At 72.6% G+C, this 57,671-nt stretch carries 47 protein-coding genes, 1 tRNA gene and 1 pseudogene (1 of these 49 running past the window's edge); 14 read left to right on the top strand and 35 right to left on the bottom strand.

Annotated elements, in window-relative coordinates:
* A protein-coding gene (locus HZS56_RS14710; RefSeq protein ID WP_216721170.1) for a DUF2786 domain-containing protein crosses the window boundary here: on the bottom strand, window positions 1–276 show its 5' portion. 885 nt of this gene lie to the left of the window's left edge; 276 of the gene's 1,161 nt are visible here — the first part of the coding sequence; it begins with the start codon at window positions 274–276; its stop codon lies beyond the left edge, outside the window.
* Between the two features lie 87 nt (window positions 277–363).
* Here HZS56_RS14710 and HZS56_RS14705 point away from each other — a divergent pair, with 87 nt between their 5' ends.
* Entirely contained in the window at window positions 364–1,128 is a 765-nt protein-coding gene (locus HZS56_RS14705; RefSeq protein WP_216721169.1) for a Clp protease N-terminal domain-containing protein, read from the top strand.
* A gap of 185 nt (window positions 1,129–1,313) precedes the next feature.
* Entirely contained in the window at window positions 1,314–3,089 is a 1,776-nt protein-coding gene (locus tag HZS56_RS14700) for a bifunctional 3'-5' exonuclease/DNA polymerase (protein WP_216721168.1), read from the top strand.
* A gap of 45 nt (window positions 3,090–3,134) precedes the next feature.
* On the opposite strand, the gene HZS56_RS14695 is transcribed toward HZS56_RS14700, so the two are convergent.
* The 4 genes from HZS56_RS14695 to HZS56_RS14680 form a co-directional block, all read right to left on the bottom strand.
* Window positions 3,135–3,788 carry a response regulator gene (locus HZS56_RS14695; protein ID WP_216721167.1) on the bottom strand — a complete coding sequence of 218 codons (654 nt, stop codon included), beginning with the start codon at window positions 3,786–3,788 and terminating at the stop codon, window positions 3,135–3,137.
* A 4-nt stretch (window positions 3,789–3,792) separates the two neighbouring features.
* On the bottom strand, window positions 3,793–5,421 hold the full coding sequence (locus HZS56_RS14690; RefSeq protein ID WP_216721166.1) for a sensor histidine kinase: 1,629 nt from the start codon (window positions 5,419–5,421) through the stop codon (window positions 3,793–3,795).
* 128 nt (window positions 5,422–5,549) lie between these two features.
* Window positions 5,550–5,966 (bottom strand): Dabb family protein, encoded by a 417-nt coding sequence (locus HZS56_RS14685; RefSeq protein ID WP_216721165.1) that lies wholly within the window; start codon window positions 5,964–5,966, stop codon window positions 5,550–5,552.
* An 87-nt stretch (window positions 5,967–6,053) separates the two neighbouring features.
* Window positions 6,054–6,623 (bottom strand): TetR/AcrR family transcriptional regulator, encoded by a 570-nt coding sequence (locus HZS56_RS14680; RefSeq protein ID WP_216721164.1) that lies wholly within the window; start codon window positions 6,621–6,623, stop codon window positions 6,054–6,056.
* Window positions 6,624–6,877: 254 nt separating this feature from the next.
* On the opposite strand from HZS56_RS14680, the gene HZS56_RS14675 reads away from it, so the two are divergent.
* Window positions 6,878–8,989: a serine/threonine-protein kinase gene (locus tag HZS56_RS14675; protein ID WP_216721163.1), complete on the top strand. Its 2,112-nt coding sequence runs from the start codon at window positions 6,878–6,880 to the stop codon at window positions 8,987–8,989.
* Window positions 8,990–9,078: 89 nt separating this feature from the next.
* Here the strand turns inward: HZS56_RS14675 and HZS56_RS14670 are convergent, their stop codons facing one another.
* Window positions 9,079–9,870, bottom strand: coding sequence for an FHA domain-containing protein (locus tag HZS56_RS14670; protein ID WP_216721162.1), 792 nt, complete (start codon window positions 9,868–9,870; stop codon window positions 9,079–9,081).
* A gap of 132 nt (window positions 9,871–10,002) precedes the next feature.
* On the opposite strand from HZS56_RS14670, the gene HZS56_RS14665 reads away from it, so the two are divergent.
* Window positions 10,003–10,596: a hypothetical protein gene (locus HZS56_RS14665; RefSeq protein ID WP_216721161.1), complete on the top strand. Its 594-nt coding sequence runs from the start codon at window positions 10,003–10,005 to the stop codon at window positions 10,594–10,596.
* 114 nt (window positions 10,597–10,710) lie between these two features.
* Here HZS56_RS14665 and rfbB read toward each other — a convergent pair whose 3' ends face one another.
* The 16 genes from rfbB to mpaB form a co-directional block, all read right to left on the bottom strand.
* The gene (rfbB, locus tag HZS56_RS14660) at window positions 10,711–11,670 is read right to left on the bottom strand and encodes a dTDP-glucose 4,6-dehydratase (RefSeq protein WP_216721160.1); all 960 of its coding nucleotides are present in this window, start codon (window positions 11,668–11,670) and stop codon (window positions 10,711–10,713) included.
* Window positions 11,671–11,716: 46 nt separating this feature from the next.
* Window positions 11,717–12,784 (bottom strand): glucose-1-phosphate thymidylyltransferase, encoded by a 1,068-nt coding sequence (locus tag HZS56_RS14655; protein ID WP_216721159.1) that lies wholly within the window; start codon window positions 12,782–12,784, stop codon window positions 11,717–11,719.
* A complete protein-coding gene (locus tag HZS56_RS14650; protein ID WP_216721158.1) occupies window positions 12,781–13,848 on the bottom strand; it encodes a glycosyltransferase family 2 protein in 1,068 nt (355 codons plus the stop codon). The genes HZS56_RS14655 and HZS56_RS14650 overlap by 4 nt, the downstream gene beginning before the upstream one ends.
* A gap of 336 nt (window positions 13,849–14,184) precedes the next feature.
* Window positions 14,185–14,811, bottom strand: coding sequence for a helix-turn-helix transcriptional regulator (locus HZS56_RS14645; protein ID WP_216721157.1), 627 nt, complete (start codon window positions 14,809–14,811; stop codon window positions 14,185–14,187).
* 203 nt (window positions 14,812–15,014) lie between these two features.
* Entirely contained in the window at window positions 15,015–15,677 is a 663-nt protein-coding gene (locus HZS56_RS14640) for a GOLPH3/VPS74 family protein (protein ID WP_216721156.1), read from the bottom strand.
* A 56-nt stretch (window positions 15,678–15,733) separates the two neighbouring features.
* A complete protein-coding gene (locus tag HZS56_RS14635; protein ID WP_216721155.1) occupies window positions 15,734–17,032 on the bottom strand; it encodes a YcaO-like family protein in 1,299 nt (432 codons plus the stop codon).
* 85 nt (window positions 17,033–17,117) lie between these two features.
* Window positions 17,118–19,904 carry a class III lanthionine synthetase LanKC gene (gene lanKC, locus HZS56_RS14630; RefSeq protein ID WP_216721154.1) on the bottom strand — a complete coding sequence of 929 codons (2,787 nt, stop codon included), beginning with the start codon at window positions 19,902–19,904 and terminating at the stop codon, window positions 17,118–17,120.
* A gap of 42 nt (window positions 19,905–19,946) precedes the next feature.
* Window positions 19,947–21,620, bottom strand: coding sequence for a daptide biosynthesis intramembrane metalloprotease (mpaP, locus tag HZS56_RS14625; protein WP_216721153.1), 1,674 nt, complete (start codon window positions 21,618–21,620; stop codon window positions 19,947–19,949).
* Window positions 21,617–22,363: an ABC transporter permease gene (locus HZS56_RS14620; protein WP_216721152.1), complete on the bottom strand. Its 747-nt coding sequence runs from the start codon at window positions 22,361–22,363 to the stop codon at window positions 21,617–21,619. Before HZS56_RS14620 ends, mpaP begins: the two co-directional genes overlap by 4 nt.
* On the bottom strand, window positions 22,356–23,093 hold the full coding sequence (locus tag HZS56_RS14615; protein WP_216721151.1) for an ABC transporter ATP-binding protein: 738 nt from the start codon (window positions 23,091–23,093) through the stop codon (window positions 22,356–22,358). Before HZS56_RS14615 ends, HZS56_RS14620 begins: the two co-directional genes overlap by 8 nt.
* Before the next feature lie 195 nt (window positions 23,094–23,288).
* Window positions 23,289–23,459 (bottom strand): daptide-type RiPP, encoded by a 171-nt coding sequence (locus HZS56_RS14610; protein WP_216721150.1) that lies wholly within the window; start codon window positions 23,457–23,459, stop codon window positions 23,289–23,291.
* 107 nt (window positions 23,460–23,566) lie between these two features.
* Window positions 23,567–23,737: a daptide-type RiPP gene (locus HZS56_RS14605; protein WP_179342685.1), complete on the bottom strand. Its 171-nt coding sequence runs from the start codon at window positions 23,735–23,737 to the stop codon at window positions 23,567–23,569.
* A 92-nt stretch (window positions 23,738–23,829) separates the two neighbouring features.
* Window positions 23,830–25,056 (bottom strand): daptide-type RiPP biosynthesis dehydogenase, encoded by a 1,227-nt coding sequence (gene mpaC, locus HZS56_RS14600; RefSeq protein ID WP_216721149.1) that lies wholly within the window; start codon window positions 25,054–25,056, stop codon window positions 23,830–23,832.
* Window positions 25,053–26,351 carry a daptide-type RiPP biosynthesis aminotransferase gene (gene mpaD / locus HZS56_RS14595; RefSeq protein ID WP_216721148.1) on the bottom strand — a complete coding sequence of 433 codons (1,299 nt, stop codon included), beginning with the start codon at window positions 26,349–26,351 and terminating at the stop codon, window positions 25,053–25,055. Before mpaD ends, mpaC begins: the two co-directional genes overlap by 4 nt.
* Complete coding sequence (gene mpaM / locus HZS56_RS14590; protein WP_308408078.1) at window positions 26,348–27,199, bottom strand: daptide-type RiPP biosynthesis methyltransferase; 852 nt, start codon at window positions 27,197–27,199, stop codon at window positions 26,348–26,350. Before mpaM ends, mpaD begins: the two co-directional genes overlap by 4 nt.
* A 4-nt stretch (window positions 27,200–27,203) precedes the next feature.
* Window positions 27,204–28,286, bottom strand: coding sequence for a daptide biosynthesis RiPP recognition protein (gene mpaB, locus HZS56_RS14585; RefSeq protein ID WP_216721147.1), 1,083 nt, complete (start codon window positions 28,284–28,286; stop codon window positions 27,204–27,206).
* Between the two features lie 20 nt (window positions 28,287–28,306).
* On the opposite strand from mpaB, the gene HZS56_RS14580 reads away from it, so the two are divergent.
* Window positions 28,307–28,465 carry a hypothetical protein gene (locus tag HZS56_RS14580; protein WP_216721146.1) on the top strand — a complete coding sequence of 53 codons (159 nt, stop codon included), beginning with the start codon at window positions 28,307–28,309 and terminating at the stop codon, window positions 28,463–28,465.
* Here the strand turns inward: HZS56_RS14580 and HZS56_RS14575 are convergent.
* Window positions 28,452–29,417: an LLM class flavin-dependent oxidoreductase gene (locus HZS56_RS14575; protein WP_216721145.1), complete on the bottom strand. Its 966-nt coding sequence runs from the start codon at window positions 29,415–29,417 to the stop codon at window positions 28,452–28,454. The two genes, HZS56_RS14580 and HZS56_RS14575, sit on opposite strands and share 14 nt — an antisense overlap.
* Window positions 29,418–29,473: 56 nt before the next feature.
* On the opposite strand from HZS56_RS14575, the gene HZS56_RS14570 reads away from it, so the two are divergent.
* The 8 genes from HZS56_RS14570 to HZS56_RS14535 all read left to right on the top strand — a co-directional run bounded on the left by HZS56_RS14570 (window position 29,474) and on the right by HZS56_RS14535 (window position 37,171).
* Entirely contained in the window at window positions 29,474–30,769 is a 1,296-nt protein-coding gene (locus tag HZS56_RS14570) for a glycosyltransferase (protein WP_308408077.1), read from the top strand.
* A complete protein-coding gene (locus tag HZS56_RS38895) occupies window positions 30,766–32,100 on the top strand; it encodes an NDP-hexose 2,3-dehydratase family protein (protein WP_216721143.1) in 1,335 nt (444 codons plus the stop codon). Before HZS56_RS14570 ends, HZS56_RS38895 begins: the two co-directional genes overlap by 4 nt.
* Window positions 32,097–33,257, top strand: a complete 1,161-nt coding sequence (locus HZS56_RS14560) for an NAD-dependent epimerase/dehydratase family protein (protein WP_216721142.1) — start codon at window positions 32,097–32,099, stop codon at window positions 33,255–33,257. The genes HZS56_RS38895 and HZS56_RS14560 overlap by 4 nt, the downstream gene beginning before the upstream one ends.
* Complete coding sequence (locus HZS56_RS14555) at window positions 33,254–34,366, top strand: DegT/DnrJ/EryC1/StrS family aminotransferase (protein ID WP_216721141.1); 1,113 nt, start codon at window positions 33,254–33,256, stop codon at window positions 34,364–34,366. The genes HZS56_RS14560 and HZS56_RS14555 overlap by 4 nt, the downstream gene beginning before the upstream one ends.
* Window positions 34,363–34,950, top strand: a complete 588-nt coding sequence (locus HZS56_RS14550) for a dTDP-4-dehydrorhamnose 3,5-epimerase family protein (protein ID WP_216721140.1) — start codon at window positions 34,363–34,365, stop codon at window positions 34,948–34,950. The genes HZS56_RS14555 and HZS56_RS14550 overlap by 4 nt, the downstream gene beginning before the upstream one ends.
* Window positions 34,947–36,164 carry a class I SAM-dependent methyltransferase gene (locus HZS56_RS14545; protein ID WP_216721139.1) on the top strand — a complete coding sequence of 406 codons (1,218 nt, stop codon included), beginning with the start codon at window positions 34,947–34,949 and terminating at the stop codon, window positions 36,162–36,164. Before HZS56_RS14550 ends, HZS56_RS14545 begins: the two co-directional genes overlap by 4 nt.
* A 363-nt stretch (window positions 36,165–36,527) precedes the next feature.
* Complete coding sequence (locus HZS56_RS14540; protein ID WP_216721138.1) at window positions 36,528–36,779, top strand: hypothetical protein; 252 nt, start codon at window positions 36,528–36,530, stop codon at window positions 36,777–36,779.
* Window positions 36,779–37,171, top strand: a complete 393-nt coding sequence (locus HZS56_RS14535; RefSeq protein ID WP_216721137.1) for a type II toxin-antitoxin system VapC family toxin — start codon at window positions 36,779–36,781, stop codon at window positions 37,169–37,171. Before HZS56_RS14540 ends, HZS56_RS14535 begins: the two co-directional genes overlap by 1 nt.
* A gap of 124 nt (window positions 37,172–37,295) precedes the next feature.
* On the opposite strand, the gene HZS56_RS14530 is transcribed toward HZS56_RS14535, so the two are convergent.
* The 11 genes from HZS56_RS14530 to bldG form a co-directional block, all read right to left on the bottom strand.
* Window positions 37,296–37,369 (bottom strand) — tRNA-Thr (locus HZS56_RS14530).
* 131 nt (window positions 37,370–37,500) lie between these two features.
* Window positions 37,501–39,117, bottom strand: a complete 1,617-nt coding sequence (locus HZS56_RS14525) for an alpha/beta hydrolase (protein WP_216721136.1) — start codon at window positions 39,115–39,117, stop codon at window positions 37,501–37,503.
* Between the two features lie 101 nt (window positions 39,118–39,218).
* Window positions 39,219–40,424, bottom strand: coding sequence for a DNA polymerase III subunit delta' (locus HZS56_RS14520; RefSeq protein ID WP_216721135.1), 1,206 nt, complete (start codon window positions 40,422–40,424; stop codon window positions 39,219–39,221).
* A 285-nt stretch (window positions 40,425–40,709) separates the two neighbouring features.
* Window positions 40,710–44,120, bottom strand: coding sequence for a dTMP kinase (gene tmk, locus HZS56_RS14515; protein WP_216721134.1), 3,411 nt, complete (start codon window positions 44,118–44,120; stop codon window positions 40,710–40,712).
* Between the two features lie 156 nt (window positions 44,121–44,276).
* A complete protein-coding gene (gene topA / locus HZS56_RS14510; protein WP_216721133.1) occupies window positions 44,277–47,192 on the bottom strand; it encodes a type I DNA topoisomerase in 2,916 nt (971 codons plus the stop codon).
* 268 nt (window positions 47,193–47,460) lie between these two features.
* Window positions 47,461–47,658 carry a hypothetical protein gene (locus HZS56_RS14505; RefSeq protein WP_216721132.1) on the bottom strand — a complete coding sequence of 66 codons (198 nt, stop codon included), beginning with the start codon at window positions 47,656–47,658 and terminating at the stop codon, window positions 47,461–47,463.
* 496 nt (window positions 47,659–48,154) lie between these two features.
* The gene (locus HZS56_RS14500) at window positions 48,155–49,672 is read right to left on the bottom strand and encodes a DUF7059 domain-containing protein (RefSeq protein ID WP_216721131.1); all 1,518 of its coding nucleotides are present in this window, start codon (window positions 49,670–49,672) and stop codon (window positions 48,155–48,157) included.
* A 177-nt stretch (window positions 49,673–49,849) separates the two neighbouring features.
* A complete protein-coding gene (locus HZS56_RS14495; RefSeq protein WP_308408076.1) occupies window positions 49,850–50,422 on the bottom strand; it encodes a small secreted protein in 573 nt (190 codons plus the stop codon).
* A gap of 226 nt (window positions 50,423–50,648) precedes the next feature.
* Window positions 50,649–53,069: a sodium-translocating pyrophosphatase gene (locus HZS56_RS14490; RefSeq protein ID WP_216721129.1), complete on the bottom strand. Its 2,421-nt coding sequence runs from the start codon at window positions 53,067–53,069 to the stop codon at window positions 50,649–50,651.
* A gap of 404 nt (window positions 53,070–53,473) precedes the next feature.
* Window positions 53,474–53,905, bottom strand: coding sequence for an ATP-binding protein (locus HZS56_RS14485; RefSeq protein ID WP_216721128.1), 432 nt, complete (start codon window positions 53,903–53,905; stop codon window positions 53,474–53,476).
* Between the two features lie 125 nt (window positions 53,906–54,030).
* On the bottom strand, window positions 54,031–54,372 hold the full coding sequence (bldG, locus tag HZS56_RS14480; protein WP_003975386.1) for an anti-sigma factor antagonist BldG: 342 nt from the start codon (window positions 54,370–54,372) through the stop codon (window positions 54,031–54,033).
* An 82-nt stretch (window positions 54,373–54,454) separates the two neighbouring features.
* Here bldG and sftH point away from each other — a divergent pair, with 82 nt between their 5' ends.
* Entirely contained in the window at window positions 54,455–56,968 is a 2,514-nt protein-coding gene (sftH, locus tag HZS56_RS14475) for a DEAD/DEAH box helicase (protein ID WP_216721127.1), read from the top strand.
* Window positions 56,969–57,210: 242 nt separating this feature from the next.
* On the opposite strand, the pseudogene HZS56_RS14470 reads toward sftH, so the two are convergent.
* A pseudogene (locus HZS56_RS14470) lies at window positions 57,211–57,534 on the bottom strand (Rv3654c family TadE-like protein); the annotation flags it as partial.
* Window positions 57,535–57,671 lie beyond the last annotated feature (137 nt).

Raw genomic sequence — 57,671 nt, 5'->3', positions numbered from 1 at the left:
GCCGCGCGGCCGGTCGTGCGGCGCCCGGGCGCGGATCAGCGCGGCCGCCAACCGGACGTGCACGGCGTCCAGTTCGCGGCGCACGATCCGTACGAGGTCGGCGGGCTGCCAGTCGCGCCGCCAGGCCGCGGCCACGAACTCCTCACCGCGCCGGGCCAGCTCCGCGTCGGCCGCCGGATCGGCCGCGAGCAGCGAGGCCGCGGTGTCGAGGGCGTCGTCGGCGGTGGTGTAGAGGGCGGCCTCGAAGGCGCGGTCGACGGTGCGGGACGTACTCACGCCAGCGATGGTGCCACGAACGGGAACGAGGTACGGGACTGTCAACCATCGGTTGACAGTCCGGAAGGCGCAACCTACGGTTGACACATGACGACGAACCCGAGCACCACGTCATCCGTATCCGTACGACTCGACGAACTCATCTCCGCGATCAAGAAGGCGCACGGGGAGCCGCTCGAACAGCTCCAGGACGCCGTCATCGCCGGAGAGCACCTCGGTGAGGTGGCCGACCACCTCATCGGCCACTTCGTGGACCAGGCCCGGCGTTCGGGCGCGTCCTGGACGGACATCGGCAAGAGCATGGGCGTCACCCGGCAGGCAGCGCAGAAGCGCTTCGTGCCCAAGGAGTCGGCCGACCTGGACACGAGCCAGGGCTCCAGCCGCTACACGCCCCGCGCGCGCAACGCCGTCATGGCCGCCCAGAACGCCGCCAAGACCGCGGGGAACACCGAGGGCCTGCCCGAGCACCTGGTCCTCGGCCTGATCACCGAGACGGAGAGCCTCTCCGCCAAAGCGATCGCCGCGCAGGGCGTCACCATGGACGCGATCCGCGAGGCGGCGATCGCGGCCCTTCCGCCGGCCGCCGCGGAGGTACCGGAGCCGGTGCCCTACGCGCCGGCCGCCAAGAAGGTCCTCGACCTCACCTTCCGCGAGGCCCTGCGCCTCGGCCACAACTACATCGGCACCGAGCACCTGCTGCTCGCCCTGCTGGAGCACGAGCACGGCGAGGGCGTACTGAGCGGACTCGGCCTCGGCAAGGAGGCCGCCGAGCGCTACATCACCGAGGCGCTGGCGCAGTTCGTCCAGGTCACCCGGGCGAACCAGGCCGCCCAGGAGAAGGGGAGCGACTGAAGGGGAGCGACTGAGGGAGGGGTTCTCCGGGCGGAGGGACGGCCCTGGGCCGCCCGGGGTCGGGTGGGCCGAGCCCGGAGGGCGGGGGGGGTGTTGCGTCAGTCAGCCCCCGCCCCCTCCCGAGGCACGGCCGCCGGAACCCGGGTATCAGCATCGATGTCAGACCCTGGTGCGAGACTCGCGTCATGGCCGACCGGTGGGTGCTCGCCGTGGCCGAGGACTCAGGCGTGGACGTCGCCCCCCTCGGCCCCGACGGGCTGCCCGCCGGACCCGTCCGGCGCGAGGCCGACCCTGCCGAGGCCGTGCGGAGCAGACCGGACGTCGCGCGCTGGGTCTGGCGGTCCACCGCCGAGATCGCGCCGCGCCTGCTCGCCGCGGGGGTGCGAGTGGAGCGGTGCTACGACGTGGAGACCGCCGAGACCCTCCTGCTCGGCCACGAGGGGCGGTACGGGGAGCCGCGCTCGGCCGCGGCCGCCCTGGCCCGGCTGCGCGGCGGCCCCGTGCCGCCCGACCCGCCGCAGCGCTCCGCCGAACCGGGCGCCCAGTCCTCGCTGTTCGAGCCCCGCGCCGTCCACCTCCCGCTGCCCGACCTGCTCGCCGTCTACGCCGAGCAGCAGCGCCGCCACAGCCTCTGCGCGCACCCGGACCGGATGCGGCTGCTGACGGCGGCCGAGTCGGCGGGGACGCTGGTGGCCGCGGAGATGAACCGCGCGGGGCTGCCCTGGCGGGCCGACGTGCACCGCGAGGTCCTGCACGACCTGCTCGGCGAGCGGTACGCGGGCGGGGGCGAGCCGCGCCGCCTGGCCGAGCTGGCCGACGAGGTGTCCGCCGCCTTCGGCCGCCGGGTCCGGCCCGACCTGCCCGCCGACGTGGTCAGGGCCTTCGGGCAGGCCGGGGTGAAGGTGGCCTCCACCCGGCGCTGGGAGCTGGAGTCCGTCGACCACCCGGCCGTCGAACCGCTGCTCGAGTACAAGAAGCTGTACCGGATCTGGGTCGCCCACGGCTGGTCCTGGCTCCAGGACTGGGTGCGCGACGGACGGTTCCGCCCCGAGTTCCTGGCGGGCGGCACCGTCACCGGGCGCTGGGTCACCAACGGCGGGGGCGGGCTGCAGATCCCCAAGGTGATCCGGCGGGCCGTCGTCGCCGACCCGGGCTGGCGGCTGGTCGTCGCCGACGCCGACCAGATGGAGCCGCGCGTGCTGGCCGCGATCTCCCGCGACCCGGGGCTGATGGAGGTGGCCGGCCGGGAGACCGACCTCTACCAGTCGGTGTCCGACCGGGCCTTCTCGGGGGACCGCGCCCAGGCCAAACTCGCCGTGCTCGGCGCGGTGTACGGGCAGACCTCCGGTGACGGCCTCAAGAACCTCGCCGCGCTCCGGCGCCGCTTCCCGGCGGCGGTGGCGTACGTCGACGACGCGGCCCGCGCGGGTGAGGAGGGGCGGCTCGTACGGACCTGGCTCGGGCGGACCTGCCCGCCCGCGTCCGGCGCGACCGACGACGGAGAGGAGGCCGGGCTGCCGCAGGACGGCCTCCCTTCCGGTGCGTTCGGTGCGTCCGGTACGTCCGGCGCCTCCGGTGCTTCGGGGGAGTCCGGTGCTGCGGGCTCCGCCGGCTTCGCGGGCTCTCCCGGGGAGTCCCAGGAGTGGACACCGGGGTACGCATCCACCAACTCCCGCGCGCGGGGGCGTTTCGCCCGCAACTTCGTCGTCCAGGGCAGTGCCGCCGACTGGGCGCTGCTGCTGCTCGCGGCGCTGCGGCGGAGCTGCGCGGACCTGGCGGCCGAGCTGGTCTTCTTCCAGCACGACGAGGTGATCGTGCACTGTCCCGAGGAGGAGGCGGCCACCGTCGTCACCGCGATCCGGGAGGCGGCCGAGCTGGCGGGGCGGCTGACGTTCGGCCCGACACCGGTGCGGTTCCCGTTCACCACGGCGGTGGTGGAGTGCTACGGGGACGCGAAGTGACCGGCGGGCGGCGAGTTCCGACGTTCGTCGACCGCCCCTCGCTGGTCACCGCTCGCCGAGCAGCCCTGCGTCGTGGGCGAGGACGGCGGCCTGAACCCGGTTGGCGCAGCCGGTGCGGGTGAGGATGCGGCTGATGTGCGCCTTGACCGTCCCGGCGCTCAGGTACAGCTCGTCGGCGATCTCCACGTTGGACAGACCGGTGCCGAGCAGCCGCAGGACGTCGCGTTCGGCCGGGGTCAGCTCGTCGACCCGGCGCTGGGCGGCCTCGGTCTCCCGGCCGGACCGTACGTGCTGGTCCAGCAGCTGCCGGGTGATCCGGGGGGCCAGCACCGGCTCGCCCTTCGCGGCGAGCTGGACGGCGCGGATCAGGTCGGCGGGCCCGGTGTCCTTGAGGAGGAAGCCGCTCGCCCCGGCCCGCAGGGCACGCGTCACGTGCGCGTCCTGCCCGAAGGCCGTCAGCATCACGACACAGGTGCGCGGCGAGAGCCGGGAGATGTCCTCGGCGGCGGCGATACCGTCCCTGACCGGCATCTGGACGTCGACCAGGGCGACATCGACCTCCTGCGCACGGCAGGCGGCGGCGGCCTCCCTGCCGTCACCCGCCTCGGCGACCACCTCGATGTCCTCGGCGTTCTCCAGGATGAGGCGGATCCCCGCACGCATCAGCGCCTCGTCGTCGGCGATCAGGACTCGGATCATCACCTCATCTTAGAACCGCGAATATCAGCAGTCCGACGAGGAATCCCACCGTGGGCAGCACCACGAGGACTGCCGCACAGCCCGAACCGAGGACGCGCGGCCAGGTGAGTATCTCGTCCGGCAGCGGGGCACGGGCCCCCGCTCGCCCGGCCCGGACGGACGGACTCCCGGCGGCCGGGACCGGGGAAGGCGGAACCGAAGAGGCCGGGACAGGGGCCGAGGAGGCCGGGACCGGAGAAGGAACGACCGGGGAGGCCGGCATCCGGGCGGCGGCGCCCGGCACGGTGCTCTCCTGAGGCCGGTGCCCCCGCCCCTCCTGAGGCCGGTGCCCCTGCCCCTCGTGGAGCCGGTGTACCTGCGCGGGCAGTTGGGCGGCCATCCGGAAGCCGCCGTTGACCAGGGCGCCCGCCTCGAACGTGCCGCCGAGCAGGGTGATCCGCTCCTGGCAGCCGGCCAGCCCGCTCCGGCTCCCGCCCTTCGAGGGGCCGGCCGAGGGCGGCGGAGCGTTGGTGACGGACACCTCGATCGCGCCGCCCGTGCTCCTGACCTGGACCCAGGTGGGCGCCCCGGAGGCGTGTTTGAGCACGTTGGTCAGCCCTTCGCGGACCACCCGGTGAATGGCCTGGCGGGCCCGCGGCCCGACCTCCTCCGAGTCGGGCACGGACCAGTCCAGCTCGACGGGGCTGCCCGCCCGCCGCGACTCCGTCACCAGAGCCGCGATGTCCTCCCGCGTCCCCCGCTCGTCCCCGGGCCGGTCGTCCACCGGGGCGTTCAGGTCGGAGTGGCGCAGGACGCCGAGGATCTCGCGCAGTTCCTCCATGGCCGTACCGGCGGTCGTGCGCAGCAGCTCGCTCTGCCCGGTGAGTTCGGGCGCCTTGCGCGCGGCCGCCATCTCCAGTGCCCCGGCGTGCACGGAGATCAGGCTCAGCCGGTGGCCCAACAGGTCGTGCATCTCGCCCGCGATCCGGTTCCGTTCCTCCCGCCGGGCCGCCTCCACGGTGAGCGTGCGCGCCTGTTCCAGGTAGGCGTTGCGCTCACGCAACAGGCTGACCAGCGGCCTCCGCTGCCCCAGCAGCGTGCCGGCCAGCGCGGGGAGCACCAGGAGCAGCACCAGGGTGGCCACGATGCCGGTCAGCTGGAGCGCGACGCTGTCCTCCGGGTACGGGACGACGAAAACGCCCAGCACTCCGATCACCACGCAGGCCGCACCGACGACCTGCCAGGCACGCCGCGTCGGTGCGATGCGCCGGGTCGCGGACATGATGATCAGCGGCGTCGCCGCCAGCGTCCACGCGTTGGCCCCCAGCATCAGCAGGGAGCAACCCAGCACCGCGAGGAACGGCCGGCCACGGCGGGCGGGAACGAGCAGCGCCGCACACAGCGCTTCCAGTACCGCCAGTGCCGGATGCACCGGTTCGACCACCACCAGCACCAGCGGCACCAGCCCGAAGGCGGCCGTGAGGGCCATGAGGATCGCCTCGACGACGACGGTGCGGCGGTCGGCACCGCGCGCATCGGCCCACACGGCGGCCGCCTCGCGCCGCACCCACCGCGGCGCACCGGCCAGCGCCCGCCGCACCCGCACGGACGGCCGCGGCGCGCGCGTGCCGTCGGAGACCTGACTCATACCCATCCCTGGAACGCTATCCGCCCGACCGACTCAGCTGTCACGGGACAACGCTAGGCACCGGCACCCACGGCCCGCGTCGGCCGACCGGCCACACCCCCGGTCCGATCGGCACAGCGACGCGGAACGCCGGGTCAGGCTCCGTGGGGCCCCGGTGCGGCGCTCCCCTCGTACGCGTCGAGGGCGGAGACCAGGTCGGTCAGCCCGGGGTCGGCGTCGTAGCGGCGCTGGTGCAGTTCGGCGATCCTCTCCCCCGCCCCGGGGTCGAGGTCGTCCGTGATGTCGAACGAGACGAACCTGTCGACCAGTGGCAGCCCGATCTCGTCGGTGTGCCGGTGGGCCGGGTGGACGAGGTACTCCCAGTACCCGTCGAGATCGTCGATCTGGAAGGTCGCACCCCACTCGTAGGCACCGCCGTGGTCGCGGCCGACGAGGTAGGACCGCACGGAGGGGATGACGTCGCCCTGGTTGCGCAGACTGTCGAGGGCCGCTTCGAGCTCGTGCGGCGCGGTGCCCGGCTTGAAGCTGAAGCGGATGCAGTGATGGATCATCGGAGTACTCCTACATAGGATCGTTATGAGTGGTTGACCACTCACTCTTTGGGCCGAAAAGAAGCCCCGCCGGGCGGGGCCGTCCTCTCAGTGGTGACGGATCCTGTCGGACAGCGTCCGCGCCCACGGGGCGTCGACCTCGTGCGCGCCCGTGGCGACGACGAGGTGGCAGAGCATGCCCACCGCGAAGAAGCGCTGGACGTCGGCCTCCGGCGCACCGGAGACGCCCCGCACGTACTCGACCAGGCGCGCGTAACCGGTGCGCACCGCCTCCCGGATCACCGGCTCCGCCGCGGCCGCGCACTGCGCGTGCAGCTGGAGCAGCAGCAGGTCGCGGTCGGAGATGAGCCGGGCGTAGGCATCACCCATCGCGTCCAGGACGTCCTGCGGCGAGCTCCCCGCGGCTGCGGCGACCCCGTCCCCGAGACTCTCCCGGATCCGGACGAAGCAGTGCTCCACCACTGCCACGAACAGCGCTTCCTTACCGGGGAAGAGCCGGTAGACGTACGCCTGCGAGATGCCGGCCCGGTTCGCCACGTCCGTGGTCGTGGTGCCGAAGTAGCCCCGGTCGGCGAAGGCGCCGACCGCCGTTTCGAGGACCGTCCTCCGACGTTCGTCGGCGGTCGAGAGCTGTCGTTGCGACGCGGGATTCGCCATGTGAGTAATAAACCACTCACACTCTTGGGCGTCAAGCCTGTACCGGTCGGCGAGGCGTCCCGGTCCGGGTGGCCGGTCCGGGTGGCCGGTCCGGGGAGTCGGTCCGGGGAGTCGGTCCGGGGGTGTCCGCCCATGGGTACGGCTGTTGAAGGCTCCGGGAAGGCACTGCGTACGGCCTGCCGTACGCAGTAGGTTCGATCCGTGCGTACGGCCCCGGGCCGTACGCCGTCCGGACTCGACGAGGGGGATCATCCGTGCGTTCCGGGGACGAGTTCGCCGACCGCTATGTCCTCAAGCAGGTCGTCGGCACGGGGCGCGGCGGCGACGTGTGGCTGGCCCACGACACGGTGGTGGGCCAGGACGTCGCGCTGAAACCGGAGCGTACGGACGGCACGGGCGAGACCTCCGTACGCCGGCTGCTGGGCGAACCGCGTGCCATGGCCAAGTTCCGCGACCACCCCCACGTCGTCACCCTGTTCGACGTCGTGACCACGCCGCCTGACGGGTCCGGACAGGGACAGGGGAACGGGCAAGGAGACGGGCCGGGGAACGGGCGAGGAGACGGGCCGGGAGACGGGGGCGCGGCACACTCCGTGCCCGCTGAGCGGACCTTCTGGTTCGTCATGGAGTACGTGCCCGGCGGCGGCCTGGACCACGTCCCTCCGGTGTCCCCCGCGCGAGCGGCCCGCATCGGCGCCCAGCTCGCCGACGCCCTGGCCGCGCTGCACGAGGCGGGCGTCGTCCACTGCGACGTCAAGCCGGCCAACGTCGGCCTCACCCGGCACGGGACCGCGAAGTTGCTGGACTTCGGTGCCGCCTACCGGGCCGGCGGCACCGAGACCATCACGGTCAACGGCCCGTCCAGCTTCACCCCGGACTACGCCGCTCCCGAGCTGGCCAGGGGCAACGTGCCCCGGCCGGCCTCGGACGTGTTCTGTCTGGCCGCCACCGTCCACGCGCTGGTCACCGGCGCGCCACCGCGCGGCGGCGCACCCGACGAGGCCACCGGCCCCACGGCCACGGCGAACACCGGCGAGGCCACCGCCCCCACGGGCAAGGCGAACGCCGGCGACGAGACCGGCCCCGCAGGTGCGACGGACGACGGCGACGAGGCCGACCGTCTGCGGCACTGGAAGGCCGAGCAGGGCGTCGTCGAGCTGGACCCCGCCGTGGGACCGCTGCGTCCGGTGCTCACCGCCATGCTGCACCGCGATCCCCGGCAGCGCCCCGACGCCGCCGAGGCCCGGCGGCTCCTGGAGGGCGTCGCCGGAACCGACCCGGCGTCCGCCTCCCCTTCCCCCGGCACGCCCGGTGCCGTTGCCGGTACCGTCACCGGTCGCCGGCTGTGGCGTCGGCCGCTGCTCGTCGCCGTCCTCGGCGTCAGCACCCTGGTGGCCCTGGGCCTGGTCGCCGTCCAGGACCACGGCGACGACGGGAGGGCCGCGTCCTCCCCTCCCCGGCCGGGCCAGGGCCGTACGGCCGACGGCGCCGCGAACGGCGGGTCCGGAGCCCTGATCGGCGACCCGCGCACGGCCGACGTGTGCGCCCTGGCCGATCCCGCCGCCCTCGACCAGTTCGGGGACGGGGACGTCCGCGTGGACGTGGACTACGGCAACTTCGACCGCTGCGACGTGCTCGTGGGCGTCGACGACAGGACCCGCATCGACACCTCGATCCGGCTCCTCGACGGTTCGCCGCCCGAGGGGTCGAAGCCCGTCCGCACCGTCGGGAGGATCGGCATCAGGGAGGAGCCGGCCGAGAGCGACGAGTGCAAGCGGCTGCTGACCTACGGCGGCGACACCGGCGCCCGCGTCGAGGTCCGCGTCAACATGGGCAAGGGCTCCGTGGTCGGCGGCAACGCCACCCTGTGCACGGTCGCCGACAAGGCCGCCGCCGGCGCGGCCGGGGTCCTCGACCGGGGCCCGGTCCCCCGCCGTTCGCCCGCCTACCCGCGCACCTCGCTGGCCTGGACGGACGCCTGCGGGCTCCTCGACGCCGAGGCGCTGTCCGCCGTACCCGGCCTCAAGGTCGACGTGCCCGAGGTCGGCGTCGCCAACTGGCGCTGCAAGTGGTCGAGCGACGTCGACGAACTGGACGCGACGATCGCCTTCTTCCGCGACCAGCCGAGATCCGCGGTGGGCGGCGCCACCAGCACCACGCTGAGCGGGTACCGCACCGTCGTCGGGCCGGACGACGACGACACCTGCACGGCCTTCGTCGAGTACCGCAGGTACAGCGGCCAGGACGCCGAGACCGCCGCCGAGATGGTGCGCCTGGACGTCGGCGGGCAGCGGCCGACGGACCAGCTCTGCACCATGGCCACGGACCTCGCGGCCGACGCCGCCGCGGCACTCCGCGCGCGATGACACCGCCGCCCGCGGCGACGACCGACACGGGCCGGCAGGTCAACGGCGGCCCGACGAGCCACCGTTGACCTGCCGGTCCGACCCACCCGTCAGGCCCCGGCGCCGGGCGGCCAGGGCCCGTCGTCCTCCATCAGGTCCAGGTCCGGCGGCACGAGCGTCGTCGACTCCACCAGCCCCTTGATCAGGTTGTGCAGCAGGCTGTTGTCGCCGGGCCTGCCCTGCGACTTGTCGTGGATCAGCGGGTACCGGAAGCCGGTGCGGTGCAGTCGACGCCGTACCGCCTCGATCCGGTACTCGATCTTCCGCTCGTTCCAGCCCGCGTCCGGGCGGAGACAGGCGCACTGCCTGGCGGCCATGGCGTACGTCAGGGGACGCGGGTCCTCCTCGTACAACAGGTAGCGCTGGCCGAGGACGACCAGCAGCAGCCGTTCGTCGTCGTCGAGCGCCCACGTCTGCGGGCGGGCGGTCTCGGCGCGCCGTCGCGACACCGGGCCCTGGTCGTCGTGGCTCGCCACGTACAGCTCGACCAGGTGCTCGCGGTAGCCGGAGCCCTTCACGAACAGCGGGGTGTACCCGGTGGCGAGGGGGATCGGTTCGCTGCTGAGGTGCAGCATCCGGCCGCGCGGCAGCCGGACCAGCTGCTGTCCGGTGTTGCGCAGCCACCACTGCCCCGCGCGGTACGTCAGTTCCCCGTGCCGGCGGCTCACCCGCAGGTCGTCGACGCCGACCCCGAGATCCACGTCCGGCTTCTCGCCCCGCCCGAAACGGACGGTCAGTCCCGGGCGGGGCGGCGCACTCAGTTCACCGGTGACCGTGCGGGCGTGCAGGATGCCGGGCGTGGTGGGCGCGACACCACGCGCGAGGCTGGCGGAGAGGGGCATCGCTGGTCTCCTCGGTCGTCGGGTCGACGGGATCGACGATGGGGCTTCTGCGGGCGCCGGCAGGGGCCCGTCCACCAGTGTCCACGGCCTCGTGCGGGACCCCTCCCCGAGCAACGGCCCTACGCTCCCGGCATGTTCTCAGGGCCAGGCACGATCCGACGAAGGCGTCACCTCCTGCTGGCGGTGGCCGCCGGCGCGCTGCTCACCGCGTGCGGCGGCGACCCGGAACCCGCCGCGCACCCGGCCTCGCGGCCGGCGTCACCGACGCAGGCCTCCGCCTCCGCCACGCCGCCCTCCTCCGCCCCGGCCTCCTCCGAGCCGCCGACGACATCCCCCGTTGAGCAGGACGTGCAGGACGCCTTCGACGCGGCGATGAAGGCCCACCCCGGCGCGGCCCCGGCCACGTGCACGGAGAACGCACCGCTGGACGACGCGGACTGCGGCGCGGCCCTCAGGGCGGCCGAGAAGGCCGCCGCCGACACGGAACGGCGGCTGCGGCGCAAGGACCCCGAGAACGCCGACCTGTTGTACGGCGCGGCGCTCACCACCGCAGGTGCCGTACAGGACGGCATGGCCCGCCTGCGCGACCCGATCCCCTGCTACGGCCTCAGCGACGCGCCGCAGCCGCCCCCGCCGCTCCTCGCGGAGGCCGAGAGCATCTGCGCCGAGGCCGCCGGCCTCACCTGGAGCGAGTGGGGGATCTTCCTCACCGCCGTCGAAGCGTGACGGGGCCCGCCCGGGCCGGTCGCCGCCGCAGGCCCGGCCGCAGCCACAGCCACAGCCGCAGCCGCAGCCGCAGCCGCAGCCGCGGAGTGCCGACGCCTGCGGGGATCCGGCGCGTCAGCCCCGGGCCGCCTTCCACCAGGCGGTGTTCTCCCGGTACCAGGCCACCGTGGCGGCCAGTCCCTCGTCGAAGGAGCGCCGGGGCTCGTAGCCCAGTTCGTCACGGATCTTGGACCAGTCGACGGAGTAGCGGGCGTCGTGGCCCTTGCGGTCCTCGACGTGGACGACGCTGTCCCAGTCCCGGCCGCAGGCGTCCAGGAGCCGCTCGGTGAGCTGCTTGTTGGTGAGTTCGGTGCCGCCGCCGACGTTGTAGACCTCGCCCGGGCGGCCGCCCTCGAGGACGAGCCGGAGAGCACGGCAGTGGTCCTCGACGTGCAGCCAGTCACGGATCTGCCCGCCGTCTCCGTACAGCGGCACCTGTCGACCGTCCAGGAGGCTGGTGATGAAGAGCGGGATGATCTTCTCGGGGTACTGGTGGGGCCCGTAGTTGTTCGAGCACCGGGTGACGCGGACGTCCAGGCCGTGCGTGCGGTGATAGGCCAGCGCGAGGAGATCGGAACCCGACTTGGCCGCGGAGTAGGGCGAGTTGGGAGCGAGGGGCTGCTCCTCGGTCCAGGAGCCGACGGGGATGGAGCCGTAGACCTCGTCCGTGGAGACGTGGACGAAGGTGCCCAGGCCCGTGCGGACGGCGGCCTCCAGCAGGACCTGGGTGCCCAGCACGTTGGTCGAGGCGAAGCCGCCGCCGTCGGCGATCGAGCGGTCGACATGCGATTCGGCGGCGAGGTGCACCACCGCGTCGTGCCCGGTCATCAGACCGGCCACGCGTTCGGCGTCGAGGATGTCCCCGCGGACGAAGCGCAGCCGGGAATCGTCCGCCACGGGCTCGAGGTTGGCCGGGTTGCCCGCATAGGTCAGCGCGTCCAGGACGGTGACCGCCTCGGTCGCGGGGTCGGACAGCAGAGATCGTACGAAGTGGGAGCCGATGAAGCCGGCCCCTCCGGTGACAAGGGTTCTCATGGCGGGTGTCGCGGTCTCTCGTGTCGTGGGTGTCCCGGGAACGGGCTCAGGAGGCGATCCGGATCCGGCTGTGATCGCCGAGGACAAGGCGGTGTGCTCGTGGAGCCCGGACCGCACCGCAGACGTGGACGGAGCGGCCGATGAGCGAACCCTCGACACGGCCCGCGTCCTCGATCCGCGATCCCTGCAGGACGATGGAGTACTCCACTTCACTGCCGCTGATCCGGCAGCCGTCGGCGATGGAGGTGAAGGCCCCGATGTGGGAGTCGGCGACGACGGTGCCTGCACCGATGACGGTGGGGCCGACGATCCGTGACCGCAGGACCCGGGCTCCCGGCGCGATCCGGACCCGGCCCACGATCTCGCTCGCCCCGTCCACCCACCCTTCGACGGCCGGCTCCACGGTCTCCAGCACGGTGCGGTTGACCTCCAGCACGTCGTCGGCGTTACCGGTGTCCTTCCAGTAGCCGGTGATGGTGGTGGCGTGGACGTCGCGGCCGGAGTCGACCATCCACTGGATGGCGTCGGTGATCTCCAGCTCGCCGCGCGCCGAGGGCACACAGGCGGCGACGGCCTCGTGCACCACGGGGGTGAAGAAGTAGACACCGACCAGCGCGAGATCGCTCCGGGGCACCGGAGGCTTCTCCTCCAGTCGCACCACGGCGCCGTCGGGCCCCAGCTCGGCGACTCCGAACACCGACGGGTCCGCGACCTTGGTGAGCAGGATGCCGGCGTCGGGCCGCTCCCGGCGGAACTCGTCCACGACGTCGGTGATTCCGCCGACGACGAAGTTGTCGCCGAGGTACATGACGAAGTCGTCGTCGCCGAGCCAGTCGCGGGCGACGAGCACGGCGTGCGCCAGCCCGAGGGGAGCTTCCTGCGGCAGATACGTGATCCGGGCCCCGAAGGCCCGGCCGTCCGAGAGGGCGGCCCGTATCTCGTCGGCCGTGCCGCCCACGACGACGCCTATCTCGGTGATGCCGGCGGCGACGATCGACTCGATCCCGTAGAAGAGGACCGGCTTGTTGGCGACGGGGACGAGTTGCTTGGCGGCGGTGTGGGTGATGGGGCGCAGCCGGGTGCCGGTGCCGCCGGCGAGAACGAGTGCCTTCATCGTCGGCCCGCCCCCGCGAGGGCCCCGGCGCACTCCGCCGTGAGCGCGTCGAGGAGGGCGAACAGCCTCGGCTGGCTCCGCCGCACCACGGACGTGACACGCTCCGCGTGCTCGGCGGTGGAGCAGCGCAGCGGCTGGGCCAGGGCGTAGCGGTCGCGCCACCTGAGGACCGCGAGGTCCGGCCAGAGCTCCTGCGCGGCCCGTCTGGCCGACGCGATCTCCGCCGCCGGGTCACCGTCCCAGCCCAGGGGTCTGGTGAAGCGCTCGTCCGCCACCAGCCGGGCGAGCCACTCGTCGGTGTCCGCGAGCTGCGCGGTCCGGTACGCGGCGGCGTCGCGCCCGGAGCGCAGGAGCTCCAGCATCGAACGCGCCGCGCGCGGGTCGTCGAAGACGGCCAGGGGCAGCCGGTGGCGGGCCGGTATCCGGTGCCGGCGGGTGCCGCTGTCGTCGAGCAGGACCGTCGTACGGTCGGCCACCGTGGTGAAGCGTGCCCCGGCGTCGGTCATGCGCAGCCACAGGTCCCAGTCCTCCAGGCCCGCCCCGGTGCGCCAGCCGCCGGCCCGCTGCGCGAGGCCGCGCCGGTGCGCCACCCGCGACGGTTCGAAGACGACCCCGAGGACCTGGAACTCCGGGTGCCAGCACATCTCGTACGGCTGCGAGGCCGCCCGGAGCGCTCCCTCGGGACCGCGCAGTTCGAAGCCCGTGGCGACGAGTTCGGCACCGCGGTCCATCAGGGAGAGCACCACCGCCAGATGGTCCGCCCGCCACTGGTCGTCGTGGTCGAGGTAGGCGACGACCTCGCCCCGCGCCTCGGCCAGCGCGATGTTCCTGGGGCCGCTGGGATGGCCGTGCCGTCCGGTGCGCAGCAGTCTGATCCGCGGATCGGTGCGGGCGCCGCGGCGGACCCAGTCGTCCGTGTCGTCGGTGCTGCCGTCGGAGACCACGAGCATCTCCCAGTCGGTGACGGTCTGGGCGGTGACCGAGGCGAGGGTGTCCAGGATCGCCCGGGACCGGTTGTACGTCGGACAGATCACCGACACGCGGGGCTTGGGGGCGTGCTCCATCTGTGCAACTTTCCGCGTCGGGAACCGGGAGTTCTTTGCCATTGCACCGGTGCCCGCGACCGTCCGTCTCCCGTGACGAACGGCGGCGACGGAAACCGGGTGGACGGACTCCGCGCCGGGCGGCGGGCGGACGACGCGGATGCCCTCTGCACGCACGGAGCGGGCACGCTGCGGCGCTTGTCGCAAAGTTAGCGCCGGCGGCGCGCGGGCGCGCCCGCCGCGGGTCGAGTCGTCCCCCGCCCGGGGGCGGGGGACGGCCGGGGACAGGGACGGCCGGGGTCACGGACGGCCGGGGTCACGGACGGCCGGGTCACGGACGGCCGGTGACGCCAGGGGTCAGGCCGCGAAGTGGACCGGCAGCGCTTGCGAGTGCCACAGGACCGCGAGCTGGGCACGGTCCCGGCAGCCCAGTTTGCGCAGGACGTTCGACACGTGGAACTTGACCGTGCTGCGCTCGACGGTCAGCCGCTCGGCGATCTCCGAGTTGGACAGGCCCTCGGCGACGAGCACGGCCACCGTCCGTTCCCGGCCGGTGAGCTGCGTGATCTCGGCCGCGGGCAGCTCCGTCGCCCGGGCGTGGCCAGCCCGGCCGGACAGCAGCGTGGGAACGAGTTCGGGCGAGATCCAGCCACGCCCGTTCAGCACCTCGCGCACGGCCCTGACATAACCGTGGTCGGGGTCGTCCCGGTCGACGATCCCGGCCACCCGGGCGCAGAGGGGCAGCCTGAAGAACGCGTCGCTGCGGCCGTCGACCACGACGATCACGCGCTTGCCCCACCCGGCGAGCGACGGGTCCGCGTCCACCCTGCCGCTCTCGACGATGGCGACGTCGGCCGGAGCCGCGGGCCGGGCCGAGGCAGGGCCGTCGCCCTTCTCCGAAACGAACCACCCGAGGCCGGCCAGTGCCTCGGTCATGCGACGCCGCTGCGCAGGAGTGCTGATACCGACAACGATTCGTTCCATGCTTCCCCCGAAACTATGGTCGCGGTACGGAGGAAGACCCAGCTCGCTCAAAGTCGGTCACGCCCCCGTGCAACCTTGATCACTTACGGGGGAAATTAACACAAGCTCATTACCTGTTCAACGTAACGTGTTGAAACTGCAAACGGCTTGAGAGTGGATGGGGCCGCCGGTTCCCCTATCGCCCGGTTCGCCCCGACAGGCCCTCAGGTGCCCGCATTGATCATGGTGACGGTGGTGGACGCCGTGTAGGTGGACAGCGCCGTGTACACCGAGTCGACCAGCTGCTTCATGGCCGGCTCGGCCCAGTGCCCCTCGGCCAGTCGCGCCATCCGCTCGTCGGCGGCGGTCCGGTCGGCGCCGGCGAACACGAGTTCCGCGAGTCCGCCGGTGTGCAGCAGCACCAACAGCGCGGCCGTGCGCTCGTCGGGCTCCTCGCCCTCCAGGGCGACCGCCGTGAGCTTCCGGCGCAGCCGGGCCTCCGGCGCCCCGTCGGCCTCCGGGTACCGGGTCGTGGGGAAGATTCCCCAGCGCCGGGTCCGCTCCTCGCGGATGACGCCCTTGTCGAGCAGGCCCTGCCGGGCGCCGGCGACGGCTTCCTCGCGCAGCTCGAAGATCCACGCCTGGACGTCCTTGGGCTCGGCCGCCCCGGCGATCCGCGCGAGCGCCTCGTCCAGGACCGCCACGCCCGGCGGAGTGGGATCGGTGACGACGAGGTGGTCGCCCTCCATGCGGACGCGGTCCGCGAGCGCCAGTTCCAGTACGGACGCGCTGGAGATCATGTATTCGGACTGTGACTGCAGCTGAGCGGCGCCGGTGGTGTCGTCGAGCGACAGGAGCATGATCTGCTCGCCAAGTGTGGTCTCCATGAGTGAGGTCTCTCCTTCTGCTGATGCGCGAAACTCGACTTGTGAAACGTTCCTGCTCAGGGCAGGGGGTGGGGGCGGCTCCGGGGCGCGGTCCCCGGTGCGGCGGCCAGGCCCGTCCTGGCCTCGGCCGTCCGCAACCGATCGGTGTTCCAGCTGAACTCGTGGGACTCCGCCATCCGCAACTGCTGGTAACCGGCCGGGACGACCTTGACCGCGGCCCAGCCCATCTCCCGCAGGGCGTCCGGAAGCCGGCCGGTCAGATCGACGGCGAGCGGGTCGGCGCCGTCGGCGAGCAGGCCCTGCAGGAGGGCGGAGGTCGTCACCGGCCGCGTCGTGCGGGGGGCCCGGGCCTCTCCGAAACCGCCGACCCACTCGCTGACGAGGTCGAAGCACTGCCGGGACGCGACGTACCGCAGCCGGTCGTCGTCGTCGCTGATCTCTGCCGGGGCTTCGCCGTAGCCGTGGCTCTCGCGCTGGTTCACCACCGCCGAGCGTATCTGGAGCGCCTCCTGCAGGGCCCCGAGCATGCTCCAGCCGACCTGGTCCGTGGCGTTGCAGCCGACGGTCGCCAGCGGCTGCGGGCCCGTCTCGTCGATGACCACCCCCACGGTGCAGACCACGCCGGACGTTCCGGTCGGCAGATCCGCCAGGACCGGTACGAGCCCGGCCTCCCGGGCGGTCTCCCACAGCTTCAGCAGGCTCCGCCAGTGCACGTTCTCCCTGCCCCTGCGCACCCGGCCGGCCTCGACGGCGCCGACGTCGACGCGCATCGGACGCAGCCGGCGTTCCCATGCGACGAGGAGCGCGTCCCGTTCGACCGTCTCCAGCAGGGCCGAGCGCAGTGCCATGTCGTACCCCTGGCCGGACGCCGCTCCGGAGGGGCCCGGGTCGAAGCCCTCCGCCTCCTCGGCGGGCGCGGGGTAGTCGACCAGACCCGCCGGGACCAGGATCTCGGCGCCGTCCCGCAGCCGCCGTGCCGGATACCACGTCAGGGGCCGCTCCGTGCGCCGCCCGTCGCCGAGGGCGACACCGGGGCCGGCAAAGTCCAGTGCGCGGGCGCCGAGGGCGCTCGGGGCGGCCCGGACGGCACCCGGGAGCGACCCGGGCCGCGGGAAGAGTGCGTACCGTTCCACCGCCTCCCCGGCGCCGCGCACCAGGGCGTCCATGCGCGAGTACCCGTACGCGCCGACCACCCGCGGCGACAGCGCCTGCGCGGCGTTCTCGGCGCGGTCGGCGCCGCAGGAGAGCCTGACGAGGGCCTTCCACAGTGGGTCGGCGGGCAGCGAGGGGGGAAGCATCCCGGACTTCTCCGCCAGTCCGTTGCCGGGGTCGAGGGTGGCCAAGAAGTCGATCATCAAGAGGTTCCTGCCGGGAGACGACGGGGCGGACGCACGGGAGCGGGGAGGGCGGCCCCGGCCGGGAGCGCCCTCCGAAGGACGGTCAGAGGAACGGCAGTCGGCAGCGGCCGCCGCTCCATGCGGCGCCGAGCGCGAGGAGCACACCGGCGGTGCCGGTCGCCAGGTCGGACGAGATCCGCAGGGACTCCTGCCCCAGGAAGGCGGGAGCGCCCCGGTGGCGGACGGCGTTGAGGCCGAGTCCCGCCACGTGCCGGTGCTGCACGGGATCCGTGGCGGGGGCGGGCTCCGGGCGGGCCGGCAGGTCCGGGTCGCCGCACGTGTCCCCGCGGCCCACCGCGTTCGTCAGGCGGGCGCGCGTCATGATGACGCCCGCCCGCCCGCTGAGCAGACCCGCCTGAGCGACGAAGGGCAGTTCCGTCGCCGCGAGGACGGCGTCGCGCGCCTGGGCCAGCTCGGTGTCCGGGAGGTGCGTGAGGAGGTCGTGCAGCACCATGCCCGTACCGCCGCTGCCGGACCCGATCAGCGGCAGGCGTCCCGTGGTGCCGTCCGCGAACGGCGACCCCGGTGTCCAGCCGAACTCGGCGAGGTCGCGCCGCAGTGCCGCCGCGGTGTGGTCCAGCAGGGCGGTGTCCCCGGTCCGTTCGTACAGGCGGAGCAGGAACAGGGCACCGCCCGACGCTCCGCGCAGCAATCCGGCGCCCGTGCCCTTTCCCGGCCCTTCGGGGGCCGGCGTGGCGCCGTCGGCGACCCGCTCGGCGATCCGGCCCGCCCGGTCCAGCAGGTCGCCGTCGCCGGTGGTCCCGGCGAAGTGCAGCAGGGTCAGCCCGACGCCGGCGAGGCCGCCGTGGAGGCTGTGGCCGAGGTCGTCCAGGGGTGACTCGACGATCCGGCCAAGGAGTTCGCGGGCGTCGGCTTCGCGGCCGAGCCGGTCCAGGACGTACGCGATGCCGCCCAGTCCGTCGTAGAGACCGGGCCGCGGGTTCTCGAGGGCGTGCGCCCGGCCGGCGAGCCAGTCGAGGTGCTCCCCGGGCACCCGGACGCCCGACTCGGCGAGGGCCCACAGCACTCCGGCGGCGCCGTGGGCGAGGCCGAGTCCGCCCTCCGGCGTGAAGAACTGTTCGGCGTCGCCCGGGAACAGCCGGTCGTCCCGGCCCGGCTGGGCGGTCGCGAGCAGACCGTCGGCCAACGACCGCAGCAGACCGAGCCGTTCGTCCGGACCGGGCACGCTCCACACCGGCCCCGTGCGCGGCTCGGCACCACCACCAGCCTCAGTACCCGCCACATCCGACACCGGCTCCACGCACCGCTCGGCACCACCACCAGCCTCAGTACCCGCCACATCCGACACCGGCTCCACACGCCGCTCGGCACCACCACCAGCCTCAGTACCCGCCACATCCGACACCGGCTCCACGCGCCGCTCGACGCCACCACCGCCCCCGGCACCCGACACATCCGACACCGGTTCCAGATCGTGGTGGACGCGCTCCGCGAAGTCCTCGGGCACCGGATAGTAGGAGGTGATGACGTCGATCAGCTGGTCCGCCTTCTCGGGGCCCCAGGGCAGCACGGCCACCTGCGGGGCGAAGAGCGCGAGCCGCAGACAGCCCAGCGCGTAGCGGTCGATGGCACGTCCGGTGTACCCGGCCGGGGCGACGAAACCGACCGCGCCCATGGTCTGCACGGTCGTGGCGTCCGGTGTGCCGGCCGTCTCGAAGTCGATGAAGACGACCCGGCCGTCGGGCCGGACCAGGATGTTCCCCGGGTGCAGGTCGGCGAAGACGACACCGCGGTCGTGCATGGCGTCGATCCCCCGCTCGATCTGGTCGAGCAGGTCCAGGGCCCACGCGGTGTACTCGGCGACGTCCGCCGCGGAACCGACGGCCTTCAGCAACGGGTTGCGCCGGACGAGTTCCCTGGAGAGCGCCGTCCCCTCCACGTACTCCCGGACCAGGAAGTAGTGTTCGTGGCCCTTGCGGTAGTCGATCAGCCGGGGGATGCAGGGCAGCCCGGTGAGCCGGCGCAGCGCCCAGTGCTCCTGTTCGTGGCGGGCGACGGCGTCGCGCCCTTCCGCGTCGAGGCCGGCGTGCGGGCGGGCCTCGCGCAGCAGGACCTCGGTGCCGTCCCGGGTGTCCGTCCCCCGGTACACCCCGCCGCCGTTGGAGAAGTGCACCGCCTTGGTGACCCGGTACGGGAAGTCCCGGAGCGTGCCCGCGTTGCGGGCGGCGACCGCCTCGGCCAGACAGGCGGGCAAGGTCACCCACTCGGGCGGCCGGAACCCCGGGCCGCGCCGGTCGGGGACCAGCCGGCCGTCGGGGTCCTCGATGCAGTGGATCAGCTCGCCCGACTCGGACCGCACCGCCTGCAGGACGAAGCCCCCGTAGCGGACGTAGAGCGGGCCGGAGCGCCATCTGAGGTCACTGAGGATGTACGGTCCGCTCTCGCCGTCCAGCAGGTCGCCGAGTTCGTGCAGGATCCGCTCGAAGTGCTGGTCGTCGAGCGGGTAGACGGTGACGAACTTGCCACTGCCGCTGCGGTCGCCGTACTTGCTGTTGCGCCGCTGGAGCAGGTCCCGGCTGCCGATGAACTTGAACATCACCCGCTCGGTGAGGCAGTACTTCGCCACCACGTCGAGGACGCGGCCGGCGTTCTCCAGGGTCGCCGAGACATGGATCTTCCAGCCCTGCCGCGGCAGGGTCACGCCGGGCGGGGACAGCACCACCCATTCGCTGCCCGGCGCACGGCTCCAGCCCTCGGGCAGTGCGTCGTGGACGAGGGAGAAGTCGTCCTCCGCCGCGGCCGACCGGGCCGGCAGGTCGAAGAACGGCGTACCGGGCGGGCAGAAGTGCAGATGCCGGATGATGTCCATGATGCCGATGGAGTCCTGTTTTCTCGGTCCGGTGAGGGCGGGTCAGCGAGCGGCCGGGGCGATGTACGAGAGGTAGAGCCATTCGCCCAGGGGGCGGCTGCCGACCGCCACGCGAGCCGTCCCGATGCCGTCGGCCTCAGCCGTGGCGGAGACGGACAGCGGAAGCAGCACGGCGGGTACGGGGAGGGAGTCGCCCTCCCTCACCGGTACGAAGGCGGAGAGCGGGGCGACGTCCTTCTCGGCCGGTCCCCGCCCCACGGTCGCGGAACCGATCTCGGTGCGCGTCACCATTCCACGCCGGTACAGCGTGACCTGCGTGCCCGGTGTGACCGCGTCCAGGTCGGCCGCGTCCGACAGTACGAGTGAGGCCCGGCCGTCCTCGACGACGTAGCCGCCGGTGACCGTGTACGGCACGGTGACCGTCGTCAGCACCGCACCGGCCGCGGCGGTGGCCAGCAGCCCGACGACGCACACGCGCCACATCCGGGCGCCGGCCGTGCGCGCCTCGCGCAACAGCAGCCGTGTGCCGTTGAAGAGGCGGTAGGCGAGGTAGACGACGCCGATCAGCACCAGGGTCGCGCCGATGAGGCCCATCCCCTGGAGGATGTCGAGCCACAGCGTGAACGCCATCGCGATGAGGTAGACCGGAAACACCATGGAGGCGAGGCCGAACGGCACGGACCACCGCAGCCCGGGCAGCTCCCGCACGTACCGGCCGCCGAAGAGGACCCTCGCCAGGAAGCGGCGCGCGTCGGTCATCGTCCGGTCCCGCAGGTGCGAGACGTCCAGATGGGTCATGAGCGCGATGTAGCCGTCGAGCTTGACGAGCGGCAGCAGGTTGAGCAGGCCCGTCACACAGGTGGAGACGGCGAACACCAGCATGCCGTCGCGCAGGCCGGAGTCACCGGACGCAGCGCCGACCGCGAGCGCCCCGAGCGCCGCCGAGCCGGCGATGACCATCTGCGTCACCACGCCGGCGAGCGCCACCTGGACGCGCTGTTCCCGGCGGGGCAGCCGCCAGCCGTCGGAGACGTCGCAGAAGAACGCGGGCGTCAGGTAGAAGAGCATCACTCCCATCCGGCTGGGGCGCCCCCCGTGGTGGGCGAGGACCGCTCCATGGCCCATCTCGTGCAGTGCGGTCGCGACGACCGAGGCGCAGGCGACCCCGAAGAGGACGCCCAGCGGAAGGGGGGAGCCCAGCGCCTGCCGGAGCTGCGGTGCCTGCAACGCGAGGGACAGCAGGCCGCCCAGGACGAGGACGGCCGCGAGGACCGCGCCGCCCCGGTTGGCCACGAGCCTCAGCAGCGGCACGAGCGCGGCGAGCATCCGCTCCGGCTTGACCACGGTGAACTGGAACGTCAGCGGCGGAACGAACTTGAACCAGGTGTTGCCGCGCCGGGGCGTCTGCCCGTCCTCCAGCAGGCGCATCCGGTGCAGGCTCTCGACCGCCTGCTCGACGGCCTCCTCCGTCCAGGGCGCCCCCAGCGTCTCCACCAGGCGCGTACGGTCGCGCTCCCCGTCCAGGACGCGCAGCAGCCGGACCATGTCGGCCCCCACCCGGATGTACTGCTGCGAGCCGCGCTGGACGACCCAGGGCGCGTCGTCGGCGATCGGCTCGTGGAGCTGCACGTCGGGGGCCAGCCGCGGTCGCTCCAGGAGGGCGCTCGACCGCTCGGGCGTCAGCGTCGCGCCCGGCCTCGCCCGGCCACGGCTCATACGACGTCCCGGGTGAGGAACAGCCTGCGGGCGGCGTAGCCGGCCACGGCCAGCCAGACGCCGATGACGAGCAGGGCGACGGGCACCGACAGCAGTTCGGGCTTGCCGTCCCGGTAGACCGAGCTCATCGCGATCGTCACGGTGAATCTGCCGACGGAGGGCAGCAGCCGCAGCAGCGCCTCGTCGACGAAGAGCGTCAGACCGAGCAGCGTCGCCACCGCGGCGGTCTGGTTGCGGATGATCCAGCCGAGCAGCACCCCCCAGGGAGCGCCCAGCACGGTGACCGTGAAGACGCCCACCAGGGTCAGCGTCGTCTCACGGGTCCAGGCGGGTTCGAGGCCGGTGGAGGCCGAGAGGAACACCACCGGGGACGCGGCGGCCAGTCCCGTGGCGAGCAGGGCGAACAGGACGCCCGTACCGGTGCCCACGAGCAGCTTCGCGCCCAGCAGGCGGCCGCGTCCGCCGCTCAGCAGCACGGACCTGCCGATGGACCCGGAGTTGTACTCCCTGGTGACGAGGACCGCTCCGAGCAGGGCGGAGAAGAGCAACAGCATGAACCAGGAGCGGACCACCTGGTCGGTGACGGCCTCGACGGTCGTCACGCCCTTGGCGATGTCCTCCTCGGCCTGGGCGACGAATCCGCTGCTCGCCAGGATCCCCAGGAACACTCCGATGAGGGCCATCGACCACCAGGCGCGTCCGGTGAACACCTTGGACCATTCGGCGGCTATGAGGTTACGCATGGGCGGCTTCTCCGGTTCCGGTCGACTCGGCGAGCTCGAAGAAGCGGTCCTCGAGGCTGTACCGGCCGTCCGAGGTGAGCTCGGTGAGGGGTCCGCAGTAGCGCAGGGACTTCTGCAGGATCACCACGTCGTCCACCGTCTGCTCCACCTCGGCGAGCAGGTGGCTGGACAGCAGGATGGTGCGGCCCTCGTCGGCGAGGGACCGCAGGAAGGTGCGCAGCCATCGGATGCCGTCCGGGTCGAGGCCGTTGGCGGGTTCGTCCAGGACCAGCAGCTCGGGGTCGGCGAGCAGCGCGGACGCCAGCGCGTGACGCTGCTTCATGCCGGTGGAGAAGCCCTTGAGCTGCTTGTCGGCACGGTCGCCGAGACCGACGCGCTCCAGCACCTCGTCCACGCGCCGGCGCGGCAGTCCGAGCATCCTGGCCCAGATCTGGAGGTCGCGGCGGCCGGTCACGCCCGGTGTCGCGCCGATGCCGTCCATGCTGACGCCGATCCGGTGGGCGGCGTCGGGGAGTTCGGCGTACGGCTTGCCGAAGACGGTGGCGCTTCCGGCGGTCGGCGCGGTGAGGCCCAGCAGCATGCGCAGCGAAGTGGTCTTCCCTGCGCCGTTGCGGCCGAGCAGGCCGACGATGCGTCCGGCGGGGACCTCGAACGTGACGTCCTCGACCGCCGTGAACGCACCGAAGCGTTTGGTCAGGCCTCGGAAGTCTGCTACGACGGCACTACTCATACTTTCTCCGTGCGGGAGTTCACAGCGATGCGGCACACACAGGCGATCGGACCGTGATTTCTTGGCATGGCAATTCCTTCTCAGTCGTCCCGGTGGCGTCCAACGGCCGGGAACCGGCCCCCCGCCCCGGAAGGAAACGAGCCTTCCTTCCGGGGCGGGGGTTCACCTGTGCGGTCGTTCCCCGCGTGGGCGGGATCAGGTGACGGCGACCGCGGAAGCCACACCGCCGTAGACGGCGCTGGCGGCGACCGAGACGACCACACCGTCCTTGAAGTTGGACCAGAAGCCCGGGGCCTCCATGGCCTCCAGCTCCTGCATGCCCAGCTCGAGCGCGTCGGTGGCGTTCTCCTCGAAGATGTCCTGCATTGTTCAACACCTCCTTTCCATCAGCTCGTTGGATTTCCGGCCCGATAACCGGTCTCCGGTTGTCCGGTCCCCGGTTGTCCGGCCTCCCGATATCCGGTCTCCGGTTATCAGGTCGTCGCGATGACGGAAGCGACGATGCTGTACGTGACGGCACCGCCGGCACCCGCGCCGCTGATGTAACCGGTCACGGACCAGAAGCCCGGGGCCTCCATGGCCTCCAGCTCCTGCATGCCCAGCTCGAGCGCCGGAGTGATGTCCAGCTCGGCAGAGTTCTGCATTTTTCCTTTTCCCCCCTTCCCTGTATGTGCTGTGCATCCGCAGGCGTCGGGTGAAAGCCCCCGACCCGCGGAAGTCCTGGTCGATCCGGCGGTCAGCAGGCGACCGGCGTCGGATCGGACACCGCTTGCGCCAGGAGGCCCTCGATGTCGGCGGCGCCCAGTCCGTCGAGCATCGGCAGCCCGGCGCCCCACGCCCGTACGCTGCGCCGGGCGACGACGGCGAGCCGGCCGGGTTCCGCGGTGACCCGCCGTCCGACTCCCCAGGAGTCGATCAGCGCCGCGATCCCCGCGGCCGGGTCCTCGGGCAGCGGCGGGGCCGTCCGCCCCTGCCCCGCCGGGTCGGGGGCGTCCGTCCGCAGGCGCCGCCACAGCGCGTCCAGCCTGCGCGCCGAGCCGAGCCGCGTGTCCCCCGCGGCGATGGCTCCCCACAGCGGCGGCAACAGTGCGGCGACCGCTGTCATCTTGCGCAGACCCAGCTCGCTCGACAGCTCGTTGGCGAGGTACCAGCCCTTGCCCGCGTAGGGAGAGCGGTTCAGGACCACCCAGCCCGCGTGGCTGAGGCCGCTGATCTTGGCGATCTCCGTCCGCAGCCGCTCGTCGGCGGCCCGGCCCGCGGCCCGGCGGGCCCGGACCTCGTGGCCGAGCCGTACCGTCCGCTCGGCCAGCGCCTGCGCCAGGGCGTCCTCGGTCGGCTGGTCCCGGTGGTCACCGACGTAGCTGCCGCAGATCCTGAACAGCACCTCCAGGACGCCCTCCGCGACGAGGTCCGCGGGCAGCGTCGCGGTCGCCTCCGGGTCGACCACCGCGGCGTCGGGCCGCAGCGCCCCGCCCATGACCAGCCGCTTGCCCCCCTGGTACTCCAGGCAGGCGACGGCACTCAGCTCCGACCCGGTGCCCAGCGTCGTGGGCACGGCGACCAGGCGGGGCCCGCGGGCCTGCCCGGCCGGCAGCAGGACCAGCCCGCTGCGCTGCGGGACCGTGAGCCGGCCGAGGGCGTCGGGGTCCGTCCGCAGCAGGACCGCCAGTTTGGCCTGGTCGAGCAGCGAACCGCCGCCGACCGCGACCACCAGGTCCGCGTCCTGGATCCGCCGGGCGAGTTCGGTGACGGCGTGCGGCGTACCGGGGCCGGTGACCACGACCGTCCGCGCCTCCCGGCCGCCGCGCTCGATCCGCGCCCGGACCGAGCCCGCGATGCCGGCTTCGGCGACGCCGCCGTCCAGCAGCAGGGCGACGGAGCGTTCCGGGCGGGTGCCCAGCCATTGGGCGAGCCCGTCACCGCCGTACGCCATCACCGTCGGGCAGTGCCAGCCGGGGGTCACGTCGCCGTCCCCACCCTCGCCGGGTCCGCCGAGTACGCCGTGATCCCGGTGCGTACGCAGTCCAGCAGCTCGGTCAGCTCCGCCTCCGTGTAGGTCAGCGCGGGAAGGAGCTGGATGCCGTTGACCCCGGGGTGCACGACGGCACCGGCCTCGCGGACGGCGGCCACCAGGGCGGGCACCTCGGTCTGCGGCAGCGGCGACCCGTCCGCCGCGGTCACCCGGACGGAGCGGAAGCAGCCCTCCCCGGTGGTCCCGGACACCCTGGGGTGCTCGGCGGTCAGACGGTCCAGTTCGGTGTCGAGCCGGGCCGAAAGACGCTGCCCCAGGGCCACCGCGTCCAGCCGCCGCATCTCCTCGACGGTGGCGACGATCGCGGCGCAGGTGACGGGGGTACCCGCCTGGGTCTCGCCGTGGGAGAGCAGCGAACCGGCGTCCGTGAAGGTGTCCGCCACCTGGTGCGAGACCACGACCGCCGCCGCGGCGCTGGTGCCGTTGGTGAGTCCCTTCGAGGTGATCAGCAGGTCCGGCTGCCCGGGCCAGCGGTGCGAGGCGAAGAAGCTGCCGGTCCGGCCGAACCCGGTGGCCACCTCGTCGGCGACGAGCAGGAACCCGTGCTCCGAGCGCAGACGCAGGAGCTCGGCGACGTACTCCTCGGTGAGCGGGACCGCGCCGGAGCCCAGCACCGGCTCGACGACGACGGCGGCGACGTGCGCGCCCTGGCGCTCCAGCAGGGCCCGGATCTCGTCCGGGTCGTTGGGCGCCACGTGCCGCACCAGCCGCTGGTCGACGCCGTAGAGCTGCTGTCCCAGGTTGTCCCCGGTCAGTGCGAAGCCGCCGAAGGTGAGCCCGTGGTAGCTGCCGCTCAGGCCGACGACGACCTTGCGCCGGTCCTGGCCGCGCAGCGCGTGGTAGTGCCGGGCCACCTTCATCACCAGGTCGTTGGCCGCGCCTCCGGAGGTGGAGAACAGCGCCCGCTGGTAGTGGTCCGCGCCGCAGACGTCGATCAGGGCCGCCGCCGCCCGGCGGGCGTAGACGTTCTCGTACCGGAAGACGCTGAGGTACGAGGCCTCGCGCAGGGCCTCGGCCGCCGCCTCGGCGACGGCCCGGTTGCCGTAGCCGAGGTTGGTGTTCCACAGTCCGCTGGAGCCGCACAGCAGCTCGCGGCCGTCGGCGAAACGGATCCGGACGCCCTGGGCCGACACGGCGCACAGTCCGTCGTCGCCGTGCAGCTCCGGGGCGAGCATCGAGGGCCACAGGGCCGGGCCGCGGGCCGTTGCCGTGCCGTTGTCCGTCATGCCGTCACTCCCACTTCCAGCAGTACGTCGCGGTAGCGCCCGGCGCCGGGCAGCGGGTGCCTGGACAGCACGGTCAGGCCGGCGGCCGCGAGTTCGGTCTCCAGGCGGTCGGCGGGCAGCACGCCGACCGTGGTGGTGCAGACCGTGACGGGCCCCTCGTCGCCGACCGTCGCGGGAAAGATGGTGACGGTGCGGGTGTCGGACCCGGCCGGCCAGTGGTCGTGCATCCGGTAGACGCGTCCGCTGACACCGACGGCGTCGATCACGGCCTCCACCTCCACCTCAGCCTCGGCCGCGGTCTCCCCGGCGTCCGGCCCCGGTGCGGGGGACGGCACGATGTCGGCCGTGGAGAGCAGGAACCGGCCGCCGGGGGCGAGATGCTCGCGCACCGCCGCGTAGAGACCGGCCCGGCCCTTCTCGTCGAGCAGGGAGACCGAGGTCGTGCCCAGCACGATCACCTCGAACCGGCGGCCCAGCGCGAAGGAGCTCATGTCGGCCCGCACCGGGACGCAGCGCTCCCGCAGCCCGCCCCGTGCCTGCGCCAACCGCTCGTCGAGCAGCCGCAGCATGCCGTCCGACAGCTCCAGGGCGGTCACCTGCCTGCCGAGGGCCAGCAGGGGCAGCGTCAGCCGGCCGGAGCCGGCGGCGAGTTCGAGGACGGCGCCCGGCGTCCGCCTCACCAGGCCCACCAGTTCGCGGACCTCGTGCGTGTCCGTCACGGAGAAGTCGTGGTAGATCGGTGAGCCGACCTCGTCGTACACATCGTGCAGTTCGGCCCGGTCCCCGAGCGCGGCCAGCAGTTCACCGGCCCGGCCCGGGACGTTCGGGGGTGTCAGCGCGACGGCCACGGTCTCACGTCCCCGCGCCGAGGAGCCCGGAGGACCGCAGCGGCACGCCGACCCCGGCGAAGAAGGCCTCCACCTCGGCCAGGCGGTCCCGGCCGGCGTGTTCGGCGGCTGCGTCGAGGGAACCGCACACCAGCAGCGTCTCCACGAGTGCGCCCGCACCGAGGCCGACCCGGAAGGTCCGTCCCGCCGCGGGAGCGTGCACGTACGCGGCCTCGTCCGTCCACAGCAGCAGCGGCAGACCGGCGTCGTCGGCGTCCGCGGGACGGGACGGACCGGCCGGGGCGGGGGCGAGGCGGCCGCCGAATCCGGAGACCCGCACGCCCTCCAGGCCCCGGGCCCGCAGCTCGCGCACCGCGGCCAGTGCCGCCAGGTACCTGCCCAGCCAGGGTCGTTCGGTGAGCGCTGCCGCGCGGACGTCCTCGGGCACGGCGTCGCCCAGGGCGACCGCGCAGGGGTGTGCGGCCCCGGTGTTGGCCCGGTCCCACGCGTCGGCGACGGAAGCGAAGCCGTCCTCCGGCAGACCCAGCCGGCTGCCCCAGGGAGAGGTGGACAGTTCGCGGCCCTGCCCGACGTACAGCCGGGTCGCGGGACCGTCTCCGGCCGGCCCGGCGCCCAGTGCGGAGACGTCCGCGAGCTGGACGGCGGGGTCGGTCACGAAGGCGGCGAACCCGCCCTCGGTGCGGGCCCGGTCGGCGTCGGCGAGGAAGGCATCAAAGTCCGCCTCCTCGGTGACGCGGACCAGGGTCGCGCCGATCACCGACATGTACGGGGACGTCGCGTAGTCCTGGGTCTGCAGGAAGAAGGAGTCGTCGATGGACAGGTCGCCGCCGGGCTCGCTCAGCGAACCCTGGTATCCGACGACGAAGGGGCCGGGGACGTCCTGGTTCTCCGGGGCCCGGCCCGGAACGAGGACCACCGTGTGCGGGCCGACCAGATCCGATCCGAGCACCTCGGCCAGGTGCCGCGGCTCCTCCAGAACCACCGTCGCGGCACCGGCGTGCCGCCCCTCGGGGCCGCCGGGCCGTGCCCGGCCCACCCCCCAGGACATCAGGTGCCGCCGGGCCGCGGACATACGGTTCCCGTCCACGTCTTCATCCCCCCTTTTTCTTGTTCGACTTCGCCGCGTCCGTTTTCGCCGCGCCTGTTTTCGCTGCGCCGGTTTTCGCTGCGTCCGTCTTCATCGCGCCTGTTTTTGCCGCGCCCGTCTTCACTGCGGCCGTCTTCGTCGCGGCCGTCTTCGTCGCGGCCGTCTTCACTGCGCCGTGACCGATGCCAGGATCTTCTTCAGGTCCTCCATGGCGGCTTTCGGGCCGTGCACGTTGAACACGCCGGTCACGTTCAGGACGATCTCGTCCACGCCGGCCTCGCGGTAGGCCGCGAGTTTCTCGACGATCGTGCCGATGTCACCGTGGACGAAGGCGTCGCCTTCCAGCACTCGTTTCGCCGCCGCCGGCAATTCCTCGCCCGAGATGTCGATCCCGGCCTTCTTCAGCATGTCGACGTAGTGCGGAGCCTGTATGTGAGTGGCATTACTGGCCAGCACCAATTCCGCCGGATCCCGGTCGGGCCTTTCCAGCGCCACCGGAACAATGGCCGTCAGCCGGGGCGTCGGCCTCCCCGCCTTTCCAGCACCCTTCTCCATCGCCGGCCGCACCGTGTCGCGGAGATAGGCGGGAGGCGTCAGCCACGTGACGGCGGCATCGGCGACCTCACCGGCCAGTTCCGCCATTCCCGGCCGCAGCACTCCCAGACCGAGGTCGATGCGCGGCGCCACCGCGGGGACCATGGTGGCGTGGCAGGAGAAGTACTCCCCGTCCACGTCCACGGTGCCGCCCGAGAGCAGGCCTCGGACGATCGTCAGGTACTCGCGCGCGGCCGTCAGCGGGCGGGCGTACGGGGTCCCGAGCAGACTCCGCTGAAACTCCCTGCTTCCCGGGCCGAATCCCGCGACCACCGGCTCGCCCGTGGTCATGGCCAGCGACCTGACCTGGTGAGCCGCCTCGTACGGGTGCCGCAGCGGCATCAGCGTGACACCGGTGCCCGTCGGCACCCGGAAGCCGGCACCGGCCGCGGCGGCGAACCCCTGGAAGGGTTCGACCAGCATCGCCTGGCCCTGCCACAACCGGTGCGCGCCGGTCCATTCGACCAGTGCGGCGTACGGCAGCAGCTGTTCCGGCCTGCGCGGCAGAAACGGCATCAGCACCGAATACGCGGTCATGTGTCACTCCGACATCGAAACACACCCGCGGAAAAGGGTGCGCTGCTTCCCCGACAATGTCACGGCGGCAATACGACCGGAAATCCGTTCCCCACGGCGTCCCCCGGCCCGGCCTGACATCACAAAAGATACGGGCCCGACGCGCTCCGCGCCCCCGTCAGGAGGACAGTCTCTTCCCCGCCCCGGGACGGGGAAGAACAGTCTCTCCCGCGCCGGAGAGCAACGGCTCTCCATCCGCCTTGAACAGGAGGCCGGTGTTCGCCCATACTCCGACACACCGGACCTTGGAAAGGCCATATCCCATGCCGCCACGCATCAGCGTCATATGCCCTACGTACAACCGCGGTAAAGCGATTCTGTCCACGCTGGAATCCGTGCGGGCACAGACGATGCGCGACTGGGAAATGCTGGTGGTGTCCGACGCGAGCGACGACGACACGGACGCGGTGGTCGCGTCACTGGCAGCGCGCGACCGCCGGATACGGCTGCTGCGGACCAGGCGGTTCGGTTCCCAGTCCGGGCCCACGAACATCGCGCTGGGCGAGGCCGAGGGCGAGTTCGTCGCCTACCTCGACCACGACGACCACTGGGAGCCGGACCACCTGCTCCGGCTCCGGCAGGCCCATGACGACGGAGCCCGGTTCGTGGCCACCCGGGCCCGCAAGGCGACCGCGGCCGGCGCGGTGACCGGCACGGCGCACGCCCTTTCCCTGTGCTGGCACCCGGACATCCAGTTGATGAGTCCGCTGTTCGAGAACTCCTGCGCCGGACACGTCGCCGGCCTCGCCGAGCAGGTGGGCGGCTGGCGCGAGTCCCCGGTCGGCCTGGAGGACTGGGACCTGTGGCTGCGCTTCGCCGACGCCGGCGAGCGCTGCACCACCCTCCTGGACCGCACGGTCACACTGCTGGACGATCCCGGTACCAGGACCCACAGCCTTCAGCGGCGCTTCACCCACGAGATCGCCCGGTTCGACGACGCCCTGTCCGCCCGCGCCGCCTACCGCGCGCTGGCCGACGCCCGCCATCAGGAGCGGGAACTCCTCGCCGTCCGGAAGGACTTGCTGAACTGGTACACGACCTTGGCCGAGCGCGGTGAGCTGGTGCTCCCGCACGGCTGGCGGGGCGGTACGGCGGCGCTCGAAGCCGCGGTGGAGTCACAGATCGCCGAGAACGGGACCGTCTGGAAGGGCCTGGCCCTCGTCACCCGTGACACGTACGTCTCGCTGTGCGTACCGCTGTCGACCATGACCGCGGAGCACGCCGATCGCTACACACGGTACTTCCGCACCACGATGCACCATCAGATGGCGTTCCTCGAGGACGTCCTGCCGCACGGGAGCGTGCGACGGTGAGCGTCCCGGTACACCCGGACCGGGCCGGGATCCGGTCCTGGATCGACGAGGCCGGGCGCAGTCTCGGCATCCGCGCGGAACAGGTGCCGCTGAGCGCCCTGGACGGCTGGGAGACCCACCCGGCCGCCGGTGCCATCCGGCACCGCAGCGGCCGCTTCTTCTCCATCGAGGGCCTGGACGTACGGCGGCCGGGGCACCCGGTGTCCCACTGGCAGCAGCCCATCATCAGCCAGCCGGAGATCGGGATGCTGGGCATCCTCGTCAAGCGGTTCGGCGGCGCACCGCACTGTCTGATGCAGCTCAAGCCGGAGCCGGGCAACTGGGGCGGGCTCCAGATCTCCCCGACCGTACAGGCCACCCGCAGCAACTACACAGGGGTGCACAAGGGTGCCGCGGTCCCCTATCTCGACCACTTCCTGAACGCCGCCCGGCACCGGGTCGTCACCGACGTGCACCAGTCCGAGCACGGCTCGTGGTTCCTGCGCAAACGCAACCGCAACATGGTCGTCGAGGTCACCGAGGACGTCGAGGCGGTGCCCGGCTTCCGCTGGCTGCCCCTGGCCGAGCTGCGGCAACTGCTGCACGTGGACGACCTGGTGAACATGGACACCCGCTCCGTGCTCTCCTGCCTGCCCCAGAGGGCGCCGGACGACCCTTCCGCGTACCCGTCCGCGTACCCGTGCGCCGGTGTCCTGGCCTGGATGGCCCGGGGGCGGGCCCGCGCCGGGATGACCGTCGAGCGGCGACCGCTCGGCCGTCTGGAGGGCTGGCGGCGCGACACCGAGCGGATCTCGCACGAGTCCGGCCGGTTCTTCGACGTCATCGGCGTACGGGTGCAGGCCGTCGGCCGCGAGGTCGACCGCTGGGACCAGCCGATGATCGCGCCTCGCGGGGTGGGCGTCGTGGCGTTCCTGACGACGCGTGTCGACGGTGTGCCGCACGTACTGGCGCAGTTGCGGGCCGAGCCCGGCTGCGCGGACACGGCCGAGCTGGCGCCCACCGTGCAGTGCACACCCGGCAACTACGACTTTCTGCCGACCGCCGCCCGCCCGCCCTTCCTCGACGACGTGCTGGGAGCCGACCCCCGGTCCATCAGGTTCGACACGGTCCTCTCGGACGAGGGGGGCCGATTCCACCACTCCCGCAGCCGTCACCTCGTCGTCGAGCTGGACGAGCGGGCCGAGCGGCCCGAGCGGCCCGGTTTCCGCTGGCTGCCCCTCGGTCAGCTCCACGCACTGCTGCTCCGCGGAGGCCGCGTGAACATGCAGACGCGCAGTCTGCTCGCCTGCCTGTCCGCCCTGGCCCGGCCGACGGACACCACGGCGTGGTGAGCCGTCCCCTGATCACCGTGCTCGGCGCCTCGGGTTTCATCGGCTCCCGCGTCGTCGCGGAACTCGCCCGGCGCCCCGTCCGGCTGCGTACGGTCGCCCGCCGCCCCACCGTCCCGGCCGTGACCGGGCGCCCCGCGGCGGACGTCGAGATCCGCACCGCCGACCTCTCGCGGCCCGGCCGCGTCGCCGAGGCGGTGGCCGGCTCCGACGCCGTGATCCATCTCGTGGCGCACCTCAACGGTGCCGGGACGTGGCGGGCGGCCGACGGCGACACCGCGGCGGAACGGCTCAACTCCGGCCTGGTGCAGGAACTCGCCGACGCCCTGCGGCCGGCGGTGGGCGCGGACCGGACACCGGCCGTGGTGCTCTTCGCGAGCACCGCGACCGCGACCACTCCTGTGGGCCCCGGGGCCGGGGCAAGGTCCGGGTCCGGGGCTGAGGCCGGAGCCGGAGCCGTCCCCGGAGCGAGGTCCAGGTACGAGGCCGGAACCGTACCCGTACCCGGACCCGGACCCAGGCCCGAGGCGGGACCCGTACCCGTACCCGGACCCGGGTCCGAGGCAGGGGCCGTACCCGGGCCCGCGGCCGCCGTTCCCGCCCCCGCCTACGAGCGGCACAAACTCGCCGCCGAGCAGGTGCTCGCCGACGCCACCGCCGCGGGTGCGCTGTGCGGGGTGTCCCTGCGGCTGCCCACCGTGTTCGGCCCCGCCCCGGCACCCGCGGCGGACCGCGGCGTCGTCTCGGCCATGGCCAGGCGGGCGCTGGACGGCGCGCCGATCACGATGTGGCACGACGGCACGGTGCGGCGCGACCTGCTGTACGTCCAGGACGCCGCCACGGCGTTCACCGCCGCCCTCGACCACGCCCCGGCGCTCGCCGGACGCCACTGGTCCGTCGGCAGCGGCCGCGGCACACCGCTGGGCGACGTCTTCCGCGCCCTCGCGGCCACCGTGGCGAGCCGCACCGGAAGACCGCCCGTGCCCGTGCGCCAGGTCGAACCTCCCCCGTTCGCCTCGGCCGCCGACTTCCGGGACGTCGGTGTCGACCCCGAGCCGTTCCGCTCCGTGACGGGCTGGGCCCCTCGGGTCCCCCTGCACGAGGCCGTGGACCGCACCGTCGCCGCGCTCGCCGGCACCCATGGAAAGGACCTTCTGTGACCATCCACGTCTGGGACTACCTCCGGGAGTACGACACCGAACGCGCGGACATCCTCGACGCGGTCGAGACCGTCTTCGGCTCCGGCCGACTCGTGCTCGGTGAGAGCGTGGCCGGCTTCGAGCGAGAGTTCGCCGACTACCACGGTGCCGGGCACTGCGTGGGCCTGGACAACGGCACCAACGCGGTCAGGCTCGCCCTCCAGGCCCTCGGCGTCGGACCGGGGGACGAGGTGATCACCGTCTCGAACACGGCCGCACCCACCGTCGTGGCCATCGACGCGGTCGGTGCCACCCCGGTCTTCGTCGACGTGCGCGAGGAGGACTTCCTCATGGACACCGGCCAGGTCGAGGCGGCGATCACCGACCGCACGCGCTGTCTGCTCCCGGTCCACCTCTACGGACAGTGCGCCGACATGGACACGCTCGGGGACATCGCCGCGCGGCACGGCCTGGCGGTCCTCGAGGACTGCGCCCAGGCGCACGGCGCCCGCCGGAACGGCCGGAGCGCCGGCACATTCGGCGACGCGGCCGCGTTCTCCTTCTACCCGACGAAGGTGCTCGGCGCCTACGGCGACGGCGGCGCGACGATCACGTCCGACGACGAAGTGGCCCGCCGGCTGCGCCGACTGCGGTACTACGGCATGGAGGAGCGGTACTACGTCGTCGAGACCCCGGGCCACAACAGCCGGCTCGACGAGGTGCAGGCCGAGATCCTGCGCCGCAAGCTCGGCCGCCTCGACTCCTACACCGAGGCCCGCCGCGCCGTCGCCCGGCGCTATGCCGAGGGCCTCGCCGGCACCGGTCTGCTCCTCCCCCGCGTCACCCCGGGCAACGACCACGTGTACTACCTCTACGTGGTCCGCCACCCCCGGCGGGACGCCGTCCTCGAGGCGCTGAAGTCCCGCGGCATCGTCCTCAACATCAGCTATCCGTGGCCCGTGCACACCATGTCCGGCTTCGCCCGCCTCGGCCTCTCCCGCGGAGCGCTCCCGGTCACCGAGGCCCTCGCGGACGAGGTCTTCTCGCTGCCGATGTACCCCTCGCTGCCGCCCGAGACGCAGGACACGGTGATCGCCGCCCTGCGCGACGTACTGGAGGAACTGTCGTGAAGGCCCGGCCTCTCTCCGTGCTCGGCGCGGTGGAGTTCAGCCCCGCGTCGTACCCCGACGACCGGGGCCTGTTCGTGTCCACCTTCACGGAGGACGACTTCACCGAAGCGGCCGGCGGGCCGCTCTTCCCGGTGCGGCAGGCGTCCGTGAGCGTCTCCCGCCGCGGAGTCGTACGGGGCGTGCACTTCACCGCCGTGTCGCCGGGCACGGAGAAGTACGTCCACTGTCCGCGCGGCACGGCCCTCGACATCGTGGTGGACCTGCGCGTCGGCTCACCGACCTTCGGCACCTGGGACTCGGTCGTACTGGACGCGCGGGACTTCCGCGCGGTGTACCTCCCCGCCGGCCTCGGACACGCCTTCGTGGCCCTGGAGGACGACACGGTCATGTCGTACCTGCTGTCCGCCGGCTACGTCGCCGCGCACGAACTCGCCGTGTCCGTACTGGACCCCGAGCTGGGCCTGCCCCTCCCGCACGACATCACCCCGGTCCTGTCCGAACGGGACCGGCAGGCCGTCACCCTCGCGGAAGCCGCCGCCCGGGACATGCTGCCGCGCTTCAACCACTCCCAGGAGAACCGATGAGCAACTGCCGCGTCTGCGCGGGCCCCCTGACCGAGTTCCTCGACCTGGGAAGACAGCCCAACTCCGACGCCTTCCCGCGCCCGGACGAGACCGACGGCGAGTTCTTCTTCCGGCTCGCGGTGGGCAGGTGCGGCACCTGCACGACGGTGCAGCTGATGGAGGAGGTCCCGCGCGAGCGGATGTTCCACCGGGACTACCCGTACCACTCCTCGGGGTCCTCGGTGATGCGCGAGCACTTCGAGAACACGGCGCACCGGTTGCTCGCCACCGAGGCGACGGGACCCGACCCGTTCGTCGTCGAGATCGGCTGCAACGACGGCGTGATGCTGGCGACCGTCGGCGAGGCCGGGGTGCGCCACCTGGGAGTCGACCCCTCGCAAGGCGTCGCCGACGAGGCGCGGTCCAAGGGCGTACGGGTCCGCACAGCCTTCTTCGAGGAGGCGACGGCACGCGACATCGCCGCTGCCGAGGGCCGGGCGGACGTCGTCTACGCAGCCAACACCCTGTGCCACATCCCGTACCTGGACTCTGTCTTCCGCGGGCTGGACGCCCTGCTGAAGCCGGACGGGGTGCTCGTCTTCGAGGACCCCTACCTGGGCGACATCGTCGAGCGCACCTCGTTCGACCAGATCTACGACGAGCACTTCTACTTCTTCACCGCCCGCTCGGTGCGGAACACGGCCCGGCGCCACGGCTTCGAGCTGGTGGACGTCCTGCGGCTGCCGGTGCACGGCGGCGAGGTCCGCTACACCCTCGCACGCCTGGGCGCCCGAGTGCCGAAGCCGGCCGTGGCCGAACTGCTGGCCGAGGAGGAGAGCCGCGCCCTCGCCGCTCCGGCGACGCTGGAACGCTTCGCGGCCGACGTCCGGCGCACCCGGGACGAGCTGGTCACCCTCCTCACAGGGCTGCGCGCACAGGGCCGCAGGGTCGTCGCCTACGGAGCCACCGCCAAGAGCGCCACCGTCGCCAACTACTGCGGCATCGGCCCGGAACTGGTCTCCTCCGTCCACGACACGACCCCCGCCAAACAGGGCCGCCTCACCCCCGGTTCCCACATCCCGGTACACCCCCCGGAAGCCTTCGCGGACCCCTACCCCGACTACGCGCTGCTCTTCGCCTGGAACCACGCGGAGGAGATCATGTCCAAGGAACAGGAGTTCCGCGCGAGCGGCGGCAAGTGGATCCTCTACACCCCGACGGTCCACGTCCTCTGAGAGCCCGCCCTCACCTGCGCTTCCACGGTGGCCCGGACGGCATTCCTGCCATCCGAGCCACCGGACTCGCCGCTCACCAGACAGCAGAAACCCCAGGTCAACAAAAGCCCGACCCGGGGTCCCCAAACTGAGCCGCCTTCGGGATTCGAAATGGTATCGCCAGCGCGGATCGAACTCATCCCTCGCCCAGCGGGCTGGTGGCCCGCTCTCTGTCAGGCCCCTGCGGCTGGGGGCCACTGAACGGGAGCGCAGCCGCTACCCGAGAGCTGCGGGCTGTCGGTCGGGGTGCTCACCCGAATGAGCAGGCCATCCGGCCGGCCCGGCTTCACACCCCGAATTACTACCACTGGTAGGGTCGGCACCATGAGCGGTAGCAAGAAGTACTCGATCAGCCTCCCCGAAGACCTCGCTGAGGCCGCACGTACCCATGTAGGTCCAGGCGGCTTCTCCGCCTACGTGGCCGAGGCCCTCGAGCAGCGTGTGGCCATGGACAAGCTTCGTGAGATCATCGCCGACTTCGAGACCGACAACGACCCGCTGCCCCGGGAAGAGATCGAAGCGGCGCGCGCCGTACTGCGTCATGATCAGCGCGACTCGAGCGGTGCCGCAGCCTGATGCCCGGCACGCTCCTCCTCGACAGCGAGGGCCTGTCCAAGCTCTACCTCAAGGACCGCACCGTCCTGGCTCTCGTCCAAGCAGCCGCGGAAGAAGGCATCCGAGTGGCCACGACCGCCATGACCACGCTCGAGGCGGACTACGATCGCATCCACCCCGCCCGCATCCGGTGGGTACTCTCCCGGATCGACGTCCACGACGTCACCAAGAGCGTCACCGGCCAAGCAGCAACATTGTTGCGCGACCACCACCTCAGCGGCCACAAGTACGCCATCGACGCCGTCCTCGCGGCCATTGCACGCTCGGCGCCAAGACCAGTCACCGTCCTCACCTCCGATCCTGAGGACATCAGTCTGCTCTGTGGCCCCGCCGTCGAGGTCATCAAAGCCTGACGCGTGCAGACCGCGGGCACACCCGCTCACGCATGACGCTGTGCAAGCCCCCGACCACACTCGGCAATCAGCCAACGGAACGCAAAAAGCCCAGGTCATAAGCCATGAGACCTGGGCTTCTCAGAGCCGCCTTCGGGATTCGAACCCGAGACCTACGCATTACGAGTGCGTTGCTCTGGCCATCTGAGCTAAGGCGGCGCGCCGTGCACCCAAAGGGTGCGATCAGCAACGTCGGTAAGTCTACACAGTTTCCCGGGGTGCTTCGCACCCGCCCCGGGGCGGCCGGAGCCGGGGCGGGTGGGGTCGGTGGGGCGGGTGAGACCGGAGGGCTACGAGCAGCGCTTGCCGTCCTGCGGGGCCTTGCCCGTCAGGAGGTACGTGTTGATCGCCGAGTCGATGCAGGTGCTGCCGCGGCCGTAGGCGGTGTGGCCGTCGCCCTCGTAGGTGAGGAGGCGGCCGGAGGAGAGCTGGTCGGCCAGGGCCTCGGCCCAGCGGTAGGGGGTGGCCGGGTCGCGGGTGGTGCCGACCACGACGATCGGCGTGGCACCGGCGGCCTTGATGCGGTGCGGCTCCCCCGTGGGCTGCACGGGCCAGTACGTGCAGTTCAGGGAGGCCCAGGCGAGGCCCTCGCCGAAGACCGGGGAGGCCTTCTGGAACTCCGGGAGGGCCTCGCGGACCTGGTCCGGGGAGGAGAACGCGGCGGGGAGGTCGAGGCAGTTCACGGCGGCGTTGGCGAACATGAGGTTGCTGTAGCTGCCGTCGGCCTCGCGCTCGTAGTAGCTGTCGGACAGGACCAGCAGGCCGGCGCCGTCCTTCTTCTTCGTCGCCGCGGTCAGCGCCTCGCGCAGCTGCTGCCAGGCGGCCTCGTCGTACATGGCCGCGATCACGCCGGTGGTGGCCAGGGACTCGGTGAGCTTGCGGCCGTCCGCGTCGCCGGCGGGGAGGGGCTTGGCGTCCAGGTCGTCGAAGAAGGAGGTGAGGTTCTTGCCCGCCTGGTCGGCGGTCGTGCCCTTGCCGCCGAGGGGGCAGTCGGAGCGCTGCACGCAGTCCTTCGCGAAGGACTGGAACGCCGTTTCGAAGCCCTGTGTCTGCTCCAGGTTCAGGCGGCGCGCGGGCAGGGACGGGTCCATCGCGCCGTCCAGGACCAGGCGGCCGGCCCGCTCCGGGAAGAGACCGGCGTAGGTCGCGCCCAGGAAGGTGCCGTACGACGCGCCCACGTAGTTCAGTTTCTCGTCGCCGAGCACCGCGCGGAGGACGTCCATGTCCCGGGCGGCCTCGACCGTCGAGACGTGGCGCAGCAGCTTCGGCGCGTCCGTGCCGCAGCCCTCGGCGAAGCCCTTGTAGGCGTCCACCAGCTCGTCCGTCTCGCCCTCGTCGTCGGGCGTGACGTCGGTCTGCGTGAACGCGTCCATCTCGCGCCCGTCGAGGCACTCGACCGGCTCGCTGCGGGCCACGCCCCGGGGGTCCACGGCGACCATGTCGTACTGGGCGCGGACCTTCTCCGGGTAGCCGATGCCCGCGTACTGCTGGAGGTAGCCGATCGCCGAGCCGCCGGGCCCTCCCGGGTTGACCAGCAGCGAGCCGAGTCGCTTCCCCGGGCCGGTGGCCTTCTTGCGGGCCACCGCGAGCCGGACGTCGCCGTCGGCGGGCTTCGCGTAGTCCAGGGGGGCCTTCATGGTGGCGCACTGGAAGCCGGGGACTCCGCAGTCGCGCCAGGCGAGCTTCTGCTCGTAGTAGAGCGACAGCTTGTCGGGGGTCGCCTTCGGCAGCGGGGTCAGGGACGCCGTCGCCGCCTCGGTGGAGCCGGCCGCCTCCGCCTGGGAACCGGCGGACGTCGACGCCCCCGAGGCCGAGCAGGCGGTGGCGAGCAGCGCGGCGGCGACGAGGGTGGCTCGGACACGGATGCCGCCGGTGCGGGTCCTGCGGTGAGTGCGCCTTGTGTGCATTCAGCGAGCGTAACTCTCCGCGACCTTGCAACTGCTATGCGTGTCGGGGTTGGCTCGTTCGTGTTACGGCGTCAAGCGGGCTCCGCGCTCCCGCCCACGGTTCAGCCCGCTCTGAGCGCCATCGTCATCGCCTCCACCGCGAGCAGTGGCGGCACGTTGCGGTCCAGGGCCTCGGAGCAGGCGGCGACCGCCTCGATGCGGCGGAGCGTCGACTCGGGCGAGCTGCCGCGGGCGAGCCGCTCCAGGGCCTCCTCGGCGTCGGCGTTGGCGATCGCCACGCGGGAGCCGAGCTGGTGGGCGAGGACGTCGCGGTAGAAGGCGGTGAGGTCGCTCAGGGCGAGGTCGAGGCTGTTGCGCTGGGTACGCGCCTTGCGGCGTTTCTGATCGGCCTCCAGGTCCTTCATCACGCCCGCCGTGCCGCGCGGAAGCCGACCGCCCTGGGCCGCGCCCAGAGCGGCCTTCAGCTCCTCGGTCTCCTTGGTGTCCATCTCCTCGGCGAGCTGCTTGGCGTCCTCCGCCGCCGCGTCGACCAGCTCCTGGGCGGCCTTGAGGGCGCCGCCGACGTCCTCGATCCGCAGCGGCAGCTTCAGTACGGCCGCCCGGCGGGCCCGGGCCGCCGGGTCCGTGGCCAGGCGGCGGGCCCGGTCGACGTGGCCCTGGGTGGCGCTCGCCGCCGCGGCGGCCACGTCGGGCTCTACGCCCTCGCGCCGGACGAGCATGTCGGCGACGGCCTCGACCGACGGCGTGCGCAGGTTCAGGTGGCGGCAGCGGGAGCGGATCGTGGGCAGGACGTCTTCCACCGAGGGCGCGCACAGCAGCCAGACCGTGCGCGGGGCGGGCTCCTCCACGGCCTTCAGGACGGCGTTGGCCGACTTCTCGTTCAGCCGCTCGGCCTCCTCGACGAGGATGACCTGCCAGCGGCCGTTCGCCGGTGAGGTGAACGACTTGCGGACGGTGTCCCGCATGTCCTGGGCCCTGATCTCCGCGCCGACGGCGACCACCGTGCTGACGTCCGCGTGGGTGCCGACCAGCGCGGTGTGGCAGCCGTCGCAGAAACCGCAGCCGGGGACGCCGCCGAGGGCGCGGTCGGGGCTCACGCACTGCAGCGCGGCGGCGAAGGCCCGGGCCGTCTGCGTCACGCCCGAGCCGGGCGGGCCGGTGAACAGCCAGGCGTGCGTCATGCTCGTGGCCTGCGGCAGCGGGCCGCCGGCCGCGGCGGCGGTGACGAAGGCGTCGGCGTCCCGGGCAGCGGCGGCGAGCGGCTCGCTCGCCTTCTCCTGCCCGACGAGGTCGTCCCACACGGTCATGGGTCACGCCGTCCTTCCGTCACACTGAGCCATCACACCGTCACACTGGGCCGTTGCGCCGTCGCACCGAGCCGTCGTTCCACCGACTGGTCCGTGGCAACGGCTGGCCCGGTGCAACGGCTGGTCCGGTGCAACGAGCCGGCGCTCCGGGCCGGCCACCCGTGTCATCCATTGTGCGGGGCGGCACTGACAATGCGGCCGGGCTGCCACAGTCACCGGGAACCCAGGACCGGCGGGCACGGGCACGGGCACGGGACCAGCGGGCCGAGTCCCGCGGGCCCCTGCTCAGCGCCGTCCCCGGCCCCTGCCCCGGCGGCCGCCCTCGTCGTCGTCCTCGTCACGCGGTCCGAGCAGTTCGTCCGCCAGGGTCGGCAGGTCGTCCAGCGGGGTCTCCTCGGCCCAGTCCGGGCGGCGCCTGCGGGGCGGTGCCTGGTCTGGGTCGATCTGGGGCAGCTCGCGGGTGCGGTCCCGGGGCTCGTCGGCGTGGTGGGCACCGGCGGCCGGGCCCTCCTCCCGGAAGTAGCCGGGCGGGACCCGGTCGGCGGGGTCGTCCTCGCGTACGGGCGGCAGCACGGCCGTCTCATCGGCGGCTCCCTGCGGCACGGGCGGCAGCACCGCCGTCTCCTCGGGGTCCTGCGGCTCCACCGCGGGCAGCACCGCGGTCTCGTCCGCCGCACCGGCCGGCACCGGCGGCACGGGCAGCTCGGCCGTCACCTCGGACTCGGACTCCGGCTCGGACCTCTGCTCGGACCCCGGCTCCGTCGCAGGGCTGCCGGGCTCTCCGGACGTCCGGCTGTCGGCGCCCCGCGTGCCGTCGCCGGGCGTGTCGGCGTCGGGCGTGTCGGCGTCGGGCACGTCCTCGTCGGGCGTGTCGCGCACCGGTCGCAGGACCGCCGTGTCCTCCACGGGACCGCCGGAGGCGTTCGTGGGCGTCACCACGGGCGTCGGCACCGTCATCGCGTCAGCGTCAGCGTCCGCATCAGCGCTCGAGTCCACCTCGGCGGCCGACGGCGACGGCGAGGCCGCGGTCGGCTTCGGCCGGGGCGCGCCGGCGGCGGGCGGAGCCGACGACTTGGGGCCCGCAGCGGCCGCTGCCGCCGCCTGCTCCGCCGCCCGGCGTGCCTCCTCCGCGCGCAGCAGGGCCTCCTCGGCCCTGCGCTGCTTCTCCAGGCGCCGGGCCTCGGCCTCCGCGCGCAGCCGCTCCTCCTCCTCGGCCTGCTTGCGGTGCCGCTCCTCCTCGGCCCGCAGCCGGGCCTCCTCCTCGGCGCGCGCCTTCTCCTCGGCGAGGAGCCTGGCCCGCTCCTCCTCGGCCTTGCGCCGCGCCTCTTCGGCCCGCTGCCTGGCCTCCTCGGCCTGCCGCTCGGCCTCGCGCCGCTGCGCCTCCTCCAGCTCGCGCCGCTTGCGCTCCTCCTCCTCGGCGCGCACCCGCGCCTCCTCCTCGAGGCGCTCGCGCTCCAGACGCTCCTCCTCCGCCTTGCGCGCGGCCTCTTCCTCGGCCTTGCGGCGCGCCTCCTCCTCGGCCTTGCGGCGCGCCTCCTCCTGGGCCTTGATCTCGGCCTCGGACAGCGGCAGCACCTGGTCGAGCCGGTGACGTACGACGCTGGTGACGGCCTCGGGCTCCTGGCCCGCGTCCACCACGAGGTAGCGCCCGGGATCGGCGGCGGCCAGGGTGAGGAAACCGGAGCGCACGCGGGCGTGGAACTCGGCGGGCTCCGACTCCAGCCGGTCCGGAGCCTCGGTGAACCGCTCGCGCGCCGTCTCCGGCGCGACGTCCAGCAGGACGGTCAGGTGCGGCACGAGCCCGTTGGTGGCCCAGCGGTTGATGCGGGCGATCTCGGTGGGCGACAGGTCGCGGCCGGCGCCCTGGTAGGCCACCGAGGAGTCGATGTACCGGTCGGAGACGACCACGGCGCCGCGCTCGAGTGCGGGCCGGACGACCGTGTCGACGTGCTCCGCGCGGTCGGCGGCGTACAGCAGCGCCTCCGCGCGGTGCGACAGACCGGCGCTGGAGACGTCCAGCAGGATGGAGCGCAGCCGCTTGCCGACCGGCGTCGCCCCCGGCTCGCGGGTGAGCACGACCTCGTGGCCCTTGCCGCGGATCCACTCGGCGAGGGCCTCGGCCTGGGTGGACTTGCCTGCGCCGTCGCCGCCCTCCAGGGCGATGAAGAAGCCGTTCGCCGCGGGCGTCGGCTCCGGGTCGTCGCCCCCGAGCAGCGCGTCCCGCAGATCGTGCCGCAGCGGCACGCCGGAGCGGTCGTCGACCTTGGCGAGGACCAGCGCGGCCAGCGGCAGCAGCAGCGCGCCGAGCAGCATCATCAGGAATGCGGCGCCGCCGTGGGCGAAGACGAACTTGCCGTTCTCCAGCCGGTGCGGGCCGATCGCCGCGGCCACCACGGGGGCGACGACCGCGCCGAGCGCCACGTAGACCCGGACGACCGCGTGCAGGTGCTCGGTGGTCCGTGCCCGGCGGTGGTCCTCGGTCTCCTGGTCGAGCAGCGCGTGCCCGGTGTTCGCGGCGACACCGGCGCCGACGCCGGCCAGCGCGAGGAGCAGCAGCACGGTGGTGTCGTCCGGGACCAGTCCGGCGGCCAGCAGGGCGACGCCGACGAAGGCGGTCGCGAGGGCGAGCAGACGCCGGCGGGACAGCGACGGCAGCAGGGCGGGAGCGGTGCGGATGCCGACGACGACGCCGCCGGTCAGCGCGCCCGCCATCAGTCCGAACAGGACGGGCCCGCCGCCCATGTCCTTGGCGTGCAGCACCGCCACGGCGACCGCGGCGGAGACCACGGCGGCGACGGCGGCGCAGGCGAACACCAGCAGCGGGAGCGCTCCGGTGCGGCCCTTGTCGACGCCACTGCCGCTCCTGGGGCGGCGCAGGCCCTCCAGCGGTGACCGCGCGCGCGGCGTACGGACGCCGGGCAGCTCCAGGAGGGCCACCACGGACAGGGACGCGGCGAAGAGCCCGGCCGCGACGTACGAACCGAGCGCCGCCTGGTGCTCGGCGAACCAGGCGACGCCGGAGCCCAGCAGGTTGTTCACCAGTCCCGCGACGACCAGGACGGCGCCGGCGAGGGGGACGGCCACGAAGGTCGTGCGCAGCGACAGGCGGCGCAGCGCGTCCATGTGGTCGGGCAGCGGCCGTACCGTCGCGCCCTCCAGGGGCGGCGCGGGCAGCAGCGCGGGCGCCGCGCTCTCCCGGCACACCGTCCAGAAGCGCTCGGCGACGCCGGTGACGAAGGCCGTCACCAGGAGCACGGCGAGCGCGTCGTCCGGCATCCAGTCGATCCACAGCGGCGCGACGATCAGCAGTGCGGCGCGCAGTCCGTCGGCGCCGACCATGGTCCAGCGCCGGTCGAGCGGACCGTCCTGCGAGGTGAGCGAGGTGAGCGGCCCGAGCAGTACGGCGCCGAAGAGCAGCGTCGCGAGGATGCGGACACCGAAAACGGTCGCCACTGCGAACGCCACGCCCCGGTAGCCCCCGCCGAACGAGCCCGCGCCGATGGCGGCCTGGACGGCGAGGAGCACCAGCACCAGGAGGGCGAGGATGTCGCCGACACCCCCCACCAACTGGGCGCTCCACAACCGCCTCAGCTGCGGGCGGCGCAGCAGGGCGCGGACGGCGCGCTCGCGGGAGTCCGCGACCAGGGCGTCGTCGGGGGCGGGGTGAGGGGCCGTTGGCTGCTCGGCTCGCGTCATGCGTTCAGCCTATAGGGCGCCGCCGACAGTCCGGCGCGCCCGGCCGAACGTACGCACGCCCCGACACCGAAATGATGCCGGGGCGTTCGTTTTGCGAAGAGCGTGCGCGGACCTCTCCGCTTCGGGACACGTCCGTGCGGCGTCCCTGACCGGTGTTCAGTCCTCCGACGTCTTCGACGCGGTCGCCTTCCTGGCGGCCGTGCCGGCGGTCGTCTTCTTGGCGGTGCTCTTCGCCGTGCTCTTGGCGGCGGTCTTCTTGGCGGCCGTCGTCGTCTTCGCCGCGGCCGTCTTCTTGGTCGCCGCAGTCTTCTTGGCGGCAGTCTTGGCCGCCGCCGTCTTCTTGGCCGCCGTCTTCTTCGCGGCCGTCTTCTTGGCGGCCTTCTTCGCCGTCTTCTTCGCGGGCCCCTTGGCGCGCTTCTCGGCGAGCAGCTCGTAACCGCGCTCGGGCGTGATCTCCTCGACGCTGTCGCCGGAGCGCAGGGTCGCGTTGGTCTCGCCGTCGGTGACGTACGGGCCAAAGCGGCCGTCCTTGACCACGACGGGCTTCTCGCTGACCGGGTCGGTGCCGAGCTCCTTCAGCGGCGGCTTGGCCGCGGCCCGGCCACGCTGCTTGGGCTGGGCGTAGATCGCCAGCGCCTCCTCCAGCGTGATGCCGAAGAGCTGCTCCTCGGTCTGCAGGGACCGCGAGTCCGTGCCCTTCTTCAGGTACGGGCCGTAGCGGCCGTTCTGCGCGGTGATCTCGACGCCCTCCGCGTCGGTGCCGACGACCCGCGGCAGCGACATCAGCTTCAGGGCGTCGTCCAGGGTGACCGTGTCCAGGGACATGGACTTGAACAGCGACGCGGTGCGCGGCTTCACGGCGTTCTTGCCGGTCTTCGGGGTGCCCTCGGGCAGCACCTCGGTGACGTACGGGCCGTAGCGGCCGTCCTTGGCGACGATGGTGTGGCCGGTGGCCGGGTCGGTGCCCAGTTCGAAGTCGCCGCTCGGCTTGGCGAGCAGTTCCTCCGCCAGTTCCACGGACAGCTCGTCCGGCGCCAGGTCCTCGGGGACGTCGGCGCGCTGGTGGTTGTCGGAGTCCCGCTCGCCGCGCTCGACGTACGGGCCGTAGCGGCCGACGCGCAGCACGATGTCGTTGCCGACGGGGAAGGAGGACACCTCGCGGGCGTCGATCGCGCCGAGGTCGGTCACCAGTTCCTTGAGGCCGCCGAGGTGGTCGCCGTCGCCGTTGCCCGCGTCGGCCGCGCCGCCGTTGCCCGGGGCGGGGCCGGGGTCGTCGCCCTCGCCGAAGTAGAAGCGCCGCAGCCACGGCACCGACTGCGCCTCGCCGCGGGCGATGGCGTCGAGGTCGTCCTCCATCTTGGCGGTGAAGTCGTAGTCGACGAGCCGCCCGAAGTGCTTCTCCAGGAGGTTGACCACGGCGAAGGAGAGGAAGGAGGGGACGAGAGCCGTGCCCTTCTTGAAGACGTAGCCGCGGTCGAGGATGGTGCCGATGATCGACGCGTACGTCGACGGGCGGCCGATCTCCCGGTCCTCCAGCTCTTTGATCAGCGACGCCTCGGTGTAGCGGGCCGGGGGCTTGGTGGCGTGGCCGTCGACCGCGATCTCGTCGGCCGTCAGCGCGTCGCCCTCGGCGACCTGCGGCAGGCGGCGCTCGCGGTCGTCCAGCTCGGCGTTCGGGTCGTCGGCGCCCTCGACGTAGGCCTTGAGGAAGCCGTGGAAGGTGATGGTCTTGCCGGAGGCGCTGAACTCCACGTCCCGGCCGTCGGAGGCGGCGCCGCCGATCTTGACCGTGACACTGTTCCCGGTCGCGTCCTTCATCTGGGAGGCGACGGTCCGCTTCCAGATCAGCTCGTACAGCTTGAACTGCTCGCCGGTCAGCCCGGTCTCGGCGGGCGTGCGGAAACGGTCGCCCGAGGGCCGGATCGCCTCGTGCGCCTCCTGCGCGTTCCTGACCTTGCCGGCGTACGTGCGGGGCTGCGGCGGCAGGTAGTCGGTGCCGTACAGCTGCGTGACCTGGGCGCGGGCCGCGGTGAGCGCGGTGTCGCTGAGGGTCGTGGAGTCCGTACGCATGTAGGTGATGTAGCCGTTCTCGTACAGCTTCTGGGCCACCTGCATGGTCGCCTTCGCGCCGAGGCCGAGCTTGCGGCTGGCCTCCTGCTGGAGCGACGTCGTACGGAACGGGGGGTACGGGGAGCGGCGGTACGGCTTGGACTCGACGGAGCGCACCGAGAACCGCGTGTCCTCGAGGGCGGCGGCCAGCGCGCGGGCGTTCGCCTCGTCGAGGTGGAGGGTGTCGGCGTTCTTGAGCCGGCCCAGGGAGTCGAAGTCGCGGCCCTGTGCGACGCGCCGTCCGTCGACCGTCTGGAGGCGGGCGACCAGCGACGACGGGTCGGATGCGTCCCCCGCGCGGCCGGTCGCGAAGGTGCCGGTGAGGTCCCAGTACTCGGCGGAGCGGAACGCCATGCGGGCGCGCTCCCGCTCGACGACGAGCCGGGAGGCGACGGACTGGACGCGGCCCGCCGACAGGCGCGGCATGACCTTCTTCCACAGGACCGGCGAGACCTCGTAGCCGTAGAGGCGGTCGACGATGCGGCGCGTCTCCTGGGCGTCGACGAGCTTCTGGTTGAGCTCGCGCGGGTTGGCGACGGCGGCCCGGATGGCGTCCTTGGTGATCTCGTGGAACACCATGCGCTTGACCGGGATCTTCGGCTTGAGGACTTCCTGGAGATGCCAGGCGATGGCCTCGCCCTCGCGGTCCTCGTCGGTGGCGAGGTAGAGCTCGTCGGATTCCTTCAGCAGGTCCTTGAGCTTCTTGACCTGGGACTTCTTGTCGGCGTTGACCACGTAGATCGGCTCGAAGTCGTGGTCGACGTCCACACCGAGGCGGCGGACCTCGCCGGTGTACTTCTCCGGCACCTCCGCCGCGCCGCTGGGAAGGTCGCGAATGTGCCCGACGCTCGCCTCGACGACGTATCCAGGACCGAGATAGCCCTTGATCGTCTTCACCTTGTTAGGCGACTCGACGATGACGAGTCGGCGGCCGCCGTCTGCGGTCTCGCTGGTCGGGGACAACTTCGCTCTTCTTTCCGGTCGACGCTGGGCCTCCCCAGGCCGTGGTCCCGGGTCGGGTCGTTCTGTGTTTCGGTCGTGACGCTGCGGAGTGTGACGGTACCTCCCGCCCCCGTGTCAAACGGGAAAAGCTCACAACGGCCACTCGAACGGTAACCCGACGAACCCTGTTCCTGCCGCCCGGTGTCGGTTCCGGTCCCGGCGCGCGTATCCGGAGCGCGACCTGCCGGTTACTCGGCCGGGGCTACGGGAGGGGGCCGGAACCGGCCCTTCAGACCTGTGTCAGGCACCATGCGGCGAGGGCCAGCGCGACCACCCCGGTGACGGCCGCGAAGGCCGCCGATGCGACCGGACTCACACCTTCCGCGACGGGCCGGCCGTGCCGCACCCGCGCTGTGGTCCACACCAGCAGACCGGCCCCGAACAGGGCGAACACCAGTCCTGCGAAGATCGCCGGTCCACTCTCCATGGTCCCCGTGCCCCTTGTCTCCAGCCCGCGCGTGTCCAGCCTCCGGGAGGCTGTCACGCACGGGCGGCGGGCAGGCGAACCCCGGGTGAACGCGGGGCCGACCGTGCGGCGGGGGTGGCCTGTTCCTCCCGTACGGCGGCTCGTTTCTCCCGTACGGCGGTGGGGCGCGGGGCGGCGCAGACCGGCGGCGCGTCCGCAGCCCTTTCCACACCGGTCGCGGCATGCCGGTCCGGCGTTGGGAGCTCGCGTTGGGGGCCTCACGAAGCGGACCTCACGATGGGGGTCTCGCTGCGCGCGGGTCTCATTGAGTGCCGTCTCAAGGAGCACCGGTCCCCACTGAGGACTGGTCCGGCCGAGGACCGGTCCAGCCGGGTACCGGTCCAGCCGGGTACCGGTCCAGCCGGGTACCGGTCCAGCCCAGTACCGGTCCAGCCCAGTACCGGTCCAGCCCAGTACCGGTCCAGCCCAGTACCGGTCCAGCCCAGTACCGGTCCGGCTACGCCGGTTCGAGGAACCCCTGCTCCACCAGCAGCCGGATCTGTGCGGGCGTGCGGTCCCGCAGGGCGACCGGGTCCTCGCCGACCAGCTGGGCGATGGCGTCCAGGATGCGGCCGGCGCTCATCGTGCCGTCGCAGACGCCCGCGAAACCGGCGCCGACGGTGTCGACCCGGGTGGCCCTGCGCATGCCGCGGTTCTGGCGCAGCACGACGTGCTCCGGGTCCTCGGCGCCGGGCAGTCCGACCTGTTCCTGTACGACCTCGCCGGCCAGCGTGAAGTGCGCTTCGAGCAGGGCTGCGTCGTCGTGGGCGCGGAGGTAGTCGACGCGGTCGAAGTGGGCGCGGACGGCCTCGCCGAGCGGCTGCTCGACCGGGTGCGGCCACTCCTCGGCGACGACCGAGGGCTCCGCGGCCCCGGCCCGGCGCAGCGTGATCCAGCCGAAGCCGACGGCCCTGACCCCCCGCGCCTCGAACTCGTCCAGCCACGCGTCGTACCGCGCCTGGTACTCGGCCGGGTCGCCACGGTGGTCGCCCGCGTCCCTGAGCCACAGCTCGGCGTACTGCGTGACGTCCTGCACCTCGCGCTGCACGATCCACGCGTCGCAGCCGCGCGGCACCCAGGAGCGCAGCCGGTCCGTCCACTCCTCCCCGTCGACGTGCTGCCAGTTGGCGAGGAAGTGCGCGAATCCGCCCTCGTTCAGGCGCTCCCCCGTCTGCTGAACGAGCGAGCGGCACAGATCGTCCCCGCCCATCCCGCCGTCGCGGTAGGTGAGCCGGGCGCCGGGCGAGATCACGAAGGGCGGGTTGGAGACGATCAGGTCGTACGTCTCGTCGTCGTGCACGGGGTCGTAGAGGGAGCCCTCGCGCAGGTCGGCCGCCTGGGCGCCGGAGAGGGCGAGGGTGAGCGCGGTGATGTGCAGCGCGCGCGGGTTCACGTCGGTCGCCGTCACGCGCGTGGCGTGCGCGGCAGCGTGCAGCGCCTGGATGCCGGAGCCGGTGCCGACGTCGAGGGCCGCGGCCACGGGTGTGCGGACGGTGAGGCCCGCGAGGGTCGTGGAGGCGCCGCCGACGCCGAGGACGACGCCCTCGGCGTGGTTGCCGATGCCTCCGGCGCCGCCGACCGCACAGCCGAGGTCGGAGACGATGAACCAGTCCTCGCCGCCGGGGCCGCCGAAGGGCCGTACGTCCACGGTGGCCGCCACCTCGTCGTCGCCCGCGCGGACCAGCCAGCCGCTCTCCAGGCAGGCGTCGACGGGCAGAACGTGCTCCACGCGCGCGTGGAGGACCGGTTGCTGCAGCAGGAACAGCCGGACGAGCAGCGCGAGCGGCGTGTCGCCGCGGGTGGCACGGAGCGCGGGCACGGTCTCGCTGCGCGACAGGGCCGCATAGGCGGGGGCGCCGAGCAGCTCCAGCAGTCCGTCGGCGGTGAAGGACGCCCCGAGCAGGGCGTCCCGCAGCCGTGCGGTGACGTCGGGGCGGTCGGCGGAGGGCAGGGGGGACAGGCTGGCGTTACTCACACCCCCATTGTGGCCCCGCACACCCGTTGCGGCCCTGCCGCACACTGCCGCCCTGCCGCACGCTGCCTGCCGCCCCCGCGGCTGCCGGCCCTGCGGCCTGCCGCCCGTCGCGCCTCGCCCGTGCCCGCGCCCTTGCCCGCGCCCGCACCCTTGCCCGCGCCCGTCGCGGCCCTGCGGTCAGCCGGCCGCGGCAGACGGCGTCACCGAGGCGGCCTTGCAGCTCTCCTGCTTCGCCATCGCCTGGCCGACGTCGCCCTCCTCCAGGGTCTTCAGGGCGTTGCTGCCGCTCTTGCTGAGCTTGTTCAGCTCGGTGGCGATGTCCTTGAGACCGTCGGCGAACTTCGCCTGGTCCTTGGTGTCGAGGTCCTCCACCTGCTTCCTCAGGGAGCCGTAGGAGGAGGAGAGGCCGTTCAGTTCGGTGACGGCGTCCTTCTGCTTCTTCTCGCCGTCGTCGACGTCCGGGGGACCGGCCTTCTGCACGGTGGCGCCCATCGCCTTGTAGGCGTCGGACATGTCCTGGAAGGCCTTCGCGTCGGTCTTCTGGACCTCGGCCGGCGTGCTGTTGTCCGAGGTCTCCTTCTGGATCGCCGCGTTGGCCGCCTCGATCTTCTTGGCCTGCGGCTGCACCCCGTCGCAGACGTCCTTCGCCCAGGCGTCCAGCTTCTCGTTGTCGTCGCCGCTGCCGCAGCCCGTCAGCGCCAGTACCAGTACCGCACCGCCGGAGAGTGCGGCCGCGAGCTTCTTGTTCACCGGGTTGGTCCCTTCCGTGGCTCTCGGCCCCGGAACATACACGCCGGACGGGAGACATCCGGAGGACGAACAGCCGTTAAGACCGTATTGGAGCCATTTGCACCAAGAGAGAGAAGGCTCACGGTGGGAGGGCGCGCACCGGCATGAAACGGGCGGACGACGCGTCAACACGCGCCGTCCGCCCGCACTTTGAGCTGCGCCGTTCAGAATGCCCGGGTGACGTCCGCTACGAAACCACGGCGGGATCGGCCGACTTGGGCTCCCGGTCGGGGTTGTCCTCGTCACCCATGGCGATGCCGCGCCGCTTGGAGACGTAGACCGCCGCCGCGATGACGACGAACGCGACGACGGCGATCAGGACCCGGACGCCGGTGCTTTTGTCGGCGCCGTAGGAGAACTTGATGACCGCCGGCGCGATGAGCAGCGCGACCAGGTTCATGACCTTCAGCAGCGGGTTGATGGCCGGGCCGGCGGTGTCCTTGAAGGGGTCGCCGACCGTGTCGCCGATGACGGTGGCGGCGTGCGCCTCGCTGCCCTTGCCGCCGTGGTGGCCGTCCTCGACGAGCTTCTTGGCGTTGTCCCAGGAGCCACCGGAGTTGGCGAGGAACACCGCCATCAGCGTCCCGGCACCGATCGCGCCCGCGAGGAACGCGCCGAGGGCGCCGACGCCGAGGGTGAAGCCGATGAAGATGGGCGCCATCACGGCGAGCAGGCCGGGCGTGGCGAGTTCGCGCAGGGCGTCCCTGGTGCAGATGTCGACGACCTTGCCGTACTCCGGCTTCTCGGTGTGGTCCATGATGCCGGGCCGTTCCCGGAACTGCCGCCGCACCTCGAAGACCACGGCGCCCGCCGACCGCGACACCGCGTTGATCGCCAGCCCCGAGAAGAGGAAGACGACCGCCGCGCCCGCGATGAGCCCGACGAGGTTGTTGGGCTGTGAGATGTCCATCATCAGGTTCATCGGCGCGCCCTCGCCGCTGAGCTTCTCGCCCACGTCCGCCGCGCCGGTGGTGATGGCATCGCGGTACGACCCGAACAGGGCCGCCGCCGCGAGGACCGCGGTGGCGATGGCGATGCCCTTGGTGATGGCCTTGGTGGTGTTGCCGACCGCGTCGAGGTCGGTGAGCACCTGGGCGCCGGCGCCCTCGACGTCGCCGGACATCTCGGCGATACCCTGCGCGTTGTCGGAGACCGGTCCGAAGGTGTCCATGGCGACGATCACACCGACCGTGGTGAGCAGACCGGTGCCGGCCAGCGCCACCGCGAACAGCGCCAGCATGATCGACGTGCCGCCGAGCAGGAAGGCCCCGTAGACGCCGAGGCCGATCAGCAGGGCGGTGTAGACGGCGGATTCGAGGCCGAGCGAGATACCGGCGAGGACGACGGTGGCGGGACCGGTGAGCGAGGTCTTGCCGATGTCCTTGACGGGACGCCGGGTGGTCTCGGTGAAGTATCCGGTGAGCTGCTGGATCAGGGCGGCGAGCACGATGCCGATCGCCACCGCGACCAGCGCGAGGATCCGCGGGTCGCCGCTCCTGCCGGCGATCGCCGCGTCGGTGACGCCGTCCAGGTCGGCGTAGCTGCCGGGCAGGTAGACGAAGACGGCGACCGCCACCAGCACCAGCGAGATCACGGCGGAGACGAAGAAGCCCCGGTTGATCGCGCTCATGCCGCTGCGGTCGGAGCGCCGTGGCGCCACCGCGAAGATGCCGATCATGGCGGTGATCACACCGATCGCCGGGACCAGCAGCGGGAACGCCAGTCCGGAGTCGCCGAAGGCGACCTTGCCGAGGATCAGTGCGGCCACCAGGGTGACGGCGTACGACTCGAAGAGGTCGGCGGCCATCCCCGCGCAGTCGCCGACGTTGTCGCCCACGTTGTCGGCGATGGTCGCGGCATTGCGCGGATCGTCCTCCGGAATGCCCTGTTCGACCTTGCCGACCAGGTCGGCGCCGACGTCGGCGGCCTTGGTGAAGATGCCGCCGCCGACCCGCATGAACATCGCGATCAGCGCGGCTCCCAGTCCGAATCCCTCCAGGACCTTCGGCGCGTCGGCCGCGTACACCAGCACCACGCAGCAGGCGCCCAGCAGGCCGAGCCCCACCGTGAACATGCCGACCACGCCACCGGTGCGAAAAGCGATCTTCGTGGCTCTGTGCGAGACGAGAGTGAGATCCTTTTCCGGTTCTCCCGGGGCCGGAGTCGCCTCCCGCGCCGCCGCCGCGACGCGCACGTTGCTGCGCACGGCGAGCCACATGCCGATATACCCGGTGGCCGCCGAGAACGCGGCGCCGATCAGGAAGAAGATCGAACGACCCGCACGTTGATTCCAGTCGTCCGCGGGCAGCAGCAGGAGCAGAAAGAACACGACGACGGCGAATACGCCGAGCGTGCGCAACTGGCGGGCCAGATAGGCGTTCGCGCCTTCCTGTACGGCCGCCGCGATCTTCTTCATGCTGTCGGTTCCCTCGCCCGCGGCCAGCACCTGGCGCACCAGGACGCCCGCGAGCACCAGCGCGGCCAGGGCGACGACCGCGATCACGGCGACGAGGACACGGTTGCCGTCGGTCAGCACGGCGGCCGCGAGGGTCGAGGGGTCACCCAGCTGACGAGGGCCAAACTGATGTGAGGTGGAAAGCTCCGCCATTCGTCCTCCTTGACGCTTGGGCTGAGCTCAAGATGTGGACGGGATTGTAGGTACCGGAACCTGATCAAAACAGTGCACGACAAAAGGAATTACCCTGTCAACCACAAGGGCGTCGGAAGTAGTAATGCCCTTCCGGCATTAATTCCGTGATCCATCCGGTGATTCACTGATCGACTTGACCGGAAATCTCCGTGCCGTTGATCTCGAAGAGCTGATCTCGAAGAGCTGATCTCGAAGAGCTGATCTCGATAAGTTGATCGTGAACTGCTTCTGGCGAACGGTTGATCGTGAAGGAATTCACTTGGCGTCCGCACGAGCCCAATGTATGTCCGCACATGCCGAAGGGCCCCACCGGGTGGGGCCCTTCGGGTGATCCTCGGGTGGCCTTCGGGCGTACGCGGAGGTCAGACCGGTGGCAGCACCGCCGGTGCGGTGGGCCAGGTCATGCGGATCAGTCCGCCGTCCTCGCCCGCCCTGACCTCCACGTCGTCGACGAGCCCGCTGATGACCGCGAGCCCCATCTCGTCCTCCTCGGCCTCCGGCTCGTCGGCAGCGGCTCCGGGAGTGTTCGTCGCCGGAGCCGTGTGCGGCGCCTCGTCGCCGACCTCGATGGAGAACTGCTTCTCCTCCTCGATCAGCGACACCTTGACCGGCGCCGTGATGCCGATGTGCTGATGCAGGCCCACCGCCCTGGTGCAGGCCTCGCCGACGGCGAGCCTGACCTCGTCGAGGACGGCCTCGTCCACTCCCGCCCTGCGAGCCACCGCGGCCGCCACCAGACGGGCGGTGCGGACATGCTCGGGCAGCGCACTGAAGCGGAGTTCGACGGTGGCCATGCATCCCCCTCGGAACTACGGGCGTGCTTTCGGGGGTCCGGGCCGCCGACAGCCCGGACCCCCCTCGTTGTACGTGCGGTCCCGGGCCCGCGGGCCCGGGACCGGTCGTCTCGGTACCGGTCGTCTCAGTCGGTGGCCGCCACCGCTTCCTCGACCGAGGTGTGAATGGGGAACACCTTGGTGAGGCCGGTGATACGGAAGATCTTGAGAATGCGCTCCTGGTTGCAGACCAGGCGCAGCGAGCCCTCATGGGCACGCACCCGCTTCAGTCCGCCGACCAGCACGCCGAGCCCTGTGGAGTCGAGGAAGTCCACGCCCTCCATGTCGACGACGAGGTGGAAACTCCCGTCGTTCACGAGCTCGACCAGCTGCTCACGCAGCTTGGGCGCGGTGTATACGTCAATTTCGCCACCGACCTCGACGACCGTACGATCGCCGACGGTACGGGTCGACAGGGACAGGTCCACGGATCCTCCAGCACCTTGCTATCGAGCGGTCGTCCCTCGGGACACCTCGGCTTGAAGCCCCCAGGACGGTTCGCCAGCCGCGATGGCATTCAATCACTTACCGGCAGGCGTGCACGACGCCTTCCTCCCATTGTCCGTCACGCCAGTGACAGACTCGGTGCCGATGGCCAAGAATCACCGATCCGATCGACCCCCGGCGGAGCCCGGCTCCCGGCCGGAACCGAGCACCGTCCTGGCCCGGCTCGCCGCGGGACCGAGCCGGGCTGCGCGCATCACTCATACGGAGCACTTGCCCCCGCGCGCGGGCCGTCATGCGGTCTGGCCGGACCGGATTCGGCCGGAGATCGTCGCCGCGGTACGGGCCGCGGGCATCGAGCATCCCTGGGCCCACCAGGCACGCGCGGCCGAGCACGCCCTGGACGGCGACTCGGTGGTGGTCGCCACCGGCACCGCCTCCGGCAAGTCCCTGGCCTACCTGGTGCCGGTCCTGTCACGGCTGGTGGACGGCTCCGAGGCCCCCAACGGGCGGGGCGCCACCGCCCTCTACCTGGCCCCCACCAAAGCCCTGGCGGCCGACCAGTGCCGATCCGTGAAGGAACTTTCACAACCTCTCGGCACATCCGTGCGGGCCGCGGTGTACGACGGCGACACGCCGTTCGAGGAACGCGAGTGGATCCGCCAGTACGGCACGTACGTGCTGACCAACCCGGACATGCTGCACCGCGGCATCCTGCCGTCCCACCCGCGCTGGTCCTCCTTCCTGAGGGCGCTGAAGTACGTCGTCATCGACGAGTGCCACACCTACCGGGGCGTCTTCGGCTCCCACGTCGCCCAGGTGCTGCGCAGGCTCCGCAGATTGTGCGCCCGATACGGCGCGTCGCCCGTGTTCCTGCTCGCCTCCGCCACCGCCGCCGAGCCCGCGGTGGCCGCCCGCCGGCTCACCGGGCTGCCCGTCGTCGAGGTAGCCGACGACGCCTCACCCCGCGGTGAACTGGTGTTCGCCCTGTGGGAACCGCCGCTGACCGAACTGGAGGGCGAGAAGGGCGCACCGGTCCGCCGCACGGCCACCGCGGAGGCCGCCGACCTGCTCACCGATCTCACCGTGCAGGGCATGCGCTCGATCACGTTCGTGCGGTCCCGGCGCGGCGCCGAGCTGATCTCGGTGATCGCCCAGGAGCGCCTGGGCGAGGTCGACCGCTCCCTGGCCCGGCGCGTGGCCGCCTACCGCGGGGGCTACCTCCCGGAGGAACGCCGTGCTCTGGAACGCGCCCTGCACTCCGGCGAGCTCCTCGGACTGGCGGCCACGAACGCCCTGGAACTCGGCCTCGACATCTCCGGCCTGGACGCCGTGGTGATCGCCGGCTACCCGGGCACGCGCGCCTCGCTGTGGCAGCAGGCGGGCCGGGCGGGCCGCTCGGGGCAGGGGGCGCTGGCGTTGCTGGTCGCCCGTGACGACCCGCTGGACACCTTCCTCGTCCACCACCCGGAGGCCCTGTTCGACCAGCCGGTGGAGTCCACGGTCCTCGACCCGGACAACCCGTACGTCCTGGCCCCCCACCTGTGCGCGGCGGCTGCCGAACTCCCCCTGACGGAGGAGGACCTGAAGCTCTTCGGCCCCGCCTGCGAGGAGCTGCTGCCCCAGCTGGAGGCGGCGAAGCTGCTGCGCCGGCGCACCCGGGCCTGGCACTGGACCCGCCGCGAGCGCGCCGCCGACCTGACGGACATCCGCGGGGAGGGCGGGCGCCCGGTCCAGGTCGTCGAGACCGGGACGGGGCGGCTGCTGGGGACCGTGGACGCGGGTGCGGCGCACACGACCGTCCACGACGGCGCCGTGCACCTCCACCAGGGCCGCACGTACCTCGTCCGCTCCCTCGACCTGGAGGACTCCGTCGCGCTGGTCGAACAGGCCACTCCCGCCTACTCGACCGTGGCCCGCGACACCACGGCCATCTCGGTCCTGGACACCGACGTCGAGATCCCCTGGGGAGACGGACGCCTTTGCTACGGCTCCGTCGAGGTCACCAACCAGGTGGTCTCCTTCCTGCGCCGGCGGCTGATCACCGGCGAGGTCCTGGGCGAGACCAAGCTCGACCTCCCGGCCCGGACACTGCGCACCCGCGCCGTGTGGTGGACGGTCACCGAGGACCAACTGGACGCGGCCCGGATCAACCCGGAGATCCTCGGAGGGGCCCTGCACGCCGCCGAACACGCCTCGATCGGCATGCTGCCCCTCTTCGCGACCTGCGACCGCTGGGACATCGGCGGCGTGTCCGTCCCGCTGCACCCGGACACGCTGCTGCCGACCGTCTTCGTGTACGACGGCCACCCGGGCGGCGCGGGCTTCGCCGAGCGCGCCTTCCACACGGCCCGCGAATGGCTCACGGCCACCCGCGAGGCCATCGCCTCCTGCGAGTGCGACGCCGGGTGCCCGTCCTGCATCCAGTCCCCCAAGTGCGGCAACGGCAACGAGCCCCTGCACAAACGGGGAGCGGTACGGCTCCTCACAGTGCTGCTGCGGGGAGCAGAGGAGGCCCAGCGGCCGGCAGCGGGGACGGCGGAGACGGGGACGGGGACGGCGGGGACGGGGACGAGGTAGGCGGAGCGGAACGGGCGCACCCCGGACGCGGAGCCGACGCGGACCGAAGGGACCGGGCTGAGACCGGGCTGTCCCGAAGAAACCGGACTGCCCGAAGCTACTGGGCGTGTCGTGCAGACCGTGCTGTCCGAGGACGCCGAGCCGGGGCAGACCGAAGAAGCCGGGCCGGCCGGGCCGGCTCCGGGCACCGAAGCCGCGCCGGGGGCGTCGAGGGCGGGAGTCTCCGAAGCCGGGCCTGCCCTCGCCCGGACCTCCGCCGCGAACGCTCCCGTGCCCGACGCCGCGGTCACGTCCGAGACCTGCCCGGTGAGCACGCAGCGCACGAGCCGGGTCTGCTGGGCCCGCGCGACGCGGTCGGCCTCGGCACACGCCGCCGTGCGGCCCCTGGCCCACTGGTCCGCGGCCGCGAGCGCCGCCATGTCGGCACCCCCGGCCGCCCGGTGCCGGGCCACGACGGCTTGCCCCAGGGCCAGCACGATGCCGAAAACCAGGCACAGAACGGCGACGGCACCCACGCTCCACACAGTCGCCGAGCCCTGGTCGAGGGCCGTCCCGCGACCGGGCACGAGCCGCCGGACAGCCCCGCGGCCGGACCCACGGTGAGCCGTGGAAACGGAGGCGGACCCTGGGACGAGGCCGGTCAGCCGAACGGAGCAACGGCGGTCGCCTCAGTTCCGCCCCGGGCCCCGCGCCCGTCTCTGGC

Source organism: Streptomyces mayonensis (assembly GCF_018982965.1).
Lineage (GTDB): Bacteria > Actinomycetota > Actinomycetes > Streptomycetales > Streptomycetaceae > Streptomyces > Streptomyces mayonensis.
Note: the sequence above shows the minus strand (reverse complement) of the source record. Positions and strands in the feature narration are given on the sequence as shown.

Coding starts and splice junctions, on each gene's coding strand:
- HZS56_RS14520 (WP_216721135.1), bottom strand. CDS start 40,424: ATGACCGTGTGGGACGACCTCGTCGGGCAGGAGAAGGCGAGCGAGCCG.
- rfbB (WP_216721160.1), bottom strand. CDS start 11,670: ATGAGAACCCTTGTCACCGGAGGGGCCGGCTTCATCGGCTCCCACTTC.
- HZS56_RS14490 (WP_216721129.1), bottom strand. CDS start 53,069: ATGGCGGAGCTTTCCACCTCACATCAGTTTGGCCCTCGTCAGCTGGGT.
- HZS56_RS14615 (WP_216721151.1), bottom strand. CDS start 23,093: ATGAGTAGTGCCGTCGTAGCAGACTTCCGAGGCCTGACCAAACGCTTC.
- HZS56_RS14525 (WP_216721136.1), bottom strand. CDS start 39,117: ATGCACACAAGGCGCACTCACCGCAGGACCCGCACCGGCGGCATCCGT.
- HZS56_RS14535 (WP_216721137.1), top strand. CDS start 36,779: ATGCCCGGCACGCTCCTCCTCGACAGCGAGGGCCTGTCCAAGCTCTAC.
- tmk (WP_216721134.1), bottom strand. CDS start 44,120: ATGACGCGAGCCGAGCAGCCAACGGCCCCTCACCCCGCCCCCGACGAC.
- HZS56_RS14545 (WP_216721139.1), top strand. CDS start 34,947: ATGAGCAACTGCCGCGTCTGCGCGGGCCCCCTGACCGAGTTCCTCGAC.
- HZS56_RS14705 (WP_216721169.1), top strand. CDS start 364: ATGACGACGAACCCGAGCACCACGTCATCCGTATCCGTACGACTCGAC.
- HZS56_RS14645 (WP_216721157.1), bottom strand. CDS start 14,811: ATGGAACGAATCGTTGTCGGTATCAGCACTCCTGCGCAGCGGCGTCGC.
- HZS56_RS14610 (WP_216721150.1), bottom strand. CDS start 23,459: ATGCAGGACATCTTCGAGGAGAACGCCACCGACGCGCTCGAGCTGGGC.
- HZS56_RS14685 (WP_216721165.1), bottom strand. CDS start 5,966: ATGATCCATCACTGCATCCGCTTCAGCTTCAAGCCGGGCACCGCGCCG.
- HZS56_RS14575 (WP_216721145.1), bottom strand. CDS start 29,417: ATGACCGCGTATTCGGTGCTGATGCCGTTTCTGCCGCGCAGGCCGGAA.
- HZS56_RS14680 (WP_216721164.1), bottom strand. CDS start 6,623: ATGGCGAATCCCGCGTCGCAACGACAGCTCTCGACCGCCGACGAACGT.
- HZS56_RS14635 (WP_216721155.1), bottom strand. CDS start 17,032: ATGATCGACTTCTTGGCCACCCTCGACCCCGGCAACGGACTGGCGGAG.
- HZS56_RS14695 (WP_216721167.1), bottom strand. CDS start 3,788: ATGATCCGAGTCCTGATCGCCGACGACGAGGCGCTGATGCGTGCGGGG.
- HZS56_RS14540 (WP_216721138.1), top strand. CDS start 36,528: ATGAGCGGTAGCAAGAAGTACTCGATCAGCCTCCCCGAAGACCTCGCT.
- HZS56_RS14505 (WP_216721132.1), bottom strand. CDS start 47,658: ATGGAGAGTGGACCGGCGATCTTCGCAGGACTGGTGTTCGCCCTGTTC.
- HZS56_RS14700 (WP_216721168.1), top strand. CDS start 1,314: ATGGCCGACCGGTGGGTGCTCGCCGTGGCCGAGGACTCAGGCGTGGAC.
- HZS56_RS14690 (WP_216721166.1), bottom strand. CDS start 5,421: ATGGGTATGAGTCAGGTCTCCGACGGCACGCGCGCGCCGCGGCCGTCC.
- HZS56_RS14640 (WP_216721156.1), bottom strand. CDS start 15,677: ATGGAGACCACACTTGGCGAGCAGATCATGCTCCTGTCGCTCGACGAC.
- mpaD (WP_216721148.1), bottom strand. CDS start 26,351: ATGACGGACAACGGCACGGCAACGGCCCGCGGCCCGGCCCTGTGGCCC.
- HZS56_RS14665 (WP_216721161.1), top strand. CDS start 10,003: ATGTTCTCAGGGCCAGGCACGATCCGACGAAGGCGTCACCTCCTGCTG.
- HZS56_RS14655 (WP_216721159.1), bottom strand. CDS start 12,784: ATGAAGGCACTCGTTCTCGCCGGCGGCACCGGCACCCGGCTGCGCCCC.
- lanKC (WP_216721154.1), bottom strand. CDS start 19,904: ATGGACATCATCCGGCATCTGCACTTCTGCCCGCCCGGTACGCCGTTC.
- HZS56_RS14485 (WP_216721128.1), bottom strand. CDS start 53,905: ATGGCCACCGTCGAACTCCGCTTCAGTGCGCTGCCCGAGCATGTCCGC.
- HZS56_RS14620 (WP_216721152.1), bottom strand. CDS start 22,363: ATGCGTAACCTCATAGCCGCCGAATGGTCCAAGGTGTTCACCGGACGC.
- HZS56_RS14570 (WP_308408077.1), top strand. CDS start 29,474: ATGTCACGGCGGCAATACGACCGGAAATCCGTTCCCCACGGCGTCCCC.
- HZS56_RS14650 (WP_216721158.1), bottom strand. CDS start 13,848: ATGGAGCACGCCCCCAAGCCCCGCGTGTCGGTGATCTGTCCGACGTAC.
- mpaP (WP_216721153.1), bottom strand. CDS start 21,620: ATGAGCCGTGGCCGGGCGAGGCCGGGCGCGACGCTGACGCCCGAGCGG.
- sftH (WP_216721127.1), top strand. CDS start 54,455: ATGGCATTCAATCACTTACCGGCAGGCGTGCACGACGCCTTCCTCCCA.
- HZS56_RS14605 (WP_179342685.1), bottom strand. CDS start 23,737: ATGCAGAACTCTGCCGAGCTGGACATCACTCCGGCGCTCGAGCTGGGC.
- HZS56_RS14670 (WP_216721162.1), bottom strand. CDS start 9,870: ATGCCCCTCTCCGCCAGCCTCGCGCGTGGTGTCGCGCCCACCACGCCC.